Origin of the sequence: Streptomyces echinatus, assembly GCF_014203595.1 — a bacterium.
Taxonomy (GTDB): domain Bacteria; phylum Actinomycetota; class Actinomycetes; order Streptomycetales; family Streptomycetaceae; genus Streptomyces; species Streptomyces echinatus.
Map to the genome: position 1 here is coordinate 678223 of NZ_JACHJK010000002.1, position 54722 is coordinate 732944.

At 72.9% G+C, this 54722-nt stretch carries 55 protein-coding genes and 1 riboswitch (2 of these 56 only partly in view); of the genes, 32 read left to right on the forward strand and 23 right to left on the reverse strand.

Annotated features, from left to right (window positions below; genetic code table 11):
• Positions 1–504 carry the beginning of a xylose isomerase gene (xylA, locus tag FHS34_RS07585; RefSeq protein WP_184962427.1) on the reverse strand. The gene continues 663 nt to the left of window position 1, outside the view, so 504 of the gene's 1167 nt are visible here — the first part of the coding sequence; the start codon lies at positions 502–504; the stop codon falls past the left edge of the window.
• A gap of 168 nt (positions 505–672) precedes the next feature.
• On the opposite strand from xylA, the gene xylB reads away from it, so the two are divergent.
• The 8 genes from xylB to FHS34_RS07625 all read left to right on the forward strand — a co-directional run bounded on the left by xylB (position 673) and on the right by FHS34_RS07625 (position 11286).
• A complete protein-coding gene (xylB, locus tag FHS34_RS07590) occupies positions 673–2118 on the forward strand; it encodes a xylulokinase (RefSeq protein WP_184962429.1) in 1446 nt (481 codons plus the stop codon).
• A 51-nt stretch (positions 2119–2169) separates the two neighbouring features.
• On the forward strand, positions 2170–3378 hold the full coding sequence (locus FHS34_RS07595; protein WP_184962431.1) for an ROK family transcriptional regulator: 1209 nt from the start codon (positions 2170–2172) through the stop codon (positions 3376–3378).
• A 403-nt stretch (positions 3379–3781) separates the two neighbouring features.
• Positions 3782–5266, forward strand: a complete 1485-nt coding sequence (locus FHS34_RS07600; RefSeq protein ID WP_184962433.1) for an APC family permease — start codon at positions 3782–3784, stop codon at positions 5264–5266.
• An 87-nt stretch (positions 5267–5353) separates the two neighbouring features.
• Positions 5354–6367: an acetamidase/formamidase family protein gene (locus FHS34_RS07605; RefSeq protein WP_184962435.1), complete on the forward strand. Its 1014-nt coding sequence runs from the start codon at positions 5354–5356 to the stop codon at positions 6365–6367.
• Positions 6368–6446: 79 nt separating this feature from the next.
• Entirely contained in the window at positions 6447–7049 is a 603-nt protein-coding gene (locus FHS34_RS07610) for an N-acetylmuramoyl-L-alanine amidase (protein WP_184962938.1), read from the forward strand.
• 335 nt (positions 7050–7384) lie between these two features.
• Positions 7385–8710, forward strand: a complete 1326-nt coding sequence (locus FHS34_RS07615) for a GAF domain-containing protein (RefSeq protein ID WP_184962437.1) — start codon at positions 7385–7387, stop codon at positions 8708–8710.
• A gap of 56 nt (positions 8711–8766) precedes the next feature.
• Complete coding sequence (exaC, locus tag FHS34_RS07620; protein ID WP_184962439.1) at positions 8767–10290, forward strand: acetaldehyde dehydrogenase ExaC; 1524 nt, start codon at positions 8767–8769, stop codon at positions 10288–10290.
• 357 nt (positions 10291–10647) lie between these two features.
• Positions 10648–11286 (forward strand): DedA family protein, encoded by a 639-nt coding sequence (locus FHS34_RS07625; RefSeq protein ID WP_184962441.1) that lies wholly within the window; start codon positions 10648–10650, stop codon positions 11284–11286.
• Positions 11287–11304: 18 nt separating this feature from the next.
• Here FHS34_RS07625 and FHS34_RS07630 read toward each other — a convergent pair whose 3' ends face one another.
• On the reverse strand, positions 11305–12939 hold the full coding sequence (locus tag FHS34_RS07630) for an amidohydrolase (protein ID WP_184962443.1): 1635 nt from the start codon (positions 12937–12939) through the stop codon (positions 11305–11307).
• A gap of 48 nt (positions 12940–12987) precedes the next feature.
• Entirely contained in the window at positions 12988–13623 is a 636-nt protein-coding gene (locus FHS34_RS07635; RefSeq protein WP_184962445.1) for a TetR/AcrR family transcriptional regulator, read from the reverse strand.
• Positions 13624–13714: 91 nt separating this feature from the next.
• Here FHS34_RS07635 and FHS34_RS07640 point away from each other — a divergent pair, with 91 nt between their 5' ends.
• From FHS34_RS07640 to FHS34_RS07650, 3 genes are all read left to right on the forward strand, one after another.
• Positions 13715–15163: a purine-cytosine permease family protein gene (locus tag FHS34_RS07640; protein WP_184962447.1), complete on the forward strand. Its 1449-nt coding sequence runs from the start codon at positions 13715–13717 to the stop codon at positions 15161–15163.
• 370 nt (positions 15164–15533) lie between these two features.
• Entirely contained in the window at positions 15534–15893 is a 360-nt protein-coding gene (locus FHS34_RS07645; RefSeq protein WP_184962449.1) for a DUF779 domain-containing protein, read from the forward strand.
• A 74-nt stretch (positions 15894–15967) separates the two neighbouring features.
• Positions 15968–17206: a phosphodiester glycosidase family protein gene (locus FHS34_RS07650; RefSeq protein ID WP_184962451.1), complete on the forward strand. Its 1239-nt coding sequence runs from the start codon at positions 15968–15970 to the stop codon at positions 17204–17206.
• A 12-nt stretch (positions 17207–17218) separates the two neighbouring features.
• Here FHS34_RS07650 and FHS34_RS07655 read toward each other — a convergent pair whose 3' ends face one another.
• The 6 genes from FHS34_RS07655 to FHS34_RS07680 form a co-directional block, all read right to left on the reverse strand.
• Positions 17219–17413, reverse strand: coding sequence for a hypothetical protein (locus FHS34_RS07655; protein WP_184962453.1), 195 nt, complete (start codon positions 17411–17413; stop codon positions 17219–17221).
• Between the two features lie 102 nt (positions 17414–17515).
• On the reverse strand, positions 17516–18379 hold the full coding sequence (locus FHS34_RS07660) for a phosphatidylinositol-specific phospholipase C/glycerophosphodiester phosphodiesterase family protein (protein WP_184962455.1): 864 nt from the start codon (positions 18377–18379) through the stop codon (positions 17516–17518).
• Between the two features lie 160 nt (positions 18380–18539).
• Positions 18540–19613 (reverse strand): acyl-CoA dehydrogenase family protein, encoded by a 1074-nt coding sequence (locus FHS34_RS07665; protein ID WP_184962457.1) that lies wholly within the window; start codon positions 19611–19613, stop codon positions 18540–18542.
• On the reverse strand, positions 19610–20791 hold the full coding sequence (locus FHS34_RS07670; RefSeq protein ID WP_184962459.1) for an acyl-CoA dehydrogenase family protein: 1182 nt from the start codon (positions 20789–20791) through the stop codon (positions 19610–19612). The genes FHS34_RS07665 and FHS34_RS07670 overlap by 4 nt, the downstream gene beginning before the upstream one ends.
• Complete coding sequence (locus FHS34_RS07675; protein WP_184962461.1) at positions 20788–21759, reverse strand: NADPH:quinone oxidoreductase family protein; 972 nt, start codon at positions 21757–21759, stop codon at positions 20788–20790. The genes FHS34_RS07670 and FHS34_RS07675 overlap by 4 nt, the downstream gene beginning before the upstream one ends.
• A gap of 216 nt (positions 21760–21975) precedes the next feature.
• Positions 21976–22551: a helix-turn-helix domain-containing protein gene (locus FHS34_RS07680; protein ID WP_184962463.1), complete on the reverse strand. Its 576-nt coding sequence runs from the start codon at positions 22549–22551 to the stop codon at positions 21976–21978.
• A gap of 65 nt (positions 22552–22616) precedes the next feature.
• On the opposite strand from FHS34_RS07680, the gene FHS34_RS07685 reads away from it, so the two are divergent.
• The 5 genes from FHS34_RS07685 (at position 22617) to FHS34_RS07705 (ending at position 27672) form a co-directional block, all read left to right on the forward strand.
• The gene (locus FHS34_RS07685) at positions 22617–23567 is read left to right on the forward strand and encodes an NAD(P)/FAD-dependent oxidoreductase (RefSeq protein WP_184962465.1); all 951 of its coding nucleotides are present in this window, start codon (positions 22617–22619) and stop codon (positions 23565–23567) included.
• Positions 23568–23942: 375 nt separating this feature from the next.
• Positions 23943–25481 (forward strand): ATP-dependent DNA ligase, encoded by a 1539-nt coding sequence (locus FHS34_RS07690; RefSeq protein ID WP_184962467.1) that lies wholly within the window; start codon positions 23943–23945, stop codon positions 25479–25481.
• Entirely contained in the window at positions 25478–25951 is a 474-nt protein-coding gene (locus tag FHS34_RS07695; protein ID WP_184962469.1) for an NUDIX hydrolase, read from the forward strand. The genes FHS34_RS07690 and FHS34_RS07695 overlap by 4 nt, the downstream gene beginning before the upstream one ends.
• A gap of 76 nt (positions 25952–26027) precedes the next feature.
• A complete protein-coding gene (locus FHS34_RS07700) occupies positions 26028–27413 on the forward strand; it encodes an NADP-dependent succinic semialdehyde dehydrogenase (protein WP_184962471.1) in 1386 nt (461 codons plus the stop codon).
• Between the two features lie 25 nt (positions 27414–27438).
• The gene (locus tag FHS34_RS07705; protein ID WP_184962473.1) at positions 27439–27672 is read left to right on the forward strand and encodes a DUF6213 family protein; all 234 of its coding nucleotides are present in this window, start codon (positions 27439–27441) and stop codon (positions 27670–27672) included.
• Positions 27673–27731: 59 nt separating this feature from the next.
• Here FHS34_RS07705 and FHS34_RS07710 read toward each other — a convergent pair whose 3' ends face one another.
• Positions 27732–28391 carry a heme oxygenase-like domain-containing protein gene (locus FHS34_RS07710; RefSeq protein ID WP_184962475.1) on the reverse strand — a complete coding sequence of 220 codons (660 nt, stop codon included), beginning with the start codon at positions 28389–28391 and terminating at the stop codon, positions 27732–27734.
• 184 nt (positions 28392–28575) lie between these two features.
• On the opposite strand from FHS34_RS07710, the gene FHS34_RS07715 reads away from it, so the two are divergent.
• The 3 genes from FHS34_RS07715 to FHS34_RS07725 are packed head-to-tail and all read left to right on the forward strand — an operon-like array spanning position 28576 to position 31380.
• The gene (locus FHS34_RS07715; RefSeq protein ID WP_184962477.1) at positions 28576–29640 is read left to right on the forward strand and encodes a type III polyketide synthase; all 1065 of its coding nucleotides are present in this window, start codon (positions 28576–28578) and stop codon (positions 29638–29640) included.
• Positions 29637–30854, forward strand: a complete 1218-nt coding sequence (locus tag FHS34_RS07720) for a cytochrome P450 (RefSeq protein WP_184962479.1) — start codon at positions 29637–29639, stop codon at positions 30852–30854. Before FHS34_RS07715 ends, FHS34_RS07720 begins: the two co-directional genes overlap by 4 nt.
• A gap of 7 nt (positions 30855–30861) precedes the next feature.
• Complete coding sequence (locus FHS34_RS07725; protein WP_184962481.1) at positions 30862–31380, forward strand: cupin domain-containing protein; 519 nt, start codon at positions 30862–30864, stop codon at positions 31378–31380.
• An 86-nt stretch (positions 31381–31466) separates the two neighbouring features.
• On the opposite strand, the gene FHS34_RS07730 is transcribed toward FHS34_RS07725, so the two are convergent.
• Positions 31467–32696, reverse strand: coding sequence for an acyl-CoA dehydrogenase family protein (locus FHS34_RS07730; protein WP_184962483.1), 1230 nt, complete (start codon positions 32694–32696; stop codon positions 31467–31469).
• Positions 32697–32866: 170 nt separating this feature from the next.
• Here FHS34_RS07730 and FHS34_RS07735 point away from each other — a divergent pair, with 170 nt between their 5' ends.
• Complete coding sequence (locus tag FHS34_RS07735; RefSeq protein WP_184962485.1) at positions 32867–33511, forward strand: TetR/AcrR family transcriptional regulator; 645 nt, start codon at positions 32867–32869, stop codon at positions 33509–33511.
• Positions 33512–33601: 90 nt separating this feature from the next.
• Here the strand turns inward: FHS34_RS07735 and def are convergent, their stop codons facing one another.
• The gene (gene def, locus FHS34_RS07740) at positions 33602–34156 is read right to left on the reverse strand and encodes a peptide deformylase (RefSeq protein ID WP_184962487.1); all 555 of its coding nucleotides are present in this window, start codon (positions 34154–34156) and stop codon (positions 33602–33604) included.
• Between the two features lie 153 nt (positions 34157–34309).
• Here def and FHS34_RS07745 point away from each other — a divergent pair, with 153 nt between their 5' ends.
• The 8 genes from FHS34_RS07745 to rocD all read left to right on the forward strand — a co-directional run bounded on the left by FHS34_RS07745 (position 34310) and on the right by rocD (position 41645).
• Positions 34310–35548 carry a MurT ligase domain-containing protein gene (locus FHS34_RS07745; RefSeq protein ID WP_184962489.1) on the forward strand — a complete coding sequence of 413 codons (1239 nt, stop codon included), beginning with the start codon at positions 34310–34312 and terminating at the stop codon, positions 35546–35548.
• Positions 35549–35569: 21 nt separating this feature from the next.
• A complete protein-coding gene (locus FHS34_RS07750; RefSeq protein ID WP_184962490.1) occupies positions 35570–36298 on the forward strand; it encodes a type 1 glutamine amidotransferase in 729 nt (242 codons plus the stop codon).
• A 201-nt stretch (positions 36299–36499) separates the two neighbouring features.
• The gene (locus FHS34_RS07755; RefSeq protein ID WP_184962492.1) at positions 36500–37525 is read left to right on the forward strand and encodes a 6-phosphofructokinase; all 1026 of its coding nucleotides are present in this window, start codon (positions 36500–36502) and stop codon (positions 37523–37525) included.
• A gap of 183 nt (positions 37526–37708) precedes the next feature.
• Positions 37709–38659 carry a cytochrome c oxidase assembly protein gene (locus tag FHS34_RS07760; protein WP_184962494.1) on the forward strand — a complete coding sequence of 317 codons (951 nt, stop codon included), beginning with the start codon at positions 37709–37711 and terminating at the stop codon, positions 38657–38659.
• Positions 38660–38774: 115 nt separating this feature from the next.
• Positions 38775–38942 (forward strand): hypothetical protein, encoded by a 168-nt coding sequence (locus tag FHS34_RS07765; RefSeq protein WP_184962496.1) that lies wholly within the window; start codon positions 38775–38777, stop codon positions 38940–38942.
• A gap of 37 nt (positions 38943–38979) precedes the next feature.
• Positions 38980–39465, forward strand: coding sequence for an Lrp/AsnC family transcriptional regulator (locus tag FHS34_RS07770; RefSeq protein WP_184962497.1), 486 nt, complete (start codon positions 38980–38982; stop codon positions 39463–39465).
• Between the two features lie 153 nt (positions 39466–39618).
• Complete coding sequence (ddaH, locus tag FHS34_RS07775; RefSeq protein WP_184962499.1) at positions 39619–40428, forward strand: dimethylargininase; 810 nt, start codon at positions 39619–39621, stop codon at positions 40426–40428.
• Positions 40428–41645, forward strand: coding sequence for an ornithine--oxo-acid transaminase (gene rocD, locus FHS34_RS07780; protein WP_184962501.1), 1218 nt, complete (start codon positions 40428–40430; stop codon positions 41643–41645). The genes ddaH and rocD overlap by 1 nt, the downstream gene beginning before the upstream one ends.
• A 53-nt stretch (positions 41646–41698) precedes the next feature.
• On the opposite strand, the gene FHS34_RS07785 is transcribed toward rocD, so the two are convergent.
• Together FHS34_RS07785 and FHS34_RS07790 are read right to left on the reverse strand one after the other, a co-directional pair.
• Complete coding sequence (locus FHS34_RS07785; protein ID WP_184962503.1) at positions 41699–42331, reverse strand: DUF305 domain-containing protein; 633 nt, start codon at positions 42329–42331, stop codon at positions 41699–41701.
• 80 nt (positions 42332–42411) lie between these two features.
• Positions 42412–42810 carry a DUF6153 family protein gene (locus FHS34_RS07790; protein WP_184962505.1) on the reverse strand — a complete coding sequence of 133 codons (399 nt, stop codon included), beginning with the start codon at positions 42808–42810 and terminating at the stop codon, positions 42412–42414.
• A gap of 201 nt (positions 42811–43011) precedes the next feature.
• Between FHS34_RS07790 and FHS34_RS07795 the strand changes: the two genes are divergently transcribed.
• Together FHS34_RS07795 and FHS34_RS07800 are read left to right on the forward strand one after the other, a co-directional pair.
• Positions 43012–43737 (forward strand): lysophospholipid acyltransferase family protein, encoded by a 726-nt coding sequence (locus FHS34_RS07795; RefSeq protein ID WP_184962507.1) that lies wholly within the window; start codon positions 43012–43014, stop codon positions 43735–43737.
• A 56-nt stretch (positions 43738–43793) separates the two neighbouring features.
• The gene (locus FHS34_RS07800) at positions 43794–44816 is read left to right on the forward strand and encodes an NAD-dependent epimerase/dehydratase family protein (RefSeq protein WP_221508615.1); all 1023 of its coding nucleotides are present in this window, start codon (positions 43794–43796) and stop codon (positions 44814–44816) included.
• A gap of 51 nt (positions 44817–44867) precedes the next feature.
• Here the strand turns inward: FHS34_RS07800 and FHS34_RS07805 are convergent, their stop codons facing one another.
• The 8 genes from FHS34_RS07805 to FHS34_RS07840 form a co-directional block, all read right to left on the reverse strand.
• A complete protein-coding gene (locus FHS34_RS07805; protein WP_184962509.1) occupies positions 44868–46463 on the reverse strand; it encodes an alpha/beta hydrolase in 1596 nt (531 codons plus the stop codon).
• 178 nt (positions 46464–46641) lie between these two features.
• Positions 46642–47409: an urease accessory protein UreD gene (locus tag FHS34_RS07810; RefSeq protein WP_184962510.1), complete on the reverse strand. Its 768-nt coding sequence runs from the start codon at positions 47407–47409 to the stop codon at positions 46642–46644.
• On the reverse strand, positions 47397–48074 hold the full coding sequence (ureG, locus tag FHS34_RS07815) for an urease accessory protein UreG (protein ID WP_184962512.1): 678 nt from the start codon (positions 48072–48074) through the stop codon (positions 47397–47399). The genes FHS34_RS07810 and ureG overlap by 13 nt, the downstream gene beginning before the upstream one ends.
• Before the next feature lie 140 nt (positions 48075–48214).
• Positions 48215–48889, reverse strand: a complete 675-nt coding sequence (locus tag FHS34_RS07820; protein WP_184962515.1) for an urease accessory protein UreF — start codon at positions 48887–48889, stop codon at positions 48215–48217.
• 10 nt (positions 48890–48899) lie between these two features.
• A complete protein-coding gene (locus tag FHS34_RS07825; protein ID WP_184962516.1) occupies positions 48900–50621 on the reverse strand; it encodes an urease subunit alpha in 1722 nt (573 codons plus the stop codon).
• Entirely contained in the window at positions 50614–50925 is a 312-nt protein-coding gene (locus tag FHS34_RS07830) for an urease subunit beta (protein ID WP_184962518.1), read from the reverse strand. Before FHS34_RS07830 ends, FHS34_RS07825 begins: the two co-directional genes overlap by 8 nt.
• A 9-nt stretch (positions 50926–50934) precedes the next feature.
• Positions 50935–51237, reverse strand: coding sequence for an urease subunit gamma (locus tag FHS34_RS07835; protein ID WP_184962520.1), 303 nt, complete (start codon positions 51235–51237; stop codon positions 50935–50937).
• A 226-nt stretch (positions 51238–51463) separates the two neighbouring features.
• Positions 51464–51766 (reverse strand): type II toxin-antitoxin system Phd/YefM family antitoxin, encoded by a 303-nt coding sequence (locus FHS34_RS07840; RefSeq protein ID WP_184962522.1) that lies wholly within the window; start codon positions 51764–51766, stop codon positions 51464–51466.
• 877 nt (positions 51767–52643) lie between these two features.
• Positions 52644–52797, forward strand: a riboswitch (cyclic di-AMP (ydaO/yuaA leader).
• Positions 52798–52800: 3 nt separating this feature from the next.
• On the opposite strand from FHS34_RS07840, the gene FHS34_RS07845 reads away from it, so the two are divergent.
• On the forward strand, positions 52801–53274 hold the full coding sequence (locus FHS34_RS07845; protein ID WP_184962525.1) for a C40 family peptidase: 474 nt from the start codon (positions 52801–52803) through the stop codon (positions 53272–53274).
• A 7-nt stretch (positions 53275–53281) separates the two neighbouring features.
• On the opposite strand, the gene FHS34_RS07850 is transcribed toward FHS34_RS07845, so the two are convergent.
• Positions 53282–53896, reverse strand: coding sequence for a LysE family translocator (locus FHS34_RS07850; RefSeq protein WP_184962527.1), 615 nt, complete (start codon positions 53894–53896; stop codon positions 53282–53284).
• Between the two features lie 85 nt (positions 53897–53981).
• On the opposite strand from FHS34_RS07850, the gene FHS34_RS07855 reads away from it, so the two are divergent.
• On the forward strand, positions 53982–54722 hold the 5' portion of the coding sequence (locus tag FHS34_RS07855) for a LysR family transcriptional regulator (RefSeq protein ID WP_184962529.1). The gene runs 183 nt beyond the window's last position; only the first 741 of its 924 coding nucleotides appear in the window; it begins with the start codon at positions 53982–53984; its stop codon lies beyond the right edge, outside the window.

Below are 54722 nucleotides of genomic sequence, written 5' to 3' on the forward strand. Positions count from 1 at the left end.
GTACTCGCCGAGGAGGTCGAAGGCCTCCTTCATGCGGTCCAGGGCGACGCGCACGTCCTTGGCGGCCCCGGACTCGGCGCCCTCACGGCCACCCCAGGCGACGTACGTCTTCGCGCCGAGCTCGACGGCGAGGTCGATGTTGCGGATCGTCTTGCGCAGGGCGTAACGGCGCACGTCGCGGTCGTTGGCGGTGAACGCGCCGTCCTTGAAGACGGGGTGCGTGAAGAGGTTCGTGGTGGCCATCGGGACGGTCATGCCGGTGGCGTCGAGGGCCTGGCGGAAGCGCTTGATGTGCGACTCGCGCTCGGTGTCCGAGGAGCCGAAGGGGATCAGATCGTCGTCGTGGAAGGTCACTCCGTAGGCGCCGAGCTCGGCCAGGCGCCGCACCGTCTCGACCGGGTCGAGGGCGCGGCGGGTGGCGTCGCCGAACGGGTCCCTTCCCTGCCAGCCGACGGTCCACAGACCGAAGGTGAACCTGTCCTCGGGGGTGGGTCGGTAGCTCATGCCGCGGCTCCTTGCTGGTAGGACTATTTCGTCATGGCGGTTTACAAATTAGTATGCGGACGCACCCCTGGGAAGAGACAAGATGTCTTCGACGGACAGGTGTCTTCGCAGGGGTGTCTTCGACAGCCCACCGCACATCCCGCGGAGCCGCGGAAGAGGGAGAGCCCGATGTCAGCAGCCGAGGGTCCGCTCGTCGTCGGGGTGGACACGTCCACCCAGTCCACGAAGGCGCTGGTCGTCGACGCGGCGACCGGGCAGGTCGTGGCCCGTGGCCAGGCGCCGCACACCGTGACCACCGGGATGGGCCGGGAGAGTGATCCGCGCCAGTGGTGGGACGCGCTGTGCGCCGCGCTGCGCCAGTGCGGTGAAGCGGCGCACGAGGCGGCGGCCGTCTCGGTCGGCGGTCAGCAGCACGGCCTGGTCACCCTGGACGGGCGCGGCGAGCCGGTGCGTCCGGCGCTGCTGTGGAACGACGTCCGCTCCGCACCGCAGGCCCGCCGTCTCGTCGAGGAGCTGGGCGGACCGAAGGCATGGGCGGAGCGCGCCGGCAGCGTGCCCGGTGCGTCCTTCACGGCCGCCAAGTGGGCGTGGCTCGCCGAGCACGAACCGGAGGCGGTCCGCGCGACCAGGGCGGTGCGGCTCCCCCACGACTACCTCACCGAGCGCCTCACCGGGCAGGGCACCACCGACCGGAGCGACGCCTCCGGCACCGGATGGTGGGCGTCCGGCGCGGAGGCGTACGACGAGGAGACCCTCGCGCACATCGGTCTCGACCCGGCGCTGCTGCCCCGGGTGGCCCGGCCCGGCGAGGTGGTCGGCACCGTGCGCGACGGCCATGAGGTCCCCTTCTCCAAGGGCACGCTGGTGGCGCCCGGCACCGGCGACAACGCGGCGGCGGCACTGGGCCTCGGTCTGCGGCCCGGCACCCCGGTGCTGAGCCTCGGCACGTCCGGCACGGTCTACGCCGTGTCCGAGCGCCGCCCCACGGACCCGACCGGCACGGTGGCGGGCTTCGCCGACGCGCGCGGGGACTGGCTGCCGCTGGCCTGCACGCTGAACTGCACCCTCGCGGTGGACCGCGTGGCGGCCCTGCTCGGCCTGGACCGCGAGGCGGTGGAGCCCGGCGGCTCCGTGACCCTGCTGCCCTACCTGGACGGCGAGCGCACCCCGAATCTGCCGCACGCCTCCGGAGTACTGCACGGGCTGCGCCACGACACGACCGCGGGCCAGCTGCTGCAAGCCGCCTACGACGGCGCGGTACACGCGCTGCTGGGGGCGCTCGACCTGGTCCTGGACGAGGACGCGGACCGCGGTACCCCGCTGCTCCTGATCGGCGGCGGCTCCCGGGGGAAGGCCTGGCAGCAGACCGTGCGCCGGCTCTCCGGACGCCCCGTCCAGGTCCCGGAGGCCGATGAACTGGTCGCTCTGGGCGCGGCGGCGCAGGCGGCCGGACTGCTCACCGGCGAGGACCCCGCGGCGGTGGCCCGTCGCTGGAACACGGCCGCGGGCCCGGTGCTGGAGGCCGTGGAGCGGGACGCGGCGACGCTGGACCGGATCACCGGGGTACTCTCCGACGCGGCCCCGCTGCTGGAGCGGGAGACCGGAACCCAGTGACCCGGACGCCCGCGCGAGACCGGGCGGCAGACACCGAGGATTGACGGAGGCATGACCGAACCGCTGCACGAGGCGCGCCCACCGGGCACCGGGCGCTCCCTGCCGGACACCCAGCAGGGCATGCGCCGGCGCAACCTCGCCCGGGTGATGCACGCCGTCAGCGCGGAGGGTTCGCTGTCCCGGGCGGCGGTCGCCTCACGGATCGGTCTGACCAGGGCGGCCGTGTCGACGCTGGTGGACGAGCTGATCCGCTGGGGGCTGCTGGAGGAACTGGGCCCCGAGCGGCCCGGCCGGGTGGGGCGGCCGGGGTCGGCGCTCGCGGTGAGCGGGCGGGGCCCGGCCGGGATCGGGGCGGAGGTAGGCGTCGACCACCTCGCGGTGTGCGCGGTCGATCTGCGCGGCGAGGTCCGTGCCCGGGCCGTACGGCACGGCGCCCACCGGGGCCGGGCGGCCGAACCCGTCATCGAGAACCTGACGGCGCTGATCCGCGGGGTCGTCGAGGAGGCGGAGCAGGCGGGACTCTGGCCCGCCGGGCTCGCGGTCGCCGTGCCCGGCCTGGTGGCCCGGGACGGCCGGACCGTCGTACGGGCGCCGAATCTCGACTGGCACGACACCGACCTCGGCGCCCTGCTGCCCGGGGACTGGCCGCTGACCGTGGACAACGAGGCCAACTTCGGCGCTCTGGCCGAGCTGTGGCTCGGCGCCGGCACCCCCGGCGACTTCTTGCACGTGTCGGCCGAGATCGGCATCGGCGCCGCGGTCGTCGTGGGCGGCCGGCTGCTGCGCGGGACCCGGGGATTCGCCGGCGAGCTGGGCCATGTGCCCGTACGGCCGGACGGTCCGCCCTGCCCGTGCGGCGGCCGTGGGTGCCTGGAGCAGTACGCGGGTGAGGAGGCGGTGCTGCGCGCGGCCGGGCTGGAGCCGCGGGAGGATCTGGTCGGCCTGCTCGGGGAGCGCGCCGGAGCGGGCGATCCGGCGGTACGGGCGGCTCTGCGGGACGCCGGTACGGCCCTGGGCATCGCCCTGACCGGAGCGGTGAACCTGCTCGATCCCGAGACGGTGGTCCTGGGCGGGGCCCTGGCCGGCCTCTCGCCGTGGCTGCTGCCCGCGCTGGCGGGCGAGCTGGCGGGCCGTACGGCGGGCCAGGCGTGCCCGGTGACGGTGTCCCGGCTGGGTCCGCAGGGCCCGCTCCTGGGCGCCGCGCACTCGGTCGTCCGCGCGGTCCTGGACGATCCCGCGGTGGTGGCGGAACGTTCCTGAGACGCCGCGGCCGGACCGCGGCTCTCCAGGACGGGTGACGGAACGCGTTGTACGCGGCGGCATGAGCCGGCGACCGAAGCTCTGTCTGCCCTCCTCGGCCACGACGGTGCCGTGCGGCGCGATCGGGCGACCGCGCCCTGCACCGGCCGCGGCCCTGCCGTGCGGGTCGCCGGCCCACCCTCCGCCCGTCGCCCGGTCCTCCCCCGATCGGGTGAGCGAGTTGTCCACAAGCCGCGACTTGTCCACGGAACCGTTGCATGCCCTTCTGACCAACGGGACCGCGCCGTACCGTGATTCACGTGAGCACCGACCGACGGCCCGTCATGTGCGGCCGTCGGCTGACGAGATGAGGAAACGCGCACGCGGCTGGTGACGACGGACCGACACGTATCGGGGGGGGCACATGCATGGAGGGCCGAGCGGGGCACTGCGGCGCGATGCCATCGGATTGCGCGAGGTCCTGTTCCAGAGCGTCACGGCGATGGCCCCGGCCGCCGCGGTGGCCGCGTCCATTCCGTCCGGCGCAGCCTTCGCGGGCGGCAGCCTGCCGCTGGCGGTCCTGATCGCCCTGGTGGCCTGCCTGTTCACGGCCTCCTGCGTCGCCGAGCTGGCCCGGGAGCTGCCCGCTGCGGGTTCGGTGGCCACCTACGCGGCGCGGGGCGTGCACCCGGCCGCCGGCTTCCTCGTCGGCTGGGCCTACGTCTTCGTCGAGATGCTGGTGCCACCGCTGCTGCTTCTGCAATTGGGCTTCACGGTGGCGGGCACACTGCACGCCGAGTGGTCCGCGTACCCGGCGGACCTGTGGTGGCCCTGGGCGCTGGCGGGAGCCGGGGTGATCGCCGTCGCCGGCTTTCTCGGCGTCCGCGCCTCGTCCCGCTTCGGCACCGTCCTCGGCGTCTTCGAGATCCTCGTCCTCCTGGTGTTCGCGGTCCTGCTCATCGGCAGGGCCGGCAGCGCCAACACCTTGTCGGTGTTCGGTACGTCCCACACCGCCGACGGGTACGGGGGCGCCGCCGGGGTGTTCGCCGGGTCCGTGTACACGGTGCTGGCGTTCGCCGGGTTCGAGGCGGCCGCGCCGCTGGCCGAGGAGACGCGCGATCCACGGCGGACGATGCACCGGGCGGTGCTCGGAGCGGCCCTGGGCATCGGTCTGTTCTACGTCCTCACGACGTACGCGATGACCGTCTATTTCGGCCCTGACCGTTTCTCAGGGTTCGGCGCCTCGGGCGAGGCGTCCTGGGAGGGTGTCGCCCGGGCGTCGTTCGGTCTCTTCTGGGTGCTGGTGTTCCTCTCGGTGGTCAACTCCACGATCGCGAACGCCAACGCCTGCGCGAACGTCTCGACCCGCACGGCCTTCGCCCTGGCCCGCATCCGCGTCCTGCCCGGCCTGCTCGCCACGCTCCATCCGCGGCACCGCTCCCCCGTGGCGGGCATCGCCGTGCAGACCGTCGTGGCGGTCGGGGCCGTGCTGGGCCTCGGCTTCGGCTACGACCCGGTCACCGCGTACGTGCTGCTCGCCACGGTGATCGTCACGGTCGTCGTCGGTGTCTACATCGTCGTGAACGTGTCCTGCGCCGGCTACTTCCTGCGGTCCGGCCGGGCCCTCCTGAAGCCGGTACGGCATCTGCTGTTCCCGGTACTGGGCAGCGCGGCGTTCATCCCGGCCCTGCTGACGGCCGCCGGACTCCCGGTGTTCGACTTCGTGACGGAGCTGACGGCTCCGGTGTCCTACGCGGGTCCGGTCGTCGGCGTGTGGCTCGCGGTGGGCGTGGCGGTTCTGCTCGTGCTGACACGACAGCACCCCGAACGAATAGCCGAGACCGCCCGCGTGCACCTCGACACGTACGACCCCGGCGCAGACCGCGAGGACGGGACCGTGGTCCGCTGACCACCCGTCATACCGGCCGACGGCGCAGGCCCGCCGGACCGGTCCCCCGACATCGACGACCGATCTCCAGAAGGGAGCCATGCGACGATGACCGAGCCCCGGATCCTCACCGTACGCCCGGAACCGGACCAGTACGCCTGGACGTTCGGCGGAGCGGCACCCCTGGCCCGGATCGCCCCCGGTACGGTTCTCGATCTGTACACGGAGGACTGCTTCGCCGGCCGGGTCCGCTCCGAGAAGGACCTCGTCTCCGAGGTGTGCCAGTTCCCGTACCTCAATCCCCAGACCGGCCCCTTCCACATCGAGGGCGCCGAACCCGGCGACACCGTGGCCGTCCACTTCGTGTCGATCGAACCGGCCCGTGACTGGGCGGCGTCCACGACGGTGCCCCTCTTCGGCGCGCTGACCTCCACGCACACCACGGCCACCCTGCAGCCGCCACTGCCGGAGCGGGTCTGGATCTGGCAGCTGGACCGGGCCCGCGGGACCGCCCTGTTCCAGGCCCAGGACAGTGACATACGGGTGGAGCTGCCCCTGGACCCGATGCACGGCACGGTGGGCGTCGCCCCCGCCGGCCTGGAGGTCCGCTCGGCCCTGGTTCCCGATGCCCACGGCGGAAACCTGGACACGCCCGAGATGCGCGCCGGCGTCACCTGCTATCTGGGCGTCAATGTCGAGGGCGCCCTGCTCAGCCTGGGCGACGGGCATGCCCGGCAGGGCGAGGGCGAGACCTGCGGTGTGGCCGTGGAGTGCGCGATGAACACGGTGGTGGTCGTGGACCTCCTCAAGGGGGTCACCACACCCTGGGCCCGGCTGGAGTCGGACACGCACATCGTCTCGACCGGCTCGGCCAGGCCGCTGGAGGACGCGTTCCGGATATCCCAGCTCGACCTGGTGCGGTGGCTGGTGCGCGACTACGGGTTCAGCGAGCTGGACGCGTACCAGTTCGCGACCCAGGCCGTCGAATCACCGTTGGCCAACGTGTGCGACACGAACTACACGTGCGTGGCCAAGCTCCGCAAGGAGTGGTTGCCCGCGCGGGAGACGTACCGCGGCGTGCACGCACGACTGCGGGAGAGCGCGCGGTCCCTGCGCGGCTGACGTCTCCGCCGTACCCCTGACTTCCGACGACTTCCGAACGGCTTCCCCAAGGCATCCCGAAAGGCATCCCGCCATGGACATGCACCGAGCCGAGCCGCGGCTCAGCCGACGGCGACTGCTGCTGAAGGGCGCGGCACTCGCCGCCCTCCCCTACACGCTGCTTCCCGACCCGCGCGCCGAAGCACAGAGCGGGACCGTGGACTACCCGCCCGCGGAGTGGCAGCCGGCGAGCAGCTCCAACTACACGGTGGCCGACCGGCCCGGTGACTACTCCGTCGACCGTGTGATCATCCACGTCACGCAGGAGACGTACACCGACACGCTGTCGATCTTCAGCAATCCGTCGAAGAAGGTCTCCGCGCACTACCTGGTCCGCTCCGCGGACGGGCACATCGCCCAGTGCGTGCACGAGGCCGCCATCGCCTGGCACGCGGGCAACTGGAACTACAACACCCGCAGCATCGGCATCGAGCACGAGGGCTGGGTGGATCAGCCGGGGTATTTCACCAACGCCCTGTACGAGCAGTCGGCGAGACTCACGGCGGCGATCTGTACCAAGTACGGCATCCCCCGGGACAGAGAACACATCATCGGCCACTACCAGGTGCCCGGTTCCGACCACACCGATCCGGGGCCGGGCTGGGACTGGGTGCGCTACATCAGATTGGTCAACTTCTCCTAGCCGGGGCGGAGCGGCCGGCCGAGCGGTTGTCCGGGCGGGGCACCGGGGTGACGATGGTCCCGGCCGCCCCGGCGCCACCGAGCCGGCCGCGCCACCGCCCGGTCCGCCGCACCCGACATCACCACCTGCACACCGCACGGAGTCCGCCTCCGTACACCGCACCGAGTCCGCCTCCGCACCCTGCACCGCATGCACCTCGGCGCACCGCACCCCGCACCGCATCCACCTCGGCGCACCGCACCGCACCGCGCCGCTCCAGGTCCGCGCACCACACCGAGCCCGGCTCGGCGCACCGCACCGCATTCACCGTCGTTTCACCGTCCGGGGAGGCCGAGTTGACCGATCCGTGGGTGGCCCTGGAACCGGGGGCCGATCCCGCCGAGCGTGTCCGGGCGCTGCGCCGGGCGCACGAGACGTTCACCGCGGTGGGAACGGTGCCGCGCCCGGTGCGGTCGGTGGTGGCGGAGTCGTGGCGGCGCAGCGCGCGGGCCGGTGTCGGGCCCGACGGCACCGCCAGCGTGGAACTGACCGACGGCGACCTCGGCGCCTACCGCGCGGAGCATCCGCTGGCCCGGGTGATGCCCTTGTTCCGGGAGCTGATGGGCACGTTCGCGGCCGACGGCGAGCATCTGCTGGCGGTCTGCGACGCGCACGGCAGGCTGCTGTGGGTGGAGGGGCACACGGCGACCCGGCGCCTCGCGGACCGCATGAACTTCGTGCCCGGGGCCCGCTGGTCGGAGAACGCGGTCGGCACCAACGCGCCGGGCACCGCCGTCGCCGTGGACCGGCCGGTGCAGGTGTTCGCGGCGGAGCACTTCATACGGCGGGTGCAGCCCTGGACGTGCGCCGCCGCGCCCGTGCACGATCCACGCACCGGACGGGTCCTGGGGGCCGTGGACATCACCGGCGGGGACGGGCTCGCCCATCCGCACAGCCTCGGCTTCGTGCAGGCCGTGGCGCGTGCCGCGGAGACCCAGCTCGCCCTGTTCACCCCGCCCCGTGCCGAGGAGGCCCCGCTGCTGAGCGCGCTCGGGCGGGACGAGGCGGAACTCGCCCTGGACGGCCGGCGCATCAGACTCAGCCGCAGGCACAGCGAGATCCTCGTGCTGCTGTCGCGGCATCCCGAGGGTCTGAGCGGGGACGAACTGCTGTGCTCGCTGTACGCGGACGAGTCGGTGACACCGGTGACGCTGCGGGCCGAACTGGCGCGGCTGCGCAGGCTGATGGGTCCGGGGTTGCTCGCCTCACGGCCGTACCGGCTGACGGCCGTGGTCGAGTCGGACGCGACCGTGGTCGAGCGGCGGCTCGAGACGGGTGCGCTCACGGCGGCGGCCGAGGCGTACACCGGGCCGCTGCTGCCCGGTTCGCAGGCCCCGGCCATCGTCCGGCTGCGGGAGCGGCTCTCCGGCGGACTGCGCGCGGCACTGGTCGCGCACGGCGACCCGGACCTGCTGGCGGACTGGGCACACGCGCCGTGGGGCGAGGACGACGTGGAGGTGTGGCGGGCGCTCGCCGCCGTGCACCCCACGGCCCCGGTCCGCGCACGGCTCGCCGCGCTGGAGGCCGAGCTGGCGGCGCCGGCCGGCCGGGCACCGGCGCGGACCCGCGGGAGACCCGGGCCGTCGCCCTGCGCAACGTACTTGCAACGTCCGCCTGTCTAGCCTCGCGCCGAGAGCTGCCCAACGGCGGGCAGCGCTGCACCGGGAGGCAGACCAGGATGACTCGTTACGCGGCGCCGGGCACCGAGGGCGCGATCGTCTCCTACCAGCCGCGCTACGACCACTTCATCGGCGGCACCTATGCACCGCCGGCGCGCGGGCAGTACTTCGAGAACCCGTCGCCGGTCAACGGGCAGCCGTTCACCGAGATCGCGCGCGGTACCGCGGAGGACGTCGAGCGGGCGCTGGACGCGGCGCACGAGGCGGCGCCCGGGTGGGGCCGTACGCCGGTGGCGGAGCGCTCCGACATCCTGCTGAAGATCGCCGAACGCATGGAGGCGAACCTGGAGCGGCTGGCGGTGGCCGAGAGCTGGGAGAACGGCAAGCCGGTCCGGGAGACGCTGGCGGCCGACATCCCGCTCGCGATCGACCACTTCCGCTACTTCGCGGGAGCGATCCGGGCGCAGGAGGGTTCGCTGGGCGAGATCGACGACGACACGGTGGCGTACCACTTCCACGAGCCCCTCGGGGTCGTCGCGCAGATCATCCCGTGGAACTTCCCGATCCTGATGGCGGTCTGGAAGCTCGCGCCGGCACTGGCGGCGGGGAACGCGGTCGTGCTCAAGCCGGCCGAGCAGACCCCGGCCTCCATCCACTACTGGCTGAGCCTGATCGCGGACCTGCTGCCGCCGGGCGTGCTGAACATCGTCAACGGCTTCGGTGTGGAGGCGGGCAAGCCGCTGGCGTCGAGCCCGCGGGTGGCGAAGGTCGCGTTCACCGGGGAGACCACGACCGGGCGGCTGATCATGCAGTACGCGTCGGAGAACATCAAGCCGGTCACGCTGGAACTCGGCGGGAAGTCGCCGAACATCTTCTTCGACGACGTGTGGGCGCACGACGACGACTTCCGTGACAAGGCGCTCGAAGGCTTCACGATGTTCGCGCTGAACCAGGGCGAGGTGTGCACGTGCCCGTCCCGGGCGCTGATCCAGCGCGGCCACTACGCGGAGTTCCTGGAGGCGGCCGTCGAACGCACCCGGCTCATCAAGCCGGGCCACCCGCTGGACACCGACACCATGATCGGCGCGCAGGCCTCCAACGACCAGCTGGAGAAGATCCTCTCCTACCTGGACATCGGCCGCCAGGAGGGCGCGAAGATCCTCACGGGCGGTGAACGCATCGAGCACGAAGGGGAGCTGAAAGGCGGGTACTACGTCCAGCCGACCATCTTCGAGGGCGACAACCGCATGCGGATCTTCCAGGAGGAGATCTTCGGCCCGGTCGTCTCGGTGGCGTCCTTCGACGACTTCGACGACGCGATCAAGATCGCCAACGACACGCTGTACGGCCTGGGTGCGGGCGTATGGACCCGGGACATCAACACCGCGTACCGCGCGGGCCGCGCGATCCAGGCGGGCCGGGTGTGGACCAACTGCTACCACGCCTACCCCGCGCACGCGGCGTTCGGCGGCTACAAGCAGTCCGGAATCGGCCGTGAGACGCACAAGATGATGCTGGAGCACTACCAGCAGACGAAGAACCTGCTGGTGTCCTACTCGCCGAAGAAGCTGGGCTTCTTCTAGCCACGTAGTCACGTTCGGTCAAGGGGCCACGTGCGGTCAGGTGGGCACGTGCGGAGGGCGCCCGGCCGGGGAGCACACCCGGCCGGCGCCCGAAGCGCCTTCCACGAGGCGTCGCCGCCATGCCGGTCGCGGCCCCCGGCCGGCATCCACACCGGCACCCGCACCCACACCACCACCGGGACCAGCACCAGCACCCACACCGGCACCGTCACGCCCCCACGGCACGCCACGCACCACGACCCGGCGCGCACGCACCGCCACCGGCCGCGCACGAACACCGACCGGCGCGCACGGGTGCGGCGGGCGGGCGATGCTGGGGAGCGGACAGGTCTGCGAGGAGGCCAGGAGGCTCGGCCGGTGATAGCCGTCAACCCGATGGACAGCGCCTCGGTGCTGGCCGCCTTCGGCGCGCTGGGCGTCCTCGTGGTGATCTTCGCCGAGTCGGGCCTGCTGGTCGTCGGATTCTTCCTGCCCGGTGACACGCTGCTGTTCCCGGCCGGGGTGCTGTGCGCGGGCAGTGCCCAGCAGCCGCCCCGCCTGGCCCTGTGGCAGGTGCTGCTGTGCGGCGCCGTCGGGGCGGTCGCGGGCGGGCAGGTGGGGTATCTGATCGGGCAGCACGGCGGGCGGGCACTGCTGGCGCGCTCCTCCGGCGGCCGGGTGAAGCATGCGACGGCGCGGGCGGAGCGGCTGCTGGCCCGCTACGGATACGGCAAGGCACTGGTGATCGGCCGGTTCGTGCCGCTGCTGCGGACGGTCCTGCACCCCGTGGCGGGGGCCCTGGGCGTGCCGGTACGCCGCTTCACGCTCTGGCAGACCGTCGGCGGTGTGCTGTGGTCGCAGACGCTGGTCCTCGCCGGATACACCCTCGGCGCCTCCGTCCCGCACATCGACGACTATCTGCTGCCGCTGGTGGCCGTGGTCGTCGTGCTGTCGCTGCTGCCGTTGCTGCCGGAGCTCCGCCGCGCCCGCCGGGAGCGGCGGAACTCCTCCGACTGACCGGCCCGGCGGCGCCCGCTACAGCCACGCCGCCCGGTGCGTGACCCGCCCCGCCAGCACCGTGAGCACCACCGGCAGCCCGGCCAGCTCGGTGTCGGGCACCCGCAGCGGGTCGTCGGCCAGCACCGTGAGGTCGGCGCGGTGGCCGACGGCGAGCCGTCCGGCGTGGTTCTCCTCCCCAGCGGCCCAGGCGGCGTTGACGGTCATGCCCCGGAGCGCCCGCAGCGGGGTGAGGGCCTGGCCGGGGCCGTGCGGGGGCAGGGAGAGGTCGGCGGGCCGGCGGTGCCGGGCACCGGCCATGACCTGGAGCGGCGGGTACGGCGCGATGGGCCAGTCGGAGCCGAGGACGACCCGTGCCCCGGCGTCCCACAGGTCGCGGCAGCGGAACGCCCGCCCGGCCCGTTCCTCGCCGAGCCGGCGCGACCAGTTGTCGGTGTGGTCCGCCCGCGTGTACTCGCAGCAGTGGGTGGGCTGCATCGAGGCGGCGACGCCGAGCGGCGCGAAGCGGCGCACGGTGTCGTCCGGGACGGTCTCGATGTGCTCGACCCGGTGCCGTACGGCGCCCGGACCGTCCGCCCGGCCCGTCTCGGCCTGCGCCTTCTCGACGGAGTCGAGCACATGGCGCACCGCCGCGTCGCCGATGGCGTGGGTGGCCGTGGGCACTCCGGCGCGGTGGAGGGCGGAGATCACCTGGGTGTAGCGCTGCGGGTCGGGCCAGTAGGCGTGGCCGGACTCGCCGTGGCAGTCGGGGGCTTCGAGCCAGGCGGTGCCGTTGTCGATGGTGCCGTCCATGAACAGCTTCACGCCCGCCACCCGCCACTGGGCACCGCCGGTGCCCTGGAGCCGGACCAGATCGGCGACCTCGGCGTCGTCCGCCTCGGGCCGGCACCAGGGGGCGATCCTCAGCCGCAGGGGCAGGGCGTCCTCGGCCTCCAGGGCGGCGTAGACGGCGAGGCTGTCCCCGTTCGCGTCCATGGCGTGCCCGCCGGTGAGTCCGGACGCGGCCATGGCGGCCAGCACCTCCGCGGTGCGGGCCCGCGTCCCGGCCTCGGTGGGCCGGGGAGCGACCGCCTCGACGAGTGCGCAGGCGGCGTCCTCCAGCAGCAGGCCGGTGGGCCGGCCGTCGGCGTCGCAGACGATCTCCGAGCCCTGCTCGAAGGTGCGCGGTCCGTCGACGCCGGCCAGTTCCAGCGCCTGTTCGCTGGCCAGCGCCGAGTGCGCGTCGAACAGGTCGATGAGGGCGGGCACGCCGTCGAGGACGGGGCCGAGGGCGGCGTTGCCGACGGGCGCCGGGCCGAAGGCATTGGGGTCCAGGCCCCAGCCGCGCAGCCAGGCGCCCGGCCGCAGGGCCCGCACCGCCGCGGCGAGCGCGGTCCGCAGGGCGTCCAGGTCGCGACAGGCGGACAGGTCGACGCCCATGGTGCGTTCGGCGCCGGAGACCGGGTGCAGATGCCCGTCGGTGAACCCGGCGGTGACCACCGCTCCGCGCAGGTCGACCACGGTGGTGCCGGGCCCGGCGAGGGCGCGGGCGTCCCGGTCGTCGCCGAGGAAGCTGATCCGTCCTCGCTCCGCGGCGAGCGCGGTGTGCGGGAGGAACCCGCCCGTACCGGGATCGAGCAGCCGGGCGGAGAGCAGGACGAGGTCGGCGGGCACGGGGGCTCCTTCGCGCAGGGGGAGGGTCAGCCACTCAGGGGGGAGAGGTCAGCCGGTGGTTCGGTCGAGCGTGCCGGGCGGCAGACCGAGTTCCCGTTCGGCGGTCGTGATCGGCATGCGGAGGACCGCGGCCGGACGCTCGGGGGTCGCGGTGTTGGCGTGGGCGCCCAGGCCGTCGAGGACGACGAGGATCTGGACGGTGGCCGCCACCGGGTCGTCCGTGACGAACTCGCCGGTGTCCACGCCGTCCCGGACCAGGGTTTCGAGCCGGCCGCGCCACGCGGACTCCTGCAGTGCGACCCGGTCGCGGAGCACGGGCCGGTAGCGGCTGAGGTGGCGGGCGTTGATCCAGAGCCGGCTGATGACGTCGTACTCCTCCCCCGAGGTGCGGGCGAGGAACCGGGCCAGGTGCCGGGAGGGGGCGTCCTCGGGGGGCCGGGCCGGGAGGAGGCGGTCGAGTTCCCCGGTCGCGGCGCTGCCGAACGCCTCGGCGACGAGGCCCTCGGCCGAGGGGAAGTAGTGGCTGATCAGCCCGGGACGGACGGCGAGATCCTCGGCGACCCGGCGCAGGGTGACGCACTCCAGGCCCTCGGTCAGGGCGACGGCCGCGGCGGCGTCGACGATCTCCGCCCGCCGGGCGGCGGGGTCCTTGCGGATCCGCTTGCGCTGAACGCTTGACGACATGACGGCGATGCTATTGAGTGTGCGACCAATAAGCAACTGGTCACGTGCCCAATAAGCGACCAGGCCGATCCCACCGCTTCCGGAGGGCCCCATGGCGTCCACGCTCCCCGACCCGCACCCCGGCGCACGCCCCAGGGCCGTCGACGGCGTCGCCAACGCCTCCGGGGACCCAGAACGCGTAGGCATCGAGGCGCACGGAATCGACCACATCCCGGACTCCGAACGCCGGGGCCGGCCACGAGAGCTGTTCTCCGTGTGGGCCGCCGCGAACGTCAACTACCTGAGCCTGCTGGTGGGCGGTTCGCTGGTGCTGATGGGCCTGAGCCTGTGGCAGGCGCTGGCGGTGATCGTCGTCGGCAATCTGTTCTGGCTGCTCACGGGTCTGCTGGCGATCCCGGGTCCGGCGGCGGGCGCGCCGAGCGAGGTCGTCACCCGGGCGCTGTACGGGGTGCGCGGGAACCGGGTGAACAACGCGGTGACCGGCTGGCTCGTCTCCGTGTGCTACTTCGCGCTCAACCTGGCCGCCGCGGCGACCGCGGCCTTCTCCCTGGTGGGCCGGGCCGGACTGCCGGTGAACACCGGGACGAAGGCGGCCGTCGTGGTGCTCATCGCCGCCGTCACGCTCGCCATCAGCGTCTACGGCCATGCCGCGATCGTCCGGCTCTACGTGCCGATCACCCTCGCCCTGACCGCGGTGTTCGCCGTGGTCGGCGTCGCGGTGCTGCGGCACACCGACACCGGCTACGTCCCCGGGCGGCCGCTGACCGGGACCGCCCTGTGGGCGACCCTGCTGGCCGGTGTCGCCCTCATCGCCTCGGGTCCGCTCTCCTACACCACCAGCGCCGACTTCTCCCGCTATCTGCCCCGCACGACGCCCCCGAGGGCGGTGGCCGGCTGGACGGCGCTCGGCGGCTTCGTGCCCGGGATCCTGGTGTGCGGCCTCGGCGCGTGCGCCGCGACCGCCGTCGACATGAGCGACCCGGAGTCCTCGCTCCAGCAGCTGCTGCCCGGCTGGTTCCGCCCGGTCTTCCTGCTGGCGCTGGTGCTCGGCACCGTCGCGCTGAACGCGCTGACGGCCTACAGCGCCGGCCTCGCCCTCCAGGCCGTCGGCCTGCGCATCCGCCGCTCGCGCAGCGTCCTCGTCGACGGCGCCGTGTCCGTCTCCCTCACCCTCTACGCGCTGCTCGTCTCCGACTTCTTCGACACCGTCGGCGACGTGCTCCAGCTGACCGTGCTCCTGCTCGGCCCCAGTACGGCCGTCTACGCCACGGACATCCTGCTGCGCCGCAACCGCTACGACGGCCCCGCCCTCACCGACGAGACCCCCGCCGGGCCCTTCTGGTACACCGGCGGCGTCAACCGGTCCGGGGCGCTCGCCCTCGGCGCGGGTGTGACGGCCTCGGCCCTGTGCGTCGACAGCGTCTACACCGGCCCCGTGGCCGCCGCCCTGGGCGGCGTCGACCTGGCCCTGCCCGCCGGGCTGGCGGTGGCCTCGGGCGTGTACGCCGTGCTGACGTGGCGCACCCGCGCCACCGGCTGAGCCCGCTCACACCCCGCCCGGTGGCGGTGAGGGCGGTGGATCGCGTCCAGCGCGCCCACAGCCGCGCGGAGGTACTCCGGTCCGTCGGACTCCGGGCTTCGGGCTTCGGACTCCGGGCTCCGGGCTCCGGGCTCCGGGCTCCGGGCTCCGGGCTCCGGGCTCCGGGCTCCGGCTACTCTGACTGCTCGTCCGCCGCAGCCGACGACCCGCCGACCGACGAGGAGTGGGGCGTACGGCGGTTCTTCGTCCGGGATCCGGACGGCCGGGTGGTCAACGTGCTGAGCCACCGCCGAACGCCGCCTTCTGGACGTGCTCCTGACCATCCGTGAGACTGGAGCGAACCCGAGCCCCGGCCGTCCAGGAGGGTGACATGGACGAGGAGACCCCGCGCGTCGAACTCACCCCGCGGGCCGCGGAGCTGCTGTGCCGCCTGCGCACGGAGCACGGCCCGCTGATGTTCCACCAGTCCGGCGGCTGCTGTGACGGCAGCGCCCCCATGTGCTACCCCGACGGCGAGTTCCGCACCGGCGGCTCGGACGTGCTGCTGGCGGAGCTGGCCGTGGAGGGCGTACCGGAACCGGTCACGTTCTGGATGTCGCGGAGCCAGTACGAGGCGTGGAGCCACACCCGGCTGATCGTGGACGTCGTACCGGGACGGGGCAGCGGCTTCTCCCTGGAGGCACCCGAGGGGGTGCGTTTTCTCACCCGTTCTCGCGTCGTAGACGCCTAGTCGGCCCGCCGGCCCACTGAGTCTGGTGCACTGCCCCTGCTGACGGGACAGTTGACGAGACATCAGGGGACACGGTGACCAGACGCAGCAGGCGTTCGGCGGCGGGCAGAGCGGTTCTCACGGTTGTCACGGCGTTCGGTGTGCTGTCCGGTGCGGCCCTCGCGGGTGCCGCACCGGCCGGCGCGGCACCTGCGGGCAAGCGGATCGCGCCGGGCGTCGCCTACCGGCAGTTCGACATCGACGCGGCGGCAGGGACGGCCCACGCCCACCTGCTCACGGTGGACCTGGCCGATCCGCACGTCCGCGTCGACCTGCTCCACCCGGGCGCGGTGGCGGCCCGGGCGACCGTCTCCCGGCTGGCGGACTCGGCCGGAGCGGTCGCGGGGGTGAACGGTGACTTCTTCAACATCAGCGAGACGCAGCATCCGGGTGTCGAGGCCACCGGCGCGGCCGTCGGACCGGCCATGGCGGCCGGGCAGGTACTCAAGGCCGCGGTGCCCACGGGCCAGCGGTTCGGCCCCACGCTGCCCCCGGGCACGAACACCCTGGACGTGTTCGGCGTGGGCACCGACCGGCGGGCCCGGCTGGACCGGCTCTCCCTCGACGGCTCGGTCGGCACGCCGGACGGACGGCTGCCGCTCAAGGGGCTCAACCAGTACGCGCTCCCGGTGAACTCGGTCGGTGCCTTCACCTCGCGCTGGGGCACCGCTTCCCGGGTGCGTGCCGTCTGCGGCACCGACACCCAGCGGTCGGCCCCGTGCAGCGACGACACCTACGAGGTGAAGGTGCGCGGCGGCCGGGTGGTGTCCGCCGCCGACGCCCCGGGCAGCGGCACGATCCCGGCCGACACCACGGTCCTGGTGGGCCGCGAGGACGGCGCGCAGCACCTGCGCAAGCTGTCGGCCGGCGACCCGGTGGACGTCACGCACACCCTGGTCGCCGCCTCGTCGGGGGTGCCGTACACGTTCGCGATCGGCGGCTTCCCGGTGCTGCGCGGCGGCACGCCGCCGGCCGGCCTGGACGACGTCACCTCGGCCGTGCGCACGGTCGTGGGCGTCAAGGACGACGGCCGCAAGCTGCTGCTGCTGGCGCTGGACGGCGCCTCCGACTACCGGTCCGGCCTCACTGTCGCGGAGGAGGCGGACACCATGCGGTCGCTCGGTGCCACCGACGCCTTCAACCTCGACGGCGGCGGCTCGACGGAGATGGTCACCCGCGGCACGGACGACACCGCCGTGACGGTGCGCAACCACCCCAGCGGCGGCGCCGAGCGCCCCGTGCCCAACGGCATCGGGGTCTTCTCGGCGGGGTGAGTGCCGGCTGCGTCAGGGCCGCAGGCTGCTGACCAGGTCGGCGGTCGCGTTGAGCCCGCTCTGGATGGTGGGCGCCATGCTCGTGCAGGCCAGATAGAAGCCGAGGATCGTGCAGACCAGGGCATGGGAGATCTTCAGCGAGCAGTTGCGAACGAAGATCACTGCAAGGACCAGAAGCAGCAGCACCACAGAGATGGAAATGGCCATCGGGAACCTCCTCCGCCACGCCCCATGTGCGGCGTTCGGCCGCAAGTGTGGCGTAGCGGAGGGTTCGTCCGGGCGACTGACATGTCCTCCGATCGTGTGGTCTTACACGGAGGGCCGGGCGTCCAGAAAGGCCTCCAGGCCTGCGAGATCGTCGGTGTTGAGGTAATCGACCCCGGCGGCGAGCAGCTCCGTCCACAGTGCGTCCCGGGCCGGGCCCGCGGTGTCGGGGGTGGCCCAGAACCGGATCCGCTGCCGGCGCGCGTGCGCGGCGCCGGTGATGCCGCGCAGCTTCTGCCGCTCGGCGTCGGGGAAGGCACCCTCGCCCGCCCAGGTGAAGTTCTGCGTCCAGTTGTCGCTGATGAGCGGGATGAGGGAGGCCGGGGCCGAGGTGCCGAGGTCACTGAGCCGGCCGTCGTAGAAGGCGCGGCGCTCGGTCTGTGCCTCCATGGGGGTGCGGGCCGCCCGGTCGCCGGAGACGACCACGGTGACCGGGCCGGGGTGGACGCGGCCGTGCGCGTACCGGGTGAAGAGGTGCGGGTGGCGGCGCAGCCGGCGGTCGAGTTCGAGGTAGGCCGAGGAGCCTTCGGTCTTGATGTCGACGAGGAGCTGCAGCGCCCGGCGCCGGCCTCGGTAGACCGATCCGTGGTGGGCCTTGACGAGGGCGGCGAGCGGTTCGAGGTAGAGGGATTCGAGGGTGCGGGACGGGTCCAGTTCGGAGGCGTCGTGGCCGATGAGGAGCTGGCCGCCGACGAGGAAGATGTCGGCTTCGACGCTGCCGAAGCGGTGGTCGAGGGCGTCGAACAGGGGCCGCGGGTGCTCGTAGTCGTTGTGGGCGTGGGCGGGCCACAGCGGGCCCGGGCGGCGCTCTCGTTCCGCGGCCGGCGCCTGGCCGGCGGGGAGGACGAGCGTGCCCGTGAGGGCGGCGCCGAGGGTGGTGAGGGCTCTGCGACGGGTGGTGAGGGCCATGCGCTGCCTCCCTGAGGGTGCCGGACGGGACCGGGGAGAGTATGCGTGCCCTGGGCACCCAAGGTCTGCTGCTGTGCGGGGAGTTGGCGCTCCGTTCACCTCGGCGGCGCGCGCACGCGAAGAAGCCCGCCCCGGGCGGGGCGGGCTTCACCGGGCTTGGTCAGGGTGCCTGGAGGTCGACCAGTCCGGCCAGCGCCGAGCGATGCGCGCCGGCCGTGCCGTAGGCGATCGAGTCGGCCTTGGCCCGCTTCAGATACAGGTGGACCGGGTGTTCCCAGGTCATCCCGATGCCACCGTGCAGCTGCAGCGCCTCCTCGGTGGCGTGGACGGCGACGGGGGCGGCGTAGGCCTGGGTGACGGCCACGGTGATGTCGGTGTCCTCGCCGGAGGCCAGCGCGTCCGCGGCGGCGCGGGCGGCGGCCCGGAGGCTGACGACCTCCAGCCACAGCTGGGCGAGCCGGTGCTTGAGCGCCTGGAAGCCGCCGACCGGCCGGTTGAACTGCTTGCGCTCCTTCAGGTAGCGGACCGTCTCGGTCAGCGCCCAGTCGGCCACGCCGAGTTGCTCCGAGGCGAGCAGACCGGCGGCGGCACGCAGGGCACGTCGTACGGCGGGTCCGGCGTCGCCGAGACGGCGGCCGGGCGCGCCGGCGAGGGTGACGGTGGCGAGCGGGCGGGTGAGGTCCAGGGAGGGCTGCGGGGTGACCGCGACGGTGTCCGCGGTGACGGCGTACAGGGCGCCGTCGTCGGCCGGGACGAGCAGCACGTCCGCGGCGGCCGCGTCCGCGATGCCGGTCAACTCGCCGTGCAGGCTTCCGTTTTCGACGCGTACGGTGGCGAACGCGGCGTCCGGGGCCGAGTGCAGTCCGACCGCGAGGGCGCCGATGGTCCGCCCCGAGGCCAGCCGGCCGAGCAGTTCCCCGTCGCCGCAGGCGAGCAGGGCCTCCGTGGCCACGACGGCGCTGGTGAGGTACGGCACGGGAGCGACCGCCCGCCCCAACTCCTCCAGTACGACGGCGGCTTCGCGGGCGGAGGCGCCCTGACCGCCCCGCTCCTCGGGCACCAGCAGTCCGGCCAGGCCCATGCCCTCGGCGAGCAGCTTCCACAGGGCGAGGTCGTGCGGGGCGCCGGACTCGGCGCGGGTGATCACGTCGGCCGGGGCGCAGTGGTCCGTGAGCAGGTCGCGGACGGCGGCCCGCAGCGCCTCTTCCTCCTCGGAGTACAGCAGATCCGTCATCGGGCCAGGTCCTTCCAGGCGACGTCCTTGTCGGTGCGCGGCTCGGCCGGCAGGCCGAGGACACGCTCGGCGACGATGTTCAGCAGCACCTCGCTGGTACCGCCCTCGATGCTGTTGCCCTTGGAGCGCAGATAGCGGTAGCCGGCGTCCCGGCCGGTGAAGTCGACGAGTTCGGGGCGGCGCATGGTCCAGTCGTCGTACAACAGGCCCTCCTCCCCGCGGAGTTCGACCTCCAGGCCGCTGATCTCCTGGTTGAGGCGGGCGAAGGCCAGCTTCATGCCGGCGCCCTCGGGGCCGGGCTGGCCGACGGTGAGCTGCTGGCGCAGGCGTTCGCCGGTGAACCGGGCGACCTCGGCCTCGACCCACAGTCCGAGCAGGCGCTGGTGCAGATCAGGGGTGCGCAGCTCCGGGCGCTCGCGCCAGGTCCGGGAGACCGGGCCGATCATGCCGCCCTCGCGGGGCAGCCGCATGCCGCCGATGGCGACGCGTTCGTTGTTGAGCGTGGTCTGCGCGACCCGCCAGCCGTCGCCGACCTCGCCGAGGCGGTGGGCGTCGGGGATGCGGACGCCGGTGAGGAAGACCTCGTTGAACTCGGCCTCGCCGGTGATCTGGCGCAGCGGCCGGACCTCGACGCCCGGGTCGGTCATGTCGCAGACGAAGTAGGTGATGCCCTGGTGCTTGGGCACGTCCGGGTCGGTGCGGGCGATGAGGATGGCCCAGCGGGCGACGTGGGCGCTGGACGTCCACACCTTCTGCCCGTTGACCAGCCAGCCGTCGCCCTCCCGTACGGCGCGCGTGCCGAGCGCGGCCAGGTCGGAGCCGGCGCCGGGCTCGCTGAACAGCTGGCACCAGACCTCCTCACCCGTCCACAGGGGCCGCAGGAAGCGCCGTTTCTGTTCCTCGGTGCCGTACTTGAGGATCGTCGGCGCGGCCATGCCCAGGCCGATGCCGATGCGCCGGGGGTCGTTGTCGGGGGCTCCGGCGGCCTCCAGTTCGGCGTCCACGACGGTCTGGAGGGATCGCGGGGCGCCGAGACCGCCGAGGCCCTGCGGGTAGTGCACCCAGGCGAGGCCGGCGTCGAAACGGGCCCGGAGGAAGTCGAGCCGCTCCGTCTCGGCGGGCGGATGTGCCGCCAGCAGCTCCTGTGTGCGGCGGCGCAGTTCTCCGGCGTCGGTCATGCGGAGGCTCCCTTCTCCAGGACGACGGCCACCCGGCCGGTGGTCACCCCGTCGGCGACCCGCTGCACGGCTCCGGCCGCCTCGGCGAGCGGCACCCGCTCGCTCACCAGCGGCTTGACGACGCCCCGGGCGGCCAGTTCGGTGAGCTGCTCGTGGCAGTGCCGGACGAGTTTCGGGTTCTTGGTGTTGTACAGGCCCCAGTGCAGGCCGACGATCGAGTAGTTCTTCACCAGGGCGTGGTTCAGGGCGGGGCTCGGGATGGTGCCGCTGGCGAAGCCGACGACGACGATCCGGCCCTCGAAGGCGACGAGCTTCGCGGACTGCGTGTACGCCTCGCCGCCGACGGGGTCGTAGATCACGTCGGCGCCCCGGCCGCCGGTGGCTTCCTTGACGGCGGCGACGACGTCCTCGCCGCGCCGGTCGACCACGACGTCACAGCCCAGCTCCCGGGCGACGGCGGCCTTGTCCGCGCCGCCCACGACACCGATCACGGTGGCGCCGGCCGCCTTGCCGAGCTGTACGGCGGCGCTGCCCACGCCACCGGCGGCGGCGTGCACGAGCAGGGTCTCGCCGGCCTCCAGGTGAGCGCGGCGGTGCAGGCCGAACCAGCCGGTCTGGTAGCCGATGTGCAGCGCGGCGGCCTCGGCGTCGTCCAGCGATTCGGGCGCGGGGAGCAGGGCGCGGGCGTCGGCGAGGGCGTACTCGGCGAATCCGCCGTACGGCAGCGCCGGGTTGGCGATCACCCGGCGGCCGTCCTCGGTCTCGCCGCAGATCTCCACGCCGGGCGTGAAGGGCAGCGGCGGGCGCACCTGGTACTGGCCCCGGCACAGCAGCGCGTCCGGAAAGTTGACGTTGGCGGCGCGCACCCGCAGCAGCACCTGGCCGTCGCCGGGCGTGGGGCGCTCCACCTCCGTCAGGCGCATCACCTCGCTCGGCTCGCCGTTCTCGTGCACTTGCCATGCCTGCATGCGGGGCCTCCACGGGACTGTGCCTTGAGGGTTCGCCGCGGGCGCGCGTCGACCGGTTCCGGGGGCATGACCGTGCCCGGCCCTTCGCTCCCGGCACCGGCGCGCCCCCACGGCTCACGGGGTCGTCTGACCGGGTCCGATCGCATACTAAGCGGTCGCTTGCCGATCAGGGAACAGCGGGGACCGGCCGGCGCCTCCCGGCGTGCGTCAGGTGGGTCACTTCCGGGTCGCCGGCCGGGCGCGCACATGCATCCGCTCCCCCTGCGGGCCGAACAGGCTCAGGAACTCCACCGGCCCCTCCCCCGTCGACCCGAACCAGTGCGGCACCCGCGTGTCGAACTCGGCGGCCTCCCCAGCCGACAGCACGACGTCGTGCTCGCCGAGGACCAGGCGCAGCCGGCCCGACAGGACGTAGAGCCACTCGTAGCCCTCGTGGGTCCGCGGGTCGGGCTCCTCGCTGCGCTGGGGTTCGAGGACCTTGAACGCCTGGAGTCCGCCGGGCTGGCGGGTCAGCGGCCAGTGGGTGCGGCCGCCCCGGACGATCGGCTTGGACCGCACCCGCGGATCCCCCACCGGCGGCGCTCCGACCAGTTCGTCCAGCGCCACCTGGTGGGCCTGGGCGATCGGCAGCAGCAGTTCCAGGCTGGGCTTGCGCAGGCCGGACTCCAGCCGGGAGAGCGTGCTCACGGAGATGCCGGTGGCCTCCGACAGCGCGGCCAGGGTCACCTCCCGCTCCTTGCGGATGCGGCGCAGCCTCGGCCCCACGTCCGCCAGTACGTCGTCTGTGCTCATGGCCACTATTGCAGGAACGGCAAATGCGTTTGTCAATCCCGCGGCCGTCGAGCGACCGTCGCGTCATGACCGCAACCCACACGTACGAAGTCGTCGTCGTCGGCGGCGGGGCCGCCGGCCTGTCCGCCGCGCTGGTGCTGGGCCGGGCCCGGCGCCGCACCCTGGTCGTCGACGCGGGCGAGCCGCGCAACGCGCCGTCCGCGCACCTGCAGGGGTACCTGTCCCGGGACGGCATGCCCCCGGCGGAGTTCCTGGCCGTGGGGCGCGCGGAGATCGCCCGGTACGGGGTGGAGCTGGTCCGGGACCGGGTGGTGGGCGCCACCCGGGACACGGACTTCACCGTCGTCCTCGCCGACGGCCGGACCGTGCGCGCGCGGCAGCTGGTGATCGCCACCGGTCTGCGGGACGAGCTGCCGCCGGTCCCCAGGCTGGCCGAGCGGTTCGGGCGGGACGTGGTCCACTGCCCGTACTGCCACGGCTGGGAGGTGCGCGACCTGCCGGCCGGGGTCCTCGCCACTTCCCCGCTCAGCGTGCACCAGGCGCTGATGGTCACCCGGTGGACCGGGGACGTGCGGCTCTTCCTGCACGAGGTGGGCGAGGCGGAGCTGACGGACGTCGACCGGCGCCGGCTGCGCGCCGCCGGGGTCCGGGTGGTCCCCGGTGCGGTGGCGGAGCTGGTGATCGCCGACGACCGGCTCACCGGGGTGCGGCTCGCCGGGGGCGGCCCTTGCGGGGGAGGCACGGTGCACGACCTCGAGGTGCTGTACGCCGCCCCGCGTGCCGTCCCGAACAACGACCTGCTCGTCGGGCTGGGCGCGGAGCTGCGGGAGACGCCGTTCGGCAGCTACCCCGTGATCGACGAGCGGGGGCTGACGAGCGTGCCCGGGCTGTGGGCGGCGGGCAACGCGAGCGGCTTCGCCGAGCAGGTGGTGAACGCGGCGAGCCGCGGCTACCGCGCCGGGGCGGCCATCAACGGGGAGCTGCTCATGGCCGACCTGGACGCAAAGGCCTCCTGAGGGACAGCAGGGCGGGGCTGTCGCCGACCGGGACGCGAACCTCCCAAGAGACACGGGACGGCGCCCGTCGCGCGGCTGCCACAGGCCGGGACACGAACACCCGCGAAGGACACGGCACCGTCCGGCATGCGGCTGCCGCCGACGGGGACGCGAGCGGGACGGCGCCCGTCGCGCGGCTGCCACAGGCCCGGACGCGAACACCCGACGAGCGCGGGACCGTCCGGTGCCCGGTTGCCGCCGCTCGCACGGGACCGTCCGGTGCCCGGTTGCCGCCGCTCGCGCGTGGCCGTCCACGATGCGGCCGCGCCGCAGGACACGCCGACCCGCGGGGGAAAGAGGGGCGCGTCCGGCGGAGCCCTGAGGCACCATGACTGCATGCTGCTGACCCGGCTCGCCCAGGTGTCCCGGGAGATCGCCGCCACGGCGGCGCGGTCCCGCAAGACCGCGCTGCTCGCGGAGCTGTTCCGGGAGGCCGAGGCGGACGACGTGCCGATCGTCATCCCCTACCTGGCCGGCCGGCTGCCGCAGGGCCGGCTGGGGGTCGGCTGGAAGGTGCTCGGCCGCCCGGTGCCGCCCGCGGCCGGGCCCGGCCTCACGGTCCGGGAGGTCGACGCCCGGCTCAGCGAGCTGGGCAAGGTGTCCGGACCCGGCTCCCAGGCGGAGCGGACCCGGATCGTCGGCGAGCTGATGGGCGCGGCCACCGAGGAGGAGCAGCGCTTCCTGCTCGGCCTGCTCACCGGCGAGGTCCGCCAGGGCGCCCTGGACGCGGTCGCGACGGAGGGACTCGCCCGGGCGACCGGCGCGGATCCGGCGGACGTGCGGCGGGCCGTGATGCTCGCGGGGTCGCTGCAGACGGTGGCAGGGGCCCTGCTGGGCGAGGGGCCCGCGGCGCTGGAGCGGTTCCGGCTCACCGTGGGCCGCCCGGTGCTGCCGATGCTGGCGCACAGCGCGTCGTCGGTCGCGGAGGCGGTGGAGAAGCTGGGTGCCTGCGCGGTGGAGGAGAAACTCGACGGCATCCGGGTGCAGGTGCACCGGGAGGGCGACACGGTCCGGGTGCACACCCGCACCCTGGACGACATCACCGACCGGCTGCCCGAAGTGAGCGCGGCCGCGCTGGAGTTGCGGGGCGAGCGGTTCATCCTGGACGGGGAGGTGATCTCCTTCGACAGCTCGGGCCGACCCCGGTCCTTCCAGGAGACGGCGGGCCGGGTGGGCTCCCGGACGGACGTGGCGAAGGCCGCCGAGGGCACCCCGGTCTCCCCCGTCTTCTTCGACGCCCTCTCGGTCGACGGCCGCGACCTGCTCGACCTGCCGTTCGCCGAGCGGCACGCGGAGCTGGCCCGGCTGGTGCCCGAGCCGATGCGGGTGCGGCGCACGGTGGCGGAGGGGCCGCGGGACATCCCGGAGGCGGAACGGTTCCTCGCCGACACCCTGACCCGCGGCCACGAGGGCGTCGTGGTCAAGGCGCTCGACGCGCCCTACAGCGCGGGCCGGCGCGGCGCCGCCTGGCTCAAGGTCAAGCCCGTGCACACCCTCGACCTGGTGGTGCTGGCCGCCGAATGGGGCCACGGCCGGCGCACCGGCAAACTGTCCAACCTGCACCTCGGCGCCCGCAACCCGGACGGCACCTTCGCCATGCTGGGCAAGACCTTCAAGGGCATGACGGACGCGATGCTCGCCTGGCAGACCGGGAGACTGCGGGAACTGGCGGTCGAGGACCACGGCTGGGGGATCCGGGTGCGCCCCGAACTGGTCGTCGAGATCGCCTACGACGGCCTCCAGCGCTCCTCCCGCTACCCGGCCGGCGTCACGCTCCGCTTCGCCCGCGTCGTCCGCTACCGCGAGGACAAGCGGCCGGAGGAGGCCGATACCGTGGAGGCCCTGCTGGCAGCCCACCCGGAGGTCAGGCCGTGACGGTGCGGACGACGAAGCACAGTGCGGGACTGCTGTTGTTCCGGCATACCGGTGAGGGGCTGGAGGTGTTGCTCGGCCATATGGGTGGCCCCTACTTCGCGAAGAAGGACGCGGGGGCCTGGACCGTGCCGAAGGGCGAGTACGACCCGGAGGAGCCGGCCTGGGAGGCGGCCCGCCGCGAGTTCCGGGAGGAGCTGGGGCTCGCGCCGCCCGACGGCGAGGCCGTGCCGCTCGGGGAGGTCGTGCAGTCGAACGGCAAGATCGTCACGGCGTGGGCGGTGGAGGCGGAGCTCGACCCGGCGGCGATCGTCCCGGGGACCTTCACCATGGAGTGGCCGCCGCGGTCCGGCCGGACGCAGGAGTTCCCGGAGCTGGACCGGGTGGCGTGGTTCGGTCTGGAGGGGGCGCGTGCGGTGATCATCACGGCGCAGGCCGCGTTTCTCGACCGGCTGGCGGAGCACTCGGGCTGACCAGGGGCCTGTCGCGTTGCGACTTGCCGGGCCGCGCGCGAAGGTCGAGACAAGCCCGCTCCCAGGGAGGTCAGCCATGCCCATCGCGACGGTGAACCCGGCGAACGGCGAGACACTCAAGACGTACGAGGCCATGGGCGAGGAGGAGCTGGAACGCCGGCTCCAGCTCGCCGAGGCCACCTTTCGCACGTACCGGACGACCTCGTTCGCCGACCGCGCCCAGCTGCTGAACAAGGCCGCCGACCTGCTGGACGAGGACCAGCGGGAGATCGGCCGGGTCATGACGACCGAGATGGGCAAGCCCGTCAAACAGGCCCGCGCGGAGGCCGCCAAGTGCGCCAAGGCCATGCGCTGGTACGCACAGAACGCCGAGCGGCTGCTGGCCGACGAGGAGCCCGCCGAGTCGGACGTACGGGACTCCGGCGCGTCCCGGGTGCGGGTGCGGTACCGCCCGCTGGGCCCGGTGCTCGCCGTGATGCCCTGGAACTTCCCCCTCTGGCAGGTGGTCCGGTTCGCCGCGCCCGCCCTGATGGCCGGCAACGTGGGCCTCCTCAAGCACGCCTCCAACGTCCCCCAGACCGCGCTGTACCTGGAGGACCTGTTCCACCGGGCGGGCTTCCCGGAGGGCTGCTTCCAGACGCTGCTGATCGGCTCCGGCGCGGTGGACGAGATCCTGCGCGACGAGCGCGTGAAGGCGGCCACCCTGACCGGCAGCGAGCCCGCGGGCCGGTCGGTCGCCTCGACCTCCGGAGAGATGATCAAGAAGACGGTCCTGGAGCTGGGCGGCAGCGACCCCTTTGTCGTCATGCCCTCCGCCGACCTGGACCGCGCGGCCGAGGTCGCGGTGACCGCGCGCGTGCAGAACAACGGCCAGTCCTGCATCGCCGCCAAGCGGTTCATCGTGCACACCGACGTCTACGACGCCTTCGCCGAGAGGTTCGTCGCGGGCATGAAGGCCCTCAGCGTCGGCGACCCGCTGGCGGAGGAGACCGAGGTCGGTCCGCTCGCCAGCGAGCAGGGCAGGAAGGACCTGGAGGAGCTGGTCGACGACGCCAGGCGCAGCGGGGCCCAGGTGCTGTGCGGCGGGGAGCGGCCGGACGGGCCGGGCTGGTACTACCCGCCGACCGTCCTCACCGGCATCACCCGGGAGATGCGCATCCACCGTGAGGAGGCGTTCGGTCCGGTCGCCACGCTGTACCGGGCGGACGACCTGGACGAGGCGGTACTGATCGCCAACGACTCCCTGTTCGGGCTGAGTTCGAACGTGTGGACGCGGGACGAGAACGAGGTGGAGCGGTTCGCGCGGGACCTGGAGGCCGGTTCCGTGTTCGTGAACGGGATGACCGCCTCCCATCCGGCTTTCCCGTTCGGCGGGGTGAAGCGGTCGGGGTACGGGCGTGAGCTGTCCGGGCACGGAATCCGGGAGTTCTGCAACATCACCACGGTTTGGCAGGGTGCGTGAGCGCTGCGCGGCTACCATCCCGTTTGTGAACCGCGAAGTGACCCTGCCTCTGATCGTCGACGACCGCGGTGCCCTGCAGGTGGCTGCGGCCGACGTGAGTAAGTTGTTGCGGACCGTCGGCGCGCGGTGGCTGCATCTTGTCGAGGCCGGGGAGCAGGGGCTGGACGAGGACACGGTGGCCGCCCTGACCATCGAGCTGGCGAAGCTGGCGGACCGTATCGACGTGGCCTGTATCGCGCACAGCAGCGGGGCGCCGTAGGGCGTGGCCCGGGGGCTCTCCCGTTCGGAGCGAGCCCGGTCCGGTCCGGACGAGAGGCTCTAGGGAGCCGCTCGCAGCGAGTCCCAGAAGAGCGCCTCGTACGCCTGTAGCAGCCGTCCGTGGGTGCGGGCCAGGTCCAGGTCCAGCGCGCCGGTGTCCAGGGCCGCGCGCACCGCCGCCGTCGCCCGGGCGTCCAGTTCCGGTGACGGCTCCGCGAAGAGGTCGAAGAAGGCGCAGGCCTCGTCCCCGAACCCGTAATGCGTGCGCAGGCCGTCGGCGATGCGGGCGCAACAGCCGCCCCAGGCCGAGAAGTCGGCGGTGAGGGCCACCACGGCGTCCGGCGGGGAGGCGTTGAGGGACAGCCAGGCCACATACGCCGGATAAGCCTGGCAGCCCGGCCGCGGAACGTACGTCCGGGACCGCTCCGGCGAGACGCCGCACGCCCGGGCGAACGCGCTCAGGCGGTGCTCCGCCAGGTCCTCCCCCGCCGCCAGGGCGGCGAAGAAGGCGGCGGACGCGGGATCGGCACGGTCCGCCAGGTGCCGGAAGGCCGTCCGGTCGGCCGGGATCACCCACTGCTGCTCCAGGGCCAGCACGGCCAGCGTCTCCCGCGGTGCCTCGCCGCGCTCGATCAGCGGCACCAGGGCGTTGTCCGCCGGGTCGGGGGCGAGCGTCCGGGCGGCGTTATCCAGCAGATCTTCGGCCGTAACGGCGTTCATGGCGTTTTCCCTCGTCCGGCGGCGGAAATCGTCGTTCGAGCCTGACACGGGGTCCCCGGTTCGGAGTAATCCAACGCGAGATAGTCGCCCTCCCGGGTGACGGTAGGTGCAGCACCCACGAGGTGAACCCACCTACTGACCGGTGGGCGGAGGTCTTCCGGAACACGGAAAGCAGGGACGGTTCATGGCGACTTTGTGCAGGCCCACGGTGTCGGTCCCGGAGTACGTGATCACCATGGAGGAGACACTGGAGCTGGCGCGCTCCCACCACGCGGACCACCCCCAACTGCCACTGGCCCTCAGGCTGATCGAGAACACCGGGGTCAGGACGAGACACATCGTCCAGCCCATCGAGGAGACCCTCAAGCACCCGGGCTTCGAGGAGCGCAACAAGCTCTACGAGGCCGAGGCCAAGGCCCGGGTTCCCGCGGTGATCCAGTGCGCGCTGGACAACGCGGAACTGCTCACCAGCGACATCGACGTGATCATCTACGTGTCGTGCACGGGCTTCATGATGCCCTCGCTCACGGCCTGGCTGATCAACGAGATGGACTTCGACAGCACCACCCGGCAGATGCCCATCGCCCAGCTGGGCTGTGCGGCCGGCGGAGCGGCGATCAACCGGGCGCACGACTTCTGCTCGGCCTACCCGAACGCCAACGCGCTGATCGTGGCCTGCGAGTTCTGCTCGCTGTGCTACCAGCCCACCGACCTCGGCGTCGGCTCGCTGCTCTCCAACGGACTGTTCGGCGACGGTATCGCCGCCGCCGTGGTGCGTGGACGCGGCGGCACGGGCGTCCGCCTGGAGCGCAACGGCTCCTACCTGATCCCGAAGACGGAGGACTGGATCGCGTACGACGTCCGGGCGACCGGCTTCCACTTCCTGCTGGACAAGCGGGTGCCCACGACCATGGAGCCGCTCGCCCCGGCGCTGAAGGACCTGGCCGGCCTGCACGGTTGGGACGCGTCCGACCTGGACTTCTACATCATCCACGCGGGCGGTCCCCGAATACTCGACGACCTCAGCAAGTTCCTGCAGGTCGACCCGCAGGCGTTCCGGTTCAGCCGGGCCACGCTCACCGAGTACGGCAACATCGCCAGCGGCGTCGTCCTGGACGCGCTGCGCCGGCTGTTCGACGAGGGCGGCGCCGAGGAGCGGGCGCGCGGACTGCTCGCCGGGTTCGGCCCCGGCATCACCGCCGAGATGACGGTCGGCCGCTGGGTCAACGCGGACGGAGCCGCCGGATGACCGAGCGGACGACGCTGACCGAGGTGCGGCCCCCGGTGCGGCACTGGCCGGTGGTCGACCTGCCCGGGGCGGAGTTCGACCCCGTGCTGGCCGAGCTGATGGCCGAGGGCCCGGTCACCCGCATCCAGCTGCCCAACGGCGAGGGCTGGGCGTGGCTGGTCACCCGGTACGAGGATGTGCGCCGGGTGGCCAACGACCCCCGCTTCGGCCGTGAGGCGGTCATGGAGAAGCAGGTCACCCGGCTGGCCCCGCACTTCATCCCGGACCGGGGCGCGGTCGGCTTCCTCGATCCGCCCGAGCACACCCTGCTGCGCCGCTCGGTGGCACCCGCGTTCACCACGAAGGGGGTGGAGCGGGTGCGCGGGAGGGCGCGCGCCATGCTGGACGAACTGGTCGACGAGCTGCTGCGCGGCGGCCCGCCCGCCGATCTCACCAGTGCGGTGCTCACCCCGTTTCCGATCGCGGTGATCTGCGAGCTGATGGGCGTCCCGGCCGGCGACCGGCACAGCATGCACATCTGGACCCAGCTGATCCTGTCCTCCGCGCACGGCAAGGAGGTCCCCGAGCGGGCCAAGCGGGAGATGGCGGCGTACTTCTCCGACCTGATCGGACTGCGCGAGAACAGCACCGGCGAGGACGTCACCTCGCTGCTGGGCGCCGCGGTGGGCCGGGGCGAGATCACGCCGGAGCAGGCCGTCGGCCTGGCCGTCCTCCTCCAGATCGGCGGCGAGGCGGTCACCGCCAACAGCGGGCAGCTGTTCTACCTGCTGCTGACCCGGCCCCACCTGGCGGAGCGACTGCGCGCGGAGCCGGAGATCCGGCCCCGGGCCATCGACGAACTCCTGCGCTACATCCCGCACCGCAACGCGGTCGGGCTGTCCCGCATCGCGCTGGAGGACGTCGACGTCGCGGGGGTCCGCATCCGCGCCGGCGAGCCGGTCTACGTCTCCTACCTGGCCGCCAACCGCGACCCGGGCGTCTTCTCCGACCCGGACGGCATCGACTTCTCCCGCAGCCCGAACCCGCATGTGGCGTTCGGCTTCGGCCCGCACTACTGCCCCGGCGGCATGCTGGCCCGGCTGGAGGAGGAGCTCCTGACGGACGCCCTGCTGGACCGGGTGCCGAAGATGCGACTGGCCGTACCTCCGGATCAGGTCTTCTTCAGGAAGGGCGCCTTGATCCGGGGCCCCGAAGCCCTTCCCGTGACCTGGTGAGGGGCCCATGACGACCGAAGGACTGTATGTGCCGCCGGGCCACGGGCGCGTGATCGAGACGCCGGCCCAGCGGGTGACGTTCAAGGTAACCGGCACCCACTCGCGGATGGCCTCGACCTTCGAGGTGGAGGTCCCGCCGGGCTTCGACGTGGGCGCCCATGTGCACACGCGCAGCGAGGAGCTGTTCTACGTCCTCGAAGGCGAGCTGGACGTGCTCGCCTTCGAGCCGCGCATCCGCACGCCGGACAACTGGCAGAGGTGGGAGTCGAGTTCGGGCAACCGGGTGGTCCGGGCGACGCCGGGCACGGTCATCGTCGTACCGCCGGGCTGCCCGCACGCCTTCGCGAACCCGACGGACACGCCCGCGAAGATGTTCTTCCAGGCGAGTCCGCCGCCGGATCACGAGCTCTACTTCGACGAGTTGCTGGAGATCCTGGGCACCGGGGGCCCGCCGGACCAGGAGGCGATCGAGGCGCTGCGGGCCAAGTACGACATCGAGCAGCTCACGCCGCTGAGACATCGCTGAGTGTCGTCACCGGGGCGGGCGCGCGGCCGGCCCGGGGCCGCGCCGTGCGGCCACGACCGGCCGGCGGTCCGCCGCGCCCCCGCCCGCTACCGGATCGGCATCCCCGCCAGCGTGCGCGCGATGACGAGCCGCTGGATCTCGCTCGTCCCCTCGAAGATCGTGTAGATCGCGCTGTCCCGGTGCATCCGCTCGACCGGGTACTCCCGCGTGTACCCGTTGCCGCCGAGGATCTGGATGGCCTGCCCGGTGACCTTCTTGGCGGTCTCGCTCGCGAACAGCTTGGACATGGAGCCCTCGGCCGCGGTGAACGGCCTGCCGTTGACCGCCATCCACGACGCGCGCCACACCAGCAGGCGGGCGGCGTCGATCTGGGTCCGCATGTCGGCGAGCTGGAAGGCCACGCCCTGGTTGTCGATGATCGGCCGTCCGAACTGCTGCCGGGTCGTCGCGTAGTCGAGGGCGACCTCGTAGGCGGCGCGGGCGGTGCCGACCGCCATCGCGCCGACGGCCGGCCGCGAGGCCTCGAACGTGGCCATCGCCGCGTTCTTCACGCGCTCGCCCCCGCCGGCCTTGGCCCGCTCCCGGGCCCGGGCGAGCCGCTCGTCCAGCTTCTCCTTGCCGCCGAGGAGGCAGGAGCCGGGGACGCGGACGCCGTCGAGGACGACCTCGGCGGTGTGCGAGGCGCGGATGCCGTGCTTCTTGAACTTCTGGCCCTGGGACAGGCCGGCCGTACCCGGCGGGACGATGAAGGAGGCGTGGCCCTTGGAGCCCAGCTCCGGGTCGACGACGGCGACGACGACGTGGACGTTGGCGATGCCGCCGTTGGTCGCCCAGGTCTTCGTGCCGTTGAGCACCCACTCGTCCGTGGCCTCGTCGTACACGGCGCGCGTGCGCATGGAGGCGACGTCGGAGCCGGCGTCGGGCTCGGAGGAGCAGAAGGCGGCGACCTTGACGTCGTTCTGGTCGCCGTACATCTGCGGGATCCAGGTGCCGATCTGTTCCTCGGTCCCGTTGGCGAGGACGCCCACGGCGGCGAGACCCGTGCCCACAATGGAGAGGGCGATGCCCGCGTCGCCCCAGAAGAGCTCCTCCATGGCCATCGGGATGCCGAGGCCGGTGGGGTCGAAGTACTGCTGCGCGTAGAAGTCGAGGGAGTAGATGCCGACCTTCGCCGCCTCCTGGATGACGGGCCAGGGGGTCTCCTCGCGCTCGTCCCACTCGGCCGCCGCCGGGCGGATCACGTCCGCCGCGAAGCCATGGAGCCAGTCCCGGACTTCCTTCTGTTCGTCGTTCAGCTCCATGGTGAACTCGGCCATGTCCCCTCCAGCGGCGGTGGTGCGATGTTACTTGCGGTAACAGGAGTCTGTTACTGACCGGTAGTAAAAGTCAACCGCTGATGACGCGTCGGCATCCCGTTCGATGTCAGGGGCGCGGTCAGTGTTAGTTTGCGCAGGCGTCACCGAATCAGCACGGGTGGGGAGAGCACATGGACACCACGCAGCGGACCGATCAGCAGCGGTCGGCGGACCGCCGACGGCGCGAGCTGCTGGAGGCCGCCGACCGGGTGGTGCTGCGCGACGGCCCACAGGCGTCGATGAACGCGATCGCCGCCGAGGCCGGCATCACCAAGCCGATCCTCTACCGCCACTTCGGGGACAAGGGCGGACTGTACGCCGCGCTGGCCAAGCGGCACACCGACGCCCTGCTCGATTCGCTGCGGGCGGCACTGGACGCCCCGGCGGAGCGGCGGGAACGCGTCGAGTCCACCCTCGACACCTACCTCGCGGCGATCGAGGCGCGGCCCCAGGTGTACCGCTTCCTGATGCACCCGGCGGAGGGCGGCACCGGAGGCGACCAGGGGTTCGACGTCGGCAAGCACAGCGCCCCGCTGCTGCGCCGGATGGGCGAGGAGCTGGCCCAGGTCATCGAGGAGCGGGTGGACGTCGGCCCGGAGAGCCAGCAGCTCGCCCGGGTGTGGGGGCACGGGATCGTCGGCATGATGCACGCCGCCGGTGACTGGTGGCTCGGCGAACGCCCCTGCTCCCGCGCCGAACTGGTGCGGTCCCTCGCGGATCTGCTGTGGGGCCGGCTCGCCGCCGCGGGAGACAGGATGGGCGGCCCGGGGTTCTGAGGGCCGCACGCCACTGCCCGACCGCCCTCCGAGCGAAACGGCACCCCTTCAGGGAGAACCGGCGCTCCCCCGGGCGGCACCCGCGCCCCTTCAGGCGGGACCGGCGCCCCGGTGCCACGGAGCGCGGCGGATCCGCCCGGCCAGTCTGCGCTTGCGCCAGCCCGTGAGGTGGTCCGCGTACACACGGCCCTCCAGGTGGTCGCACTCGTGCTGCAGACACCGGGCGAAGAAGCCCGTGCCGTGCACGGTGACCGGCTCCCCCGTCACCGTGAAGCCCTCGACGACGGCGTGGTCGTGGCGCTCGGTCCCCGCCTCCAGGCCCGGCAGGGACAGACAGCCCTCCGGACCCCGGACCACCACACCGTCCGCCTCCACCAGCCGCGGGTTCACCACGTGCCCGAGGTGACGCACGTCCTCGTCGTCGGGACAGTCATAGACGAACACCCGCAAACCGACCCCGATCTGGTTCGCGGCCAGGCCCACCCCCTGCGCCGCGTACATCGTGGCGAACAGGTCCTCCACGAGGTCCGCCAGGTCGGATCCGAAGTCGGTGACGTCCCGGCAGGGCTCGCGCAGTGCCGCGTCGCCGAGCAGGGTGAGAGGCCGGACGCGCCCGCGGGCGCCCGGAATGGAACCGTGTCGCATGGCGGCAAGGGTACGGTTCGTTCAGCCCATGCCCGCCGCTCAAGACATGGGCCGGGATTCGGGTGTGCGAATGGATCTCGATAGGCTGAGGTTTCACATCACGCTGCCGGATGGCCCAGGGCGCGGCGCGTACGCAAGGAGGATCGAGAACTGATGGCAGGCAACTCGGACCCGCTCTCGCCGCGGGCCAAGCTGGCCGTGACCGCGGGCAAGGCGGTCGCTGCGGCATCGCGCGCAGCGGGACGCGGCAGCGGGTCGGTGATCGGTGGCCGGGTCGCACTGAAACTCGACCCCGATCTGCTCGGGCGGCTCGCCCAGAACCTGGACGTCATCCTGGTGTCCGCCACCAACGGCAAGACCACGACCACGCGGCTCATCGCGGAGGCGCTGCGCGCCGCGGGCCCGGTCGTGTCGAACGCGCTCGGCGCCAACATGCCGGCCGGCATCACGTCCGCGCTCGCGGGCGGCTCGGAGTCGAAGTTCGCCGTCATCGAGGTCGACGAGAAGTACCTGGCCGGAGTGGCCCGGGACACCGACCCCAAGTGCATCGCCCTGCTGAACCTCTCCCGGGACCAGCTCGACCGCGCCGCCGAGACCCGGATGCTCGCCGAGAACTGGCGTGAGGGACTGGCCGGCTCCAAGGCCGTCGTCGTCGCCAACTGCGACGACCCGCTGGTCGTGTGGGCCGCGTCGTCCTCCGCGAATGTGATCTGGGTCGCGGCCGGACAGATGTGGAAGGACGACGCCTGGTCCTGCCCGTCGTGCGGCGGCGTCATGCAGCGCCCCGGCGACGACTGGTTCTGCGGCGAGTGCGGCTTCCGCCGGCCCACGCCGACCTGGGCGCTCTCCGGCGACCACGTGCTCGACCCGCACGGGTCCGCCTGGCCGATCCACCTGCAGCTGCCGGGCCGCGCCAACAAGGCGAACGCGGCCAGCTCCGCGGCCGTCGCCGCCGTCTTCGGCGTGCCTCCGCAGGTCGCCCTGGAGCGGATGTACCAGGTGCAGGCGGTGGCCGGCCGGTACGACGTCGTGCAGTTCCAGAACCGCGACCTGCGGCTGCTGCTGGCCAAGAACCCGGCCGGCTGGCTGGAGACGTTCTCCCTGATCGACCCGCCGCCCGCCCCGGTGATCCTGTCCGTGAACGCGCGCGGAGCCGACGGCACCGACACGTCCTGGCTTTGGGACGTCGACTACACCCGGCTGACCGGCCACCCGATCTTCGTCATCGGTGACCGGAAGCTGGACCTCGCCGTCCGCCTGGAGGTCGCGAACCAGCACTTCCAGGTCTGCGAGAACCTCGACCAGGCCGTGCAGATGTGCCCGCCGGGCCGGATCGAGGTCATCGCGAACTACACCGCGTTCCAGGACCTGCGCCGCCGCGTCGGCAACTGATCTTCGAAGGGCGATCACCTCATGAGCGACAACCAACTGCGGCTGGTGTGGATCTACCCGGACCTGCTGAGCACCTACGGCGACCAGGGCAACGCCCTCGTCGTGGAGCGCCGCGCCCGCCAGCGCGGCCTGGACGTGGCCCGGCTGGACGTGCGCAGCGACCAGCCGATCCCGACCTCCGGCGACATCTACCTGATCGGCGGCGGCGAGGACCGTCCGCAGCGGCTCGCGGCCGAGCGGCTGCGCCGTGACGGGCATCTGCAGCAGGCCGTGCAGAACGGCGCGATCGTCTTCTCCGTCTGCGCCGGCTACCAGATCCTCGGCCACGAGTTCATCAACGACCTCGGTCAGCGCGAGCCGGGCCTCGGCCTGCTCGACGTGGTCTCGGTGCGCGGCGAGGGCGAGCGGTGCGTCGGCGACGTGCTGGGCGACATCGACCCGCAGCTGGGCCTGCCCCAGCTGACCGGCTTCGAGAACCACCAGGGCGTCACCCACCTCGGCCCCACCGCCCGCCCCTTCGCCCGTGTGAAGATCGGCAAGGGCAACGGCACCGGGGACGGCACGGAGGGCGCGTACAACGGGACCGTCTTCGGCACCTACATGCACGGGCCCGTCCTCGCCCGCAACCCGCTGATCGCCGACCTGCTGCTGAAGCTGGCACTCGACGTCAACGCGCTGCCGCCGACCGACGACCGCTGGTACGAGGCGCTGCGCAACGAGCGCATCGCCGCGGCGCAGCAGCCGGCGTAACCGTTCTTCCGACGAGATGCCGGCGTGGTCCGGCGGATTCCCGGGGGCCCGCCTGACGGCCCGTCCGCTCACATGTGCGGGCGCGTCCAGCAGGCGGACGCCCGCTACGGAGCCACCCCCTCACGCCGGTAGGGTGGCCGGGAATCCGCCGGACAACGTGGTCCGGTCTACCCGGCCCACGTTGAGAAGGTATTTCGGGCTATGCGCATTGGTGTCCTCACGTCCGGCGGCGACTGCCCCGGCCTGAACGCCGTCATCCGGTCCGTCGTGCACCGTGCCGTCGCCGACCACGGCGACGAGGTCATCGGGTTCCGGGACGGCTGGAAAGGCCTCCTGGAAGGCGACTGTCTGAAGCTCGACCTCGACGCCGTGGGCGGCATCCTGGCCCGCGGCGGCACGATCCTCGGTTCCTCCCGGGTCCAGCCGTCCCATCTGCGCGACGGTGTGGAGCGGGCCAAAGGCCACGTGGCGGAACTCGGGCTCGACGCCATCATCCCCATCGGCGGTGAGGGCACGCTGAAGGCGGCCCGGCTGATGTCGGACAGCGGTCTGCCCGTCGTCGGTGTGCCGAAGACCATCGACAACGACATCGCCGTCACGGACGTCACCTTCGGCTTCGACACGGCCGTGGGCGTGGCGACCGAGGCCCTGGACCGGCTCAAGACCACCGCCGAGTCGCACCAGCGGGTGCTGGTCGTCGAGGTCATGGGCCGTCACACCGGCTGGATCGCCCTGCACTCGGGCATGGCCGCCGGTGCGCACGCGATCGTCGTGCCCGAGCGGCCCTTCGACATCGACGAGCTGACCGCGGTGGTCGGCGAGCGGTTCGAGGCGGGCAAGCGGTTCGCGATCGTCGTCGCCGCGGAAGGGGCCAAGCCGCGCCCCGGCTCCATGGAGTTCGACGAGGGCGGCAAGGACATCTACGGTCACGAGCGCTTCGCGGGCATCGCCCGGCAGCTGTCGGTCGAGCTGGAGCAGCGGCTCGGCAAGGAGGCCCGGCCGGTGATCCTCGGCCATGTGCAGCGGGGCGGCACGCCGACGGCGTACGACCGGGTGCTGGCGACCCGCTTCGGCTGGCACGCGGTGGAGGCCGTGCACCGGGGCGAGTTCGGCATGATGACGGCCCTGCGCGGGACGGACATCGTGATGGTATCGCTGGCGAAGGCCGTGGAAACGCTGAAGACGGTGCCGCAGGAGCGGTACGACGAGGCGGAGTGCGTGCTGTAGGAGGTTCGCCGCCGGAGGTGCCTGTCTCGTCGCCGGGTGCGGGCGACTTGTGGCTGGTCGCGCAGTTGCCCGCGCCCCTTGCGGGGCGCGCCGCGGCCGACCCCCGTCGAAGGGGTGCCCGCGGGCGGTTCTACTCTTGTGGGCGGACAACTCGCACAACCCCCACGAAACAGGAGCCGGCGGATGGATCACAGCGGGCACGGCATGACCATGGATCTGCCGCCGTTCACGCTGGCGCGAGGGCTTGAGTGGTCGGCGGACCCGTTCTTCCTCGTCGGCTGCCTGGCCGGCCTGGCCCTGTACGGCTGGGGCGTGGTGCGGCTGCGGCGCCGCGGGGACAGCTGGCCGGTGAGCCGCACGGTCCTGTACGTCGTCGGGGTGCTCACCATCGCGCTGGTGATGTGCACCCGGCTGAACGACTACGGCATGGTCATGTTCAGCGTGCACATGGTGCAGCACATGGTGATCAGCATGCTGTCGCCGATCCTGATCCTGCTCGGTGCCCCGGTCACGCTGGCGCTGCGCGCGCTGCCGACCGCCGGCAAGGGCCGCACGGGCCCCCGCGAGCTGCTGCTGATGCTGCTGCACAGCCGGTACATGCGGATCATCACCCATCCGGCCTTCACCATCCCGCTGTTCATCGCGAGCCTGTACGCCCTGTACTTCAGCCCCCTGTTCGACTTCCTGATGGGCTCCAGGGCCGGCCATCTCGCGATGATGGTGCACTTCCTCGCGGTCGGCGTCGTGTTCTTCTGGCCGATCATCGGTGTCGACCCGGGCCCGCACCGGCCGGGTCACCTGATGCGGATGCTGGAGCTGTTCGCGGGCATGCCGTTCCACGCGTTCTTCGGCATCGCGCTGATGATGGCGTCGACGCCGATGGTGGAGACCTTCGAGCACCCGCCCGCCTCGCTCGGCATCGACGCGCTGGCCGACCAGAACGCGGCGGGCGGTATCGCCTGGGCGTTCAGCGAGATCCCGTCGGTGCTGGTGCTGATCGCGCTGCTGTTCCAGTGGTACGGCTCCGAGCAGCGGCAGGCCAGGCGCAAGGACCGGGCCGCCGACCGGGACGGCGACAAGGAGCTGGAGGCCTACAACGCCTACCTGGCCTCGCTGAACACGCGCGAGGGCTGAGCCGCCACGACCCCCCGCGGGCCGGAGCCGTAAGGGCTCCGGCCCGCAGCCGTATCCCCTCCGGGCGGGAATCAGGGCACCATGGTCATGGACGGACCACGAGGAGGGTGTCGCGATGCCCGGTTCCACGAACGGTTCCACCAAGGCGATGGGGGCGCTCACGGTCGGCGGGCTGGTCGTGGTGACCGCCTACACGGTCGCGCTCGGCAGCAACGGCTGGCTGTGGTTCGGGTGGGTGGTGCTGGGGCTGCTCACCCTCGCGCTGGCCCTCACCCAGACGTGAGCCGCGGCGCGCGGGCGGGGCTGGCTACAGTGCCCGCATGAACAGCAGGACGCCCTCGTTCGACGAGCTGGACCGCCGGATCGTCACCGCGCTCATGGCGAACGCCCGGACCAGCTTCGCCGAGATCGGCGCGGCCGTCGGGCTGTCGGCCACGGCGGTCAAGCGGCGCGTGGACCGGCTGCGGGAGACCGGGGTGATCACCGGGTTCACGGCGACGGTGAAGCCCTCGGCGCTCGGCTGGCGCACGGAGGCGTACGTCGAGGTGTACTGCGAGGGCGCGGCCCCGCCCCGGCGGCTGGCGGAGGTGGTCCGCAACCATCCGGAGATCGCGGCGGCCATGACGGTGACCGGCGGCGCCGACGCGCTGCTGCATGTGCGGGCCCGGGACGTGGAGCACTTCGAGGAGGTGCTGGAGCGGATCCGCGCCGAGCCGTTCATCCGGAAGACGATCAGCGTGATGGTGCTGTCCCATCTGCTCCCGGAAAGCCCGGAAGCGGGCGCCACCCACGCGGCCCCCGAATGACCCGAGGTACGCGCAGGAGTCGTGCGTGCCACGCGGCAACAACGCAGCGATGCTGCGCATCTACGCAGCTCTTCTCGCTTGTCGCCCGTCTTCCTCCCTTCCTACCGTGGTGTCACCCCTCAGTGACACACTGGAAACCGGAGGAAACCCTCTGTGTCCGAACGTCGTGTGGCGCGTTCCCGGCGTTTTCTCGTCTGTGAGCCCAGACACTTCGCCGTCCAGTACGCGATCAACCCCTGGATGCATCCCGACCGGCCGGTCGACGTGGACCTGGCCCAGGACCAGTGGCAGGCGCTGATCCGCGCCTACCGGGCCCACGGCCACACGGTCGACACGATCGAGCCGGTCCCCGGCCTGCCGGACATGGTGTTCGCCGCCAACGCGGCGTGCGTCGTCGGCGGCCGGGTGTTCGGCTCCCTGTTCCACGCTCCCGAGCGGCGCCCGGAGTCGGACCAGTACGACACCTGGTTCAAGAAGGCGGGCTACGACGTCTACCGCCCGGAGTCGGTGACCGAGGGCGAGGGCGACCTGGTGTGGACGGGCCGGTACGTGCTCGCGGGCACCGGGTTCCGCACCACCCGTGAGGCGCACCGGGAGGCGCAGGAGTTCCTCGGCCACCCGGTGATCGGCCTGACGCTGGTGGACCCGTACTTCTACCACCTGGACACGGCGCTGTTCGTCCTCGACGACGACAACGTCTGCTACTTCCCGGAGGCGTTCTCGCCGGGGAGCCGGGAGGTCCTGCGGCGCCTGTATCCGGACGCGGTGCTCGCCACCCGCGAGGACGCGCTGGCGTTCGGCCTGAACTCCCTCTCCGACGGCCGGCACGTCTTCATCGCGCCCGAGGCCGAGGCGCTGGCCGGGCGTCTCGCCGGCCACGGCTATGTCCCCGTCCCCGTCAGCCTGTCCGAGTTCCACAAGGCCGGCGGTGGCATCAAGTGCTGCACCCAGGAGATCCGCTGATGACCGCACCCGCGCGCACCCGCACGTCCGACGACCTGATCCGCGCGGAGGAGCCGGTTCTCGCGCACAACTACCACCCGCTGCCCGTGGTCGTGGCGCGGGCCGAGGGCACCTGGGTGGAGGACGTCGAGGGCAACCGCTACCTCGACATGCTGGCCGGCTACTCGGCCCTCAACTTCGGGCACCGGCACCCGGCGCTGATCGAGGCCGCCCACCGCCAGCTCGACCAGCTGACGCTCACCTCCCGCGCGTTCCACAACGACCGGCTCGCGGAGTTCGCCGAGCGGCTCACGGAACTGACCGGCCTGGACATGGTCCTGCCGATGAACACCGGCGCGGAGGCGGTGGAGAGCGGCATCAAGGTGGCCCGCAAGTGGGCGTACGACGTGAAGGGCGTCCCGGCGGACCGGGCGACCATCGTGGTCGCGGCGGACAACTTCCACGGCCGGACGACGACCATCGTCAGCTTCTCCACCGACGAGACGGCACGGTCCGGCTTCGGTCCCTTCACACCGGGCTTCCGGATCGTGCCGTACAACGACCTGGCCGCGCTGGAGGCGGCCGTCGACGAGACGACGGCGGCCGTGCTGATCGAGCCGATCCAGGGTGAGGCGGGCGTGCTCATCCCGGACGACGGCTATCTCGCCGGGGTGCGGGAGCTGACCCGCCGGACGAACTGCCTGTTCATCGCGGACGAGATCCAGTCGGGTCTGGGCCGCACGGGCCGCACCCTCGCCGTCGAGCACGAGGACGTCGTCCCGGACGTGCTGCTGCTCGGCAAGGCACTGGGCGGCGGCATCGTGCCGGTGTCGGCGGTGGTGGCCCGGCGCGAGGTGCTGGGTGTGCTGCGTTCGGGCGAGCACGGCTCCACGTTCGGCGGCAATCCGCTCGCCGCCGCGGTCGGCACGGCCGTGGTCGAGCTGCTGGAGACCGGTGAGTTCCAGCGGCGGGCGGCCGAGCTCGGGGTGATCCTGCGGGACGGGCTGAGCGAGCTGGTCGGCCGGGGCGTGACCGGTTTCCGCGCCCGTGGGCTGTGGGCCGGTGTGGACGTGGACCCGGCCCTCGGCACCGGCCGGGCGATCAGTGAGCGCCTCATGCGCGAGGGGATCCTGGTCAAGGACACCCACGGCTCGACGATCCGGCTGGCGCCGCCGCTGACCATCACGGCGGAGGAGCTGCGGTCGGCGCTGGCGGCCCTGGAGAAGGTGCTGGCCTGAGGAACGGGCGGGCGGGGGCCGGTGGTGGTACCCGGCCCCCGCCCGCCGTGCCGTCAGCTCGTGCCGAGGAGCTGCTTCATCTCCTTGATCTCGGCGTTCTGCGCGGTGACGATGCCGCCCGCCACGGCCTTGGCGGCGCTGTCGCGGCCCTTGTCCTGCTCGGTGGCGGCCATCTCGACGGCGCCCTGGTGGTGCCGGACCATCAGCGACAGGAACCGGGTGTCGAAGTCCTTGCCGGTGGCCTTCTTCAGGGCGGTCATGTCGGCATCGCTCATCATCCCGGACATGCCGGGCATGCCGGAGTGGCCCGAGTGGTCCATGCCGGCCATGGGCACCTCCTCGCCCCACGCCTTCAGCCAGCCGGTCATGGTGCGGATCTCCGGGTCCTGTGCCTTCTCGATGCGGGCGGCGAGGTCCTTCACCCGCGCGGAGGAGGCCCGGCCGTCGGCGAGTCCGGCCATCTCCAGGGCCTGCCGGTGGTGCGGGATCATGCCCTGGGCGAACGCGACGTCCTGGGCGTTGTGCGCGCCGGCCGACGCGCCCGCGGAGGCGGCGGAGCCGGGTGCGGCGGAGGAGCCGTGGCCGGTGTGGCCGCCGCCGTCACCGCCGCAGGCGGCAAGGACGAGGGCGCTGGTCACGGCGAGCGCGGTGAGGCCGGCGCGGCGCGTCAGGGTACGGGTGGTCATGCTGGGAACTCCTGCTGTTCCGTAGGGATTTCGGGCATGCCTGGGGACGGCCGCGGCGGGTGCCGGGCCGTCGGGTGCCTCTAGATCCGCAGGAGCTGGAGTTCCGCGAGGGAAGGTGGCGCGCGGGCGCCGTCCGGTGCCGGGGCCGCGCACGGGCGCGGGGCGGTGGACGGCACGGCGGCACTCGCCGGTGCGGGGCCGGGCGCGGGCAGCTGGGGTCCGCCGTACACGGCGCCGGACGCGCAGCTGGGATCGGCGTGGTGCAGCAGGCCGCCGCCGCAGTGACCGTCCCCGCCCGGGCAGTCGTCCATGGCACCGAGCGCGACCGTGCGGTGCCCGCCGCGGGCGTGCTCCGCGTGGGCCGCCCCGCCGCCGGGCCCGAGGGCGTGCATGCCCAGCAGCCCGATCAGTACGGCCAGCACGGACAGCGCGCGGTACCGCCGCAGCGGTGGCCGAAGGCGCTGTTCCGGGCTGTGCATGCGCTCATCGTACGGGGGCGGGTGCGGGACGGACGTCCCGAGGGCCGCGACGCGCCCAGCCGGGTCATGGCGACAGGCGCGCGGTACTGGCCCCGCCGAACCGGGCAGCAGATGATGACAGGGGCACGCGGGCCGGCAGTCCGGCCCGCGGGCCGGGGAGCCGCCGGTCCGCAGCCGGCCTGACGTCAGTGAGGGCGAGCCGTGTTCTACCACCTGCTCAAGTACGTGCTGCTGGGTCCCCTGCTCAGACTGGTCTTCCGTCCCCGGATCGAAGGCCTGGAGCACGTGCCCGCGGCGGGTCCGGCGATCGTCGCGGGCAACCATCTGTCCTTCTCCGACCACTTCCTGATGCCGGCGATCCTGAAGCGCCGCATCACCTTCCTCGCCAAGGCGGAGTACTTCACCGGCCCCGGGCTGAAGGGCCGGCTCACCGCGTTCTTCTTCCGCAGCGCCGGGCAGATCCCGGTGGACCGCTCGGGCAAGGAGGCGGGGCAGGCCGCGATCCGGGAGGGCCTCGGGGTGCTGCGCAAGGGAGAGTTGCTCGGCATCTACCCGGAGGGCACGCGCTCGCACGACGGCCGGTTGTACAAGGGCAAGGTCGGGGTGGCCGTGATGGCGCTGACGGCGGGGGTCCCGGTGGTGCCCTGCGCGATGATCGGCACGTTCGAGGCACAGCCGCCCGGCAAGGTCGTGCCCAGGCTGCACCCGGTGACCATCCGCTTCGGTGAGCCCCTCGACTTCTCCCGCTATGCCGGCATGGAGCGCGAGAAGGCCGTGCTGCGGGCGGTCACCGACGAGATCGTCTACGCCATCCTGACGCTGTCCGGTCAGGAGTACGTCGACGAGTACGCGGCCGTCGTCAAGGAACGGCAGGCCGCGGAGCCGGGCGCGCGGGAGCGCAGGTTCCCGCGCGCTCCGCTCGGCTGACTCTGCCGTCGGCAGAAGACGGCGCCACCGGCGGCCCGCGTGCCTAGGCTCGCCGCATGAAGAGGGCTGTGGTGATCGGGGCGAGCGGGCAGATCGGCCGCCCGGTGGTGCAGGCGCTGGCACGGGACGGCTGGGCGGTGACGGCCGCCTCGCGCGGTGGCGGCCGGGACGCGGCGTGGGACGGGGGTGTGCGCACGGTCCGGCTGGACCGGTCCGACGACGCGGCCCTGTCCCGCGTGGTGGGCGACGGCTGCGATCTGCTGGTGGACATGGTCGCCTACGACGCGGGGCACGGACGCCAGTTGACGGGTCTGGCGGACCGGGTCGGCTCGGCGGTCGTGATCTCCAGTGTGTCCGTGTACGAGGACGGCGCGGGACGGGGCTTCGACACCCAGGGCGAGCCGGACGGATTCCCGGTCTACCCGGTACCGGTTTCCGAGACCCAGCCGACGGTGGCACCGGGCGGGGCGACCTACAGCAGCCGCAAGGCCGCGCTGGAGCATGAACTCCTGGACTCCGGCTCCGGGTTGCCGGTCACGGTGCTGCGGGCGGGCGCGGTGCACGGCCCGCACAGCCCGCTGCCGCGCGAACTGTACTTCGTCCAGCGGAATCTGGACGGGCGGGAGCGGCGGGTGCTGGCGTACCGGGGGGAGAGCCGGTTCCATCCGTCGAGCGCCCGGAACATCGCCGAGCTGGTGCGGCTGGCGGCGGCCCGGCCGGGGTCCCGGGTGCTCAACGCCTGCGACGGGCAGGCGCCGACGGCCGCCGGGATCGGTGCGGCGGTCGACTCCGTGATGGGGGCGCGGACCCGGACCGCGTACCTCGACGGGCCGCCGGCCGGTTCCGTGGGCCGCACTCCGTGGTCGGTCCCGCTGCCGGTGGTGTTCGACATGTCGGCCGCGGAGCGGGAGCTGGGCTACCGGCCGGTGGAGTCGTACGCCGAGGGTCTGCCCGCGACGGTGGAGTGGCTCACCGGGGAACTGCGCGGGCGTGACTGGCGGACCCGCTTCCCGCTGCTCGCCCAGGCGTACCCGGACCTGTGCGACTACGCGGCGGAGGACGCCTGGCACACGGCATAGCGAAGGGGCGGCCGGGAGATCCGGCCGCCCCTCGTCACCGGGTCGGTACGGTCACGGCTTGGGCGTGGCGTGCGGGGTGCAGGTCACGTCCTTGCGGTCCAGCGTGCCGTCGAGCAGATAGGCGTCGACGCGCTGGTTGATGCACGGGTTGACCAGGCCGGTCACACCGTGCGAGCCCGCGTTCTTCTCGGTGATCAGACGGGAGCCGTGGAAGCGGTGGTGCAGTTCGACGGCGCCTTCGTACGGGGTGGCGGCGTCACGGGTGGACTGCACGATCAGCACCGGCGGCAGACCCTTGTGGGTCTTCACGTCCAGCGGAGTGTGCTGCTTGGCGGGCCAGGTGGCGCACGGCAGGTTCATCCAGGCGTTCGCCCAGGTCATGAACGGGTAGTCCTTGTTGAGCCGGGTGTTGTCCCGGTCCCACTTCTGCCAGCTGGTGGGCCACTTGGCGTCGGCGCACTCGACGGCCGTGTAGACGGCGTTGGAGTTCTCCGAGGCGATGTTGCCCGCGGTGTCGGACAGGTCCGGCGCCGCCGCGTCGACCAGCGCCTGGGTGTCGCCGGCGACGTACTTGCCGAACACCGTCGCGACCGGCACCCACGAGGAGTCGTAGTACGGGGCGCTCTGGAAGAAGGCGATCAGCTCCGCCGGGCCGACGACACCGCCGATGGGGTGCTGCTTCGCCGTGGCGCGCAGCTGGAGCCACTTGGCCTGGACGGCGGCACGCGTGGTGCCGAGGTGGAAGGCGGCGTCGTTGGCGGCGACCCAGTCCTCCCAGTCCTTCCAGCGGCCCTCGAACGCGATGTCCTGGTTCAGGTTGGCCTCGTACCAGATGTTGTCGCGCGCGGGGTTGACCACGCTGTCGACGACCATGCGGCGCAGGTGGCCCGGGAAGAGGGTGCCGTAGACGGCGCCCAGGTAGGTGCCGTAGGAGACGCCGAGGTAGTTGAGCTTCTTCTCGCCGAGCGCGGCCCGGATGACGTCCAGGTCGCGGGCGGTGTTCGGCGTGGTCATGTGGGGCAGCATCGCGCCGCTGCGCTCGCCGCAGCCGTCCGCGTACTCGTGGGCCAGCTTGCGCTGCGCCCGCTTGTCCGCCTCACTGTCCGGCACCGGGTCCGCCTTCGGCGCCTTGACGAACTCCTGCGGGTCGATGCAGGAGATCGGCGCCGAGTGGCCGACGCCGCGCGGGTCGAAGCCGACGAAGTCGTAGGCCTTGGCCACGTTGGCCCAGACGGGGTTCTTGCTGGTGACCCGGGCCGGGAAGCGCATGCCCGAGCCGCCGGGGCCGCCCGGGTTGTAGACGAGCGCGCCCTGGCGCTCCTTCTTGGTGCCGGTGTTGCCTATCCGGTCCACGGCGAGCTTGATCTGCTTGCCGTACGGGTGGGCGTAGTCGACCGGCACGCTGACCCAGCCGCACTGGATGGGCTTCGCCAGCCCCCAGTCGGCCGGGCAGTCCTGCCAGTGGATGCCGGCCTTGGCGGCCCGGGCGGCGGCTATCGCGGCGCCCTTGGCCTCCCGGTCCGGACCGGGCCGGGACACGGCGCCGGCCGTGGGTGCCGACACCGCCCCGGCGATCAGGGTCGCGGTGACGAGTGCTCCGGCCGAGCCGAGCGCCAACAGGCGGCTCTTCGGTCTGTTCTCCCTCAAGTGGGCCCCTCCCCGAACCTTGCTGCGAGTGTCAGACGGGGATCCTCGCGGCTGTGAGCCCGCTGAGAACAGGGGTTGCCGCTCAAATTTACCAATCCGATAACCGGATGATCATGTGTTGCTGAGTATCGCTGAGCGGAGCGTCGGTACTCCGCCGCCCGTGACCTCCTCCAGTGTCTCAGCCCAGCCCGGTCAGCGCCTCGTCCAGGAGCCGCCGCAGCCGCAGCGCGTCCGGGGCGACCGCGCTGACGAGGGCGGCCGGGCCGGCCAGCGGTACCACTGCCGCGCACGCGCCCAGGGCCCGTGCCTCGACCGGACGCTCAGCGAACTCGGGTCGCACGACGACGAGTTGTCCCACCGCGCGATGTCCCGCAAGCACGGCCGGCCCGTCCCAGCCGCCGGGTGCGCCGAGTCCGCAGGCCAGCTCCTGGTCCAGCACGGTGCGGCCCCCGGCCCGTACGGTCAGCCGGCTGGTGAGCCGCCCCGGCCGCTCCCCCACACGCCCCAGCACCTGCTCCTCGCGCAGGACGAGCCGGGCGCCGGCACCGGCCTCGACGCGGGTCGTCACATACAGCTCGCTGCCCTCGGCAGAGATCAACTGCTCGGGCATCCAGTGCAGTTCCCCGCCGTCGGCCACGTCGAGCCGTACGTCGTACCGGGCTTCTCCCTCGGCCTGGCCGGGCAGGGCGAGGGTGGCGGCGGCCGACCCGACGTGCAGCCGGGCCCCCTCCTCCACCCGGACGCCCAGCGTGAAGCGGTCGCCGCCGAGCGGGCCGCTCATCGCGCCGACGAGCATGACCTTCGCCTCGGATCCGCTCGACCGGGTGCGGCGCGGCGCCAGCGGGCCCTCGCCCTCCAGGACGGGCAGGGCCGTGCCGCCGCGCCCGTCGGCGCGGGCGACGATCCGGGCGTGCGCCCGGATCCCGGTGGCGGTCACGCCGTCCACGCGGCGAGCCGTCCGCGCACCCACGCGGCCACGTCGGCGACCCCGTCCCCGCCGCGCAGCGACTGGAACACGACCGGGAGTCCGGCCCGCTGCTCCCGGGCGTCGGCGGACATCCGGGCGAGGTCGGAGCCGACGTACGGGGCGAGGTCGGTCTTGTTGACGACGAGCAGGTCGGCGGTGGTGACGCCGGGGCCGCCCTTGCGCGGGATGTCGTCGCCGCCGGCCACGTCGATCACGAAGATCTGGGCGTCCACGAGACCCTTGGAGAAGGTGGCGGTGAGGTTGTCGCCGCCGGACTCGACGAGGATCAGGTCCAGCGGGCCGACGGTGTCCTCCAGGTCCTCGACGGCTTCGAGGTTGGCGGAGATGTCGTCGCGGATCGCGGTGTGCGGGCAGGCGCCCGTCTCGACGGCACTGATCCGCTCGGGCGGCAGCACCGCCTCCCGGAGCAGGAACTCGGCGTCCTCGCGGGTGTAGATGTCGTTGGTGACGACCGCGAGGGACAACTCCGCGCGCAGCGCCCGGCAGAGGGCGGCGACGGTGGCGGTCTTGCCGGACCCGACCGGTCCGCCGAGCCCGACGCGCAGGGCGCGGCGGGTTCCGTCGGGGCGGCGGGCGTCGGCGCTGACGGCGGCGGGGCCGTCGTGGGTGTGGCCGAGGTGCATGTACGGCTCCTTCGTGTGAGGGGCTGGGGGGCACAGCCGTCCGGTACCGGAGGACGAGGCCGTGCGGGCCGATACGGGCCCCGAGGGAGAGCCCCCGGGGTCGGGGGGCGAAGGGGGTGCGTGGGGCGGAATTCCCGGGGCTAGGAGGCGAACAGGCGGACCGGCCAGGCCGCGTGCCACTCGGCACCGACCTCCAGCAGGGGCCCGGACGCCGCCGGGAGCGCGTCGGCCCCCTCGGCGCGCACCCTGCGTGCCGCCGCCACGGCACGGTCCGCCACGCGGTCCAGCTCGGGCGCCAGCCGGGCCAGCGCTCCCGTCGCGTCGAACGGGTCGAGGCTCAGCAGCCGCACCGTGGCCGTCGCCGGCCCGCTCACGCTCTCGTACGCCGCGCAGTGGGCCGCGTCCTCGGGCCCGAGCCCGGCCGCCCGGGCGGCGAGGCCGAGCACCACCGGCTGATGGGCACCCTTGGGGAACTCCCGTGCCAGGGCGTCGAGTTCGGACGACGGCCAGGTCGACCGGGCGGCCCGCAGCAGCTGCCGCCCCAGGCGGCGGGCGGCGGTGCGCAGGGCCGGGGACGGGGTCCGGGCGTCGGCCGCCGCGTCCAGCTCGCCCGGGTCGGCGCCGAGCGCGGCCGCCGCCGCGAGCGCCCCCGCGACCAGCCCGGCGGTGTGCAACCGGCCCCGGCAGAACTCCTCCAGGGTCGCGGCGTCGGTGATGCGGCCCGCCTTGACGGCGGCCTCCGCCCCGCCGGAGTGCGCGTGCCCTCCCGCGGGGAAGCGGCCGTCGGCCAGGACGAGCAGTGCCGCTCGTGACATGACCCCGCCCTCAGAAGAGGAAGTAACGCTGGGCCATGGGCAGTTCGACGGCCGGGGCGGCCTCGACCAGATCACCGTCGATGTGCACGGCGAAGCTGTCGGGGTCGATCCGGACGTCCGGCCGGGCGTCGTTCTCGCGCATGTCGGCCTTGGTGACCGCACGCGTGGACTCGATCGCCACGAACCGTTTGCCGAGCCCCAGCCGCTCCGGCAGCCCGTCCTCGATCGCCGGGCCGGCCACGAAGTTGACCGAGTTGGCGGCCGGGGCCCGGCCGATCGCGCCGAACATCGGGCGGGGCAGGATCGGCTGCGGGGTGGGGATGGAAGCGTTGGCGTCACCCATCTGCGCGTAGGCGATCTGGCCCCCCTTGATCACGAGGAGCGGCTTGACCCCGAAGAACGCGGGCTCCCAGAGCACCAGGTCGGCGAGCTTGCCGGTCTCGACGGAGCCGATCTCGGCGGCGAGGCCCTGGGCGAGCGCCGGGTTGATCGTGTACTTGGCGACATAGCGCCGTACCCGGTGGTTGTCGGCGCGGCCGTCGCCGGGCAGCGCGCCCCGCCGGCGCTTCATGACGTGGGCGGTCTGCCAGGTGCGCAGGACCACCTCGCCGACGCGGCCCATGGCCTGGGAGTCGGAGGAGATGATCGAGATCGCGCCGAGGTCGTGCAGGACGTCCTCCGCGCCGATGGTGGACGGCCGGATCCGGGACTCGGCGAACGCCAGGTCCTCGGGGACCGCCGGGTTGAGGTGGTGGCACACCATCAGCATGTCGAGGTGCTCCTCGGCCGTGTTGACGGTGAAGGGCCGGGTCGGGTTGGTGGAGCTGGGCAGGACGTTGGCCTGCGAGACCACGGTCATGATGTCGGGCGCGTGGCCGCCGCCGGCACCCTCGGTGTGGTACGAGTGGATGCCCCGGCCCGCGATCGCGGCGAGGGTGTCGCCGACGAAGCCCGCCTCGTTCAGGGTGTCGGTGTGGATGGCGACCTGGACGCCGGTCCGGTCGGCGACGGTGAGCGCGGCGTCGATCACGGCGGGCGTGGAGCCCCAGTCCTCGTGCAGTTTCAGGCCGACGGCGCCGCCGCGGATCTGGGAGAGCATCGCCTCGTGGCTGACGGTGTTGCCCTTGCCGAGGAAGCCGACGTTGACCGGGTAGGACTCCATCGCCTCCAGCATCCGGGCGAGGTGCCAGGGACCGGGGGTGACGGTGGTCGCCTTGGAGCCCTCGGCGGGGCCGGTGCCGCCGCCGACCAGGGTGGTGATGCCGGAGGCCAGCGCCTCGTCGGCGACCTGGGGGCAGATGAAGTGGACGTGGGCGTCGATGGCGCCGGCGGTCAGGATGCGCCCGTTGCCCGCGATGATCTCCGTCTCGGGGCCGATGACCAGGGCGGGGTGAACGCCGTCCATGGTGTCGGGGTTGCCGGCCTTGCCGAGGGCGGTGATCCGGCCGTCCCGGATGCCGACGTCGGCCTTGACGACGCCCCAGTGGTCGACGACGACGGCACCGGTGATCACGGTGTCGGGCGTGCCGTCGGCCCGGGTGGCGCGGGACTGGCCCATGGACTCGCGGATGACCTTGCCGCCGCCGAAGACCGCCTCGTCCCCGGACGCGCCGGGGCCGCCGGAGCGGTCCTCCTCGATCTCGATCAGCAGATCGGTGTCGGCCAGCCGGATGCGGTCGCCGGTGGTCGGGCCGAACAGGTCGGCGTAGGCGCCGCGGGAGATCTCAGGCATCGAGGGCACCTCCGGTCTCGCCGCGCAGACCGGGCACGATCCGGGCACCGGCCAGCGGCACGAGTTCGACCTCCGCGGGGATGCCGGGCTCGAAGCGGACGGCGGTGCCGGCGGCGACGTTCAGCCGCCTGCCACGGGCGGCGGCACGGTCGAACCGCAGGCCGGGGTTGGCCTCGGCGAAGTGGTAGTGGGAGCCGACCTGCACGGGGCGGTCGGCGGCGTTGAGAACGATCAGACGGGTGACGTCACGACCGGTGTTGAAGTTGACGGGGTCGTCCGCGAACAGGATCTCTCCGGGAATCATGGCGGGCCCTCAGATGATCGGCTCGTGGACGGTGACGAGCTTGGTGCCGTCCGGGAAGGTGGCCTCCACCTGGACGTCGTGGATCATCTCGGAGACGCCGTCCATGACGTCGTCCCTGGTGAGGATCTTGCGGCCGGAGGACATCAGCTCGGCGACGGTGCGGCCGTCCCGCGCGCCCTCCAGGATGTGCGACGTGATGAGGGCGACCGCTTCCGGGTGATTGAGCCGGAGGCCCCGGGCCCGGCGCTTCTCGGCCACGTCGGCTGCCACATGGATGAGCAGCCGTTCTTGTTCGTGCGGGGTCAGTTGCACGTCCCACCTCACAGTCCTTGCTCCGGACCGTGCGGGGTCCGGCTGCCGCAGCCACCGCGGCGGGGATAGGTGTAACACACAGACAAATCCCCGAATCGTCGTCAATCCGGGCGGAAGAAACCCCTGGTGGCGTCGATCGGCAGGCTAGGACGCCGGAGTTTCAACGACGTTAACCAGACTTTGGACCGTGCATGACCGCCGGATGGGCTCCGGCAGAGACGGCGTCTCAGGAGTCGCCCGGCGGCCGGTGCTCGGCGGCGATGTCGTAGCGCTGCCGTCCGCGCGGCGCGGAACCGGCCTCGCGCACCCCGGACACGGAGCTGATGACCCGCTCCTCGGCCTGCCCCTCGGCCCGCTCCCCGGCCTGCTCGTCCAGTGCGTCCAGCCGTTCCAGGTCGGCGGCCGAGACCAGCGCGACCAGCGGCTTGCCGTGCCGGGTCACGACGACGCGTTCACCGCCGTAGACCACCCGGTTGATCAGATCGGCGAGCTCAGCCCTGGCTTGCGTCACCGGAATCTCGTAGGCCATACCTCCATCATACCTTCACGTACATCCTGTACATTCCTTACAGGTATGACCGCACCCCCGGGATCCGTACGCGCGGCCGGCCCGGCGATCTCCTCGTCCGGGCCGGGAAGTTGCTCCGGATCCGGGCGGCGACGGAGGAGAGAAGCCCGTCCGGCACACGGGGGCGCACGGCCGGGCCACCCACCCGGCACGCGCCGAGGGCGAGCTGACCGGCAGTCATCCGGTGACGGCCGGCCTGAAGGGTCGCATCGGCCTCGCCCGGCGCGGGGGCACCCGCGGCGGCCCGCGTACGGCCCGGGCCCAGGCCAAGGCGGCAGAGCCGCGGAACGCGCCCGGACCGATGCACGGGCGGGGCGGGACGGAGCCGCAGGGGGACACGCGGGCACGGGCGCCGCGGCTGCCGGCCGGTGCACGCCGGGCCGCTCGCGCCGTGCTCCCGCCGCACGGCGTCGGCCGGGGCGGACGCCCGGGCGGCCGGCGACACCCGCGCGTCGACACACGCCGTTCGGACCGGACTTCAAACGGCCCGAACGACGTACCGCCGACCGGTGTATATCCAGATCGTTTTCCGGCGCTCCCGGGTTGCGCGACGCGCGGGTTCATGTGTCGCCGGGAAAGCCTTTCTTCCCAGGTCCGGGGCTACGGACGGGATCTGACGGAGACTCGAACAGAACCCTGTCCACCCGAACGGGTGAGTGGTGAGTAACGCCACAAATCCTCGGTTCCGTTGGGATTTTCGGACAGTGGTGAGCCAAGATCCCTGTCTGACGACAAGCCCCCGCCACCGCGGCGGGGCGGTCCGGGCGGACGCCGAGTCCTGCCGCCGCCCGGATGACCGGTCGACAGGAGTGGATCGGCAGGAGTGGAGGACCCAAGCTAGGCGGGTTCGCCGGAACGGAAGTCCGTCTGTTCGACACAGACGGACCAAGGCTCCGAGCAACCCTTGGGGTGAAGCCGCGGCAACGCGGCCGGGCAACTTCGCCAGCCCGAATCCGACAGGTCATCCTTCACAGGCGGCTGACGAAGGGTTGCGCATGACTGCGCTCAATCGTGTCCCGTCGCTGATGGCCCGGGCCGGCACGGCCTCGGCACTCACCCTCGCCGCCGTGGGCGGCTCGATCGCGGTGCCCGGTCTCGCCACCGACGCCTCCGCCGCGACCATCGCGACGAAAGCACTCAAGATCGCGGCTTCCAAGAAGGGCGCGCCGTACGCGTGGGGTGCCAGCGGACCGCGCAGGTTCGACTGCTCGGGGCTCACGCTCTACTCGTTCAAGAAGGCCGGCAAGAAGCTCCCGCGCACCGCCGCCCAGCAGTACAACAAGTCGCACCACATCTCCGCGCGCAGCCGCAAGGCCGGCGACCTGGTCTTCTTCCACTCGGGTTCGTACGTCTACCACGTCGGCATCTACGCCGGTCACGGGAAGATCTGGCACGCCCCGAAGACCGGGGACGTGGTGAAGCTCCAGAAGATCTGGACCAAGAGCGTCTGGTACGGCCGGATCAGCTGACCGGCCCTCAGGCCAGGAGCGGCTCCAGCAGCAGGGCCGCTCCGAGCGCCGCCAGCGCCACCCCGGTGCCCGCCTGAAGCCCACGGGCGGCCCGGGGCCGGCGCAGCCACCTGCCCAGCCGGTCCACCAGGAGGGCGACCACCTGGAACCAGGCCAGCGCCAGTGCGCACACGATCAGCGCGAGGAGCAGCGTCCGGGGCAGGGCGTGGCTCCCCGCGGGCACGAACTGCGGCAGCAGGCTCAGGAAGGTCAGCGAGGCCTTCGGGTTGAGCACGTTGGTCACGAAGCCCTGCCGGAGCGGATGGGCGGCCCCCACCGCCTCCTCGGGGCCCTGGGAGGCCTGCCCGAGCCCCCACAGGGTGCGCAGCCCGAGCTGCAGCACATAGACGCCGCCCAGCAGCTGCAGCGCGCGGAACAGCGCGGGCACGGCGATCAGGACGGCCGCGACGCCGGCCACCGCGAGGGCGGTGTGCACGAGCAGCCCGCCCGCGATGCCGAGCGCGCAGACCGCGCCGGCCCGGCGCGAGACGAGCGCGTTGCGTACGACCACGGTGAAGTCGGCGCCCGGCATGGCCACCAGGCCCGCGGCGATCCCGGTGAAAGCGATGAGCTGTCCGTCCATGCGCTCCAGGCTGCCCCGCCGACGCCTTCAGCAGGTATTTCGAATACTGAGGGCTAGCCTTAAGCATTGCTTTACTCTGGGACGCATGTACGACCCCACCCGGCTCGCCGCGCTCGTGGCGGTCGCGGAGGCCGGCTCGATCACCCGGGCCGCCGACCGGCTCGGCTACACACCGCCCGCCCTCTCCCAGCAGCTGGCCAAGCTGGAGCGGGAGGCGGGCACGGCGCTGCTGGTGCGCCATCACCGCGGGGCCCGGCTGACCGAGGCGGGCGAGGTCCTGGTGGCGCACGCCCGGCGGGTGCTCGACGAGCTGGAGCGGGCCCGGCACGAGCTGGCGCGGCTGACCGGCCTGAGCGGCGGCGTGCTGCGGCTCGGCACCTTCCCGACCGCCGGGGTCCATCTGCTGCCGCCGGCGCTGACCGCGTTCCGCCGGGCGCATCCCGACGTACGGCTGTCGGTCGCGGACTACGACCCGCCGGCCGGGGTCACCGCGGTGGCGGCCGGCGAGGTGGACCTGGCGCTCACCCACACCTACCGTCCGGCCGAACCGACGCCGGTGCCGGCCTCGGTGCGGCTGGAGCCGGTCCTGGTGGAGGAACTGGTGCTGGTGACCGCGCCGGGGCACGCGCTCGGCAGCGTCTCGTCCCGGCTGCCGCTGGCGGAGCTGGCCGGGCAGCCGCTGATCAGCATGGCGCCGCATCATCCGGCGCGGCGGGAGATCGAGGCCCTGCTCACCGGGGCGGGGGCCACACCGGCGCTGCTGGTGCCGACTCCCGGGTACGCCGTGGTGTGCGCGTTGGTCAGTGCCGGGCTCGGGGTGGCCGTG

Coding starts and splice junctions, on each gene's coding strand:
- xylB (WP_184962429.1), top strand. CDS start 673: ATGTCAGCAGCCGAGGGTCCGCTCGTCGTCGGGGTGGACACGTCCACC.
- FHS34_RS07595 (WP_184962431.1), top strand. CDS start 2,170: ATGACCGAACCGCTGCACGAGGCGCGCCCACCGGGCACCGGGCGCTCC.
- FHS34_RS07600 (WP_184962433.1), top strand. CDS start 3,782: ATGCATGGAGGGCCGAGCGGGGCACTGCGGCGCGATGCCATCGGATTG.
- FHS34_RS07605 (WP_184962435.1), top strand. CDS start 5,354: ATGACCGAGCCCCGGATCCTCACCGTACGCCCGGAACCGGACCAGTAC.
- FHS34_RS07610 (WP_184962938.1), top strand. CDS start 6,447: ATGCACCGAGCCGAGCCGCGGCTCAGCCGACGGCGACTGCTGCTGAAG.
- exaC (WP_184962439.1), top strand. CDS start 8,767: ATGACTCGTTACGCGGCGCCGGGCACCGAGGGCGCGATCGTCTCCTAC.
- FHS34_RS07635 (WP_184962445.1), bottom strand. CDS start 13,623: ATGTCGTCAAGCGTTCAGCGCAAGCGGATCCGCAAGGACCCCGCCGCC.
- FHS34_RS07640 (WP_184962447.1), top strand. CDS start 13,715: ATGGCGTCCACGCTCCCCGACCCGCACCCCGGCGCACGCCCCAGGGCC.
- FHS34_RS07645 (WP_184962449.1), top strand. CDS start 15,534: ATGGACGAGGAGACCCCGCGCGTCGAACTCACCCCGCGGGCCGCGGAG.
- FHS34_RS07655 (WP_184962453.1), bottom strand. CDS start 17,413: ATGGCCATTTCCATCTCTGTGGTGCTGCTGCTTCTGGTCCTTGCAGTG.
- FHS34_RS07660 (WP_184962455.1), bottom strand. CDS start 18,379: ATGGCCCTCACCACCCGTCGCAGAGCCCTCACCACCCTCGGCGCCGCC.
- FHS34_RS07665 (WP_184962457.1), bottom strand. CDS start 19,613: ATGACGGATCTGCTGTACTCCGAGGAGGAAGAGGCGCTGCGGGCCGCC.
- FHS34_RS07670 (WP_184962459.1), bottom strand. CDS start 20,791: ATGACCGACGCCGGAGAACTGCGCCGCCGCACACAGGAGCTGCTGGCG.
- FHS34_RS07675 (WP_184962461.1), bottom strand. CDS start 21,759: ATGCAGGCATGGCAAGTGCACGAGAACGGCGAGCCGAGCGAGGTGATG.
- FHS34_RS07680 (WP_184962463.1), bottom strand. CDS start 22,551: ATGAGCACAGACGACGTACTGGCGGACGTGGGGCCGAGGCTGCGCCGC.
- FHS34_RS07685 (WP_184962465.1), top strand. CDS start 22,617: ATGACCGCAACCCACACGTACGAAGTCGTCGTCGTCGGCGGCGGGGCC.
- FHS34_RS07690 (WP_184962467.1), top strand. CDS start 23,943: ATGCTGCTGACCCGGCTCGCCCAGGTGTCCCGGGAGATCGCCGCCACG.
- FHS34_RS07700 (WP_184962471.1), top strand. CDS start 26,028: ATGCCCATCGCGACGGTGAACCCGGCGAACGGCGAGACACTCAAGACG.
- FHS34_RS07710 (WP_184962475.1), bottom strand. CDS start 28,391: ATGAACGCCGTTACGGCCGAAGATCTGCTGGATAACGCCGCCCGGACG.
- FHS34_RS07715 (WP_184962477.1), top strand. CDS start 28,576: ATGGCGACTTTGTGCAGGCCCACGGTGTCGGTCCCGGAGTACGTGATC.
- FHS34_RS07720 (WP_184962479.1), top strand. CDS start 29,637: ATGACCGAGCGGACGACGCTGACCGAGGTGCGGCCCCCGGTGCGGCAC.
- FHS34_RS07725 (WP_184962481.1), top strand. CDS start 30,862: ATGACGACCGAAGGACTGTATGTGCCGCCGGGCCACGGGCGCGTGATC.
- FHS34_RS07730 (WP_184962483.1), bottom strand. CDS start 32,696: ATGGCCGAGTTCACCATGGAGCTGAACGACGAACAGAAGGAAGTCCGG.
- FHS34_RS07735 (WP_184962485.1), top strand. CDS start 32,867: ATGGACACCACGCAGCGGACCGATCAGCAGCGGTCGGCGGACCGCCGA.
- def (WP_184962487.1), bottom strand. CDS start 34,156: ATGCGACACGGTTCCATTCCGGGCGCCCGCGGGCGCGTCCGGCCTCTC.
- FHS34_RS07745 (WP_184962489.1), top strand. CDS start 34,310: ATGGCAGGCAACTCGGACCCGCTCTCGCCGCGGGCCAAGCTGGCCGTG.
- FHS34_RS07750 (WP_184962490.1), top strand. CDS start 35,570: ATGAGCGACAACCAACTGCGGCTGGTGTGGATCTACCCGGACCTGCTG.
- FHS34_RS07755 (WP_184962492.1), top strand. CDS start 36,500: ATGCGCATTGGTGTCCTCACGTCCGGCGGCGACTGCCCCGGCCTGAAC.
- FHS34_RS07760 (WP_184962494.1), top strand. CDS start 37,709: ATGGATCACAGCGGGCACGGCATGACCATGGATCTGCCGCCGTTCACG.
- FHS34_RS07765 (WP_184962496.1), top strand. CDS start 38,775: ATGCCCGGTTCCACGAACGGTTCCACCAAGGCGATGGGGGCGCTCACG.
- FHS34_RS07770 (WP_184962497.1), top strand. CDS start 38,980: ATGAACAGCAGGACGCCCTCGTTCGACGAGCTGGACCGCCGGATCGTC.
- rocD (WP_184962501.1), top strand. CDS start 40,428: ATGACCGCACCCGCGCGCACCCGCACGTCCGACGACCTGATCCGCGCG.
- FHS34_RS07785 (WP_184962503.1), bottom strand. CDS start 42,331: ATGACCACCCGTACCCTGACGCGCCGCGCCGGCCTCACCGCGCTCGCC.
- FHS34_RS07790 (WP_184962505.1), bottom strand. CDS start 42,810: ATGCACAGCCCGGAACAGCGCCTTCGGCCACCGCTGCGGCGGTACCGC.
- FHS34_RS07800 (WP_221508615.1), top strand. CDS start 43,794: ATGAAGAGGGCTGTGGTGATCGGGGCGAGCGGGCAGATCGGCCGCCCG.
- ureG (WP_184962512.1), bottom strand. CDS start 48,074: ATGCACCTCGGCCACACCCACGACGGCCCCGCCGCCGTCAGCGCCGAC.
- FHS34_RS07820 (WP_184962515.1), bottom strand. CDS start 48,889: ATGTCACGAGCGGCACTGCTCGTCCTGGCCGACGGCCGCTTCCCCGCG.
- FHS34_RS07825 (WP_184962516.1), bottom strand. CDS start 50,621: ATGCCTGAGATCTCCCGCGGCGCCTACGCCGACCTGTTCGGCCCGACC.
- FHS34_RS07830 (WP_184962518.1), bottom strand. CDS start 50,925: ATGATTCCCGGAGAGATCCTGTTCGCGGACGACCCCGTCAACTTCAAC.
- FHS34_RS07840 (WP_184962522.1), bottom strand. CDS start 51,766: ATGGCCTACGAGATTCCGGTGACGCAAGCCAGGGCTGAGCTCGCCGAT.
- FHS34_RS07845 (WP_184962525.1), top strand. CDS start 52,801: ATGACTGCGCTCAATCGTGTCCCGTCGCTGATGGCCCGGGCCGGCACG.
- FHS34_RS07850 (WP_184962527.1), bottom strand. CDS start 53,896: ATGGACGGACAGCTCATCGCTTTCACCGGGATCGCCGCGGGCCTGGTG.